63 protein-coding genes and 5 tRNA genes (1 of these 68 running past the window's edge) are annotated in these 55124 nt (G+C 44.9%); 38 read left to right on the top strand and 30 right to left on the bottom strand.

What is annotated here, in order from left to right:
• Positions 1-186, top strand: the 3' end of a protein-coding gene (locus DN730_RS12860; RefSeq protein ID WP_115468550.1) for a DUF2802 domain-containing protein. Its footprint begins 231 nt before the window's first position; only the last 186 of its 417 coding nucleotides appear in the window; its start codon lies off the left edge, out of view; it ends in the stop codon at positions 184-186.
• A gap of 8 nt (positions 187-194) precedes the next feature.
• On the opposite strand, the gene DN730_RS12855 is transcribed toward DN730_RS12860, so the two are convergent.
• Both DN730_RS12855 and fliK read right to left on the bottom strand, forming a co-directional pair.
• Positions 195-452 carry an EscU/YscU/HrcU family type III secretion system export apparatus switch protein gene (locus DN730_RS12855; protein WP_115468549.1) on the bottom strand — a complete coding sequence of 86 codons (258 nt, stop codon included), beginning with the start codon at positions 450-452 and terminating at the stop codon, positions 195-197.
• Positions 452-1990: a flagellar hook-length control protein FliK gene (fliK, locus tag DN730_RS12850; protein ID WP_115468548.1), complete on the bottom strand. Its 1539-nt coding sequence runs from the start codon at positions 1988-1990 to the stop codon at positions 452-454. The genes DN730_RS12855 and fliK overlap by 1 nt, the downstream gene beginning before the upstream one ends.
• Before the next feature lie 112 nt (positions 1991-2102).
• On the opposite strand from fliK, the gene ccmA reads away from it, so the two are divergent.
• From ccmA to DN730_RS12790, 12 genes are all read left to right on the top strand, one after another.
• The gene (gene ccmA / locus DN730_RS12845) at positions 2103-2711 is read left to right on the top strand and encodes a cytochrome c biogenesis heme-transporting ATPase CcmA (RefSeq protein ID WP_115468547.1); all 609 of its coding nucleotides are present in this window, start codon (positions 2103-2105) and stop codon (positions 2709-2711) included.
• Positions 2708-3370 carry a heme exporter protein CcmB gene (gene ccmB, locus DN730_RS12840; protein WP_115468546.1) on the top strand — a complete coding sequence of 221 codons (663 nt, stop codon included), beginning with the start codon at positions 2708-2710 and terminating at the stop codon, positions 3368-3370. The genes ccmA and ccmB overlap by 4 nt, the downstream gene beginning before the upstream one ends.
• Entirely contained in the window at positions 3370-4116 is a 747-nt protein-coding gene (locus tag DN730_RS12835; protein ID WP_115468545.1) for a heme ABC transporter permease, read from the top strand. Before ccmB ends, DN730_RS12835 begins: the two co-directional genes overlap by 1 nt.
• On the top strand, positions 4106-4282 hold the full coding sequence (gene ccmD / locus DN730_RS12830) for a heme exporter protein CcmD (protein WP_115468544.1): 177 nt from the start codon (positions 4106-4108) through the stop codon (positions 4280-4282). The genes DN730_RS12835 and ccmD overlap by 11 nt, the downstream gene beginning before the upstream one ends.
• On the top strand, positions 4283-4714 hold the full coding sequence (gene ccmE / locus DN730_RS12825; RefSeq protein ID WP_115468543.1) for a cytochrome c maturation protein CcmE: 432 nt from the start codon (positions 4283-4285) through the stop codon (positions 4712-4714).
• 14 nt (positions 4715-4728) lie between these two features.
• Positions 4729-6666, top strand: coding sequence for a heme lyase CcmF/NrfE family subunit (locus DN730_RS12820; RefSeq protein WP_115468712.1), 1938 nt, complete (start codon positions 4729-4731; stop codon positions 6664-6666).
• Position 6667: 1 nt separating this feature from the next.
• On the top strand, positions 6668-7180 hold the full coding sequence (locus DN730_RS12815) for a DsbE family thiol:disulfide interchange protein (RefSeq protein WP_115468542.1): 513 nt from the start codon (positions 6668-6670) through the stop codon (positions 7178-7180).
• On the top strand, positions 7177-7590 hold the full coding sequence (locus DN730_RS12810) for a cytochrome c-type biogenesis protein (protein ID WP_245957965.1): 414 nt from the start codon (positions 7177-7179) through the stop codon (positions 7588-7590). Before DN730_RS12815 ends, DN730_RS12810 begins: the two co-directional genes overlap by 4 nt.
• Positions 7587-8762 (top strand): tetratricopeptide repeat protein, encoded by a 1176-nt coding sequence (locus DN730_RS12805; RefSeq protein ID WP_115468541.1) that lies wholly within the window; start codon positions 7587-7589, stop codon positions 8760-8762. Before DN730_RS12810 ends, DN730_RS12805 begins: the two co-directional genes overlap by 4 nt.
• Positions 8763-8839: 77 nt before the next feature.
• Positions 8840-9850 carry a cell division protein ZipA gene (gene zipA / locus DN730_RS12800; protein ID WP_245957964.1) on the top strand — a complete coding sequence of 337 codons (1011 nt, stop codon included), beginning with the start codon at positions 8840-8842 and terminating at the stop codon, positions 9848-9850.
• Between the two features lie 82 nt (positions 9851-9932).
• Positions 9933-11963, top strand: coding sequence for an NAD-dependent DNA ligase LigA (ligA, locus tag DN730_RS12795; RefSeq protein WP_115468539.1), 2031 nt, complete (start codon positions 9933-9935; stop codon positions 11961-11963).
• Positions 11964-11965: 2 nt separating this feature from the next.
• A complete protein-coding gene (locus DN730_RS12790) occupies positions 11966-12196 on the top strand; it encodes a YheU family protein (protein WP_115468538.1) in 231 nt (76 codons plus the stop codon).
• 60 nt (positions 12197-12256) lie between these two features.
• Here DN730_RS12790 and cysE read toward each other — a convergent pair whose 3' ends face one another.
• Positions 12257-13063: a serine O-acetyltransferase gene (cysE, locus tag DN730_RS12785; protein ID WP_115468537.1), complete on the bottom strand. Its 807-nt coding sequence runs from the start codon at positions 13061-13063 to the stop codon at positions 12257-12259.
• Between the two features lie 116 nt (positions 13064-13179).
• Between cysE and DN730_RS12780 the strand changes: the two genes are divergently transcribed.
• On the top strand, positions 13180-13512 hold the full coding sequence (locus tag DN730_RS12780) for a hypothetical protein (RefSeq protein ID WP_115468536.1): 333 nt from the start codon (positions 13180-13182) through the stop codon (positions 13510-13512).
• Positions 13513-13543: 31 nt separating this feature from the next.
• Here DN730_RS12780 and mnmC read toward each other — a convergent pair whose 3' ends face one another.
• Both mnmC and DN730_RS12770 read right to left on the bottom strand, forming a co-directional pair.
• On the bottom strand, positions 13544-15496 hold the full coding sequence (gene mnmC, locus DN730_RS12775; protein ID WP_115468535.1) for a bifunctional tRNA (5-methylaminomethyl-2-thiouridine)(34)-methyltransferase MnmC2/FAD-dependent 5-carboxymethylaminomethyl-2-thiouridine(34) oxidoreductase MnmC1: 1953 nt from the start codon (positions 15494-15496) through the stop codon (positions 13544-13546).
• Complete coding sequence (locus DN730_RS12770; protein WP_115468534.1) at positions 15486-16037, bottom strand: peptidylprolyl isomerase; 552 nt, start codon at positions 16035-16037, stop codon at positions 15486-15488. Before DN730_RS12770 ends, mnmC begins: the two co-directional genes overlap by 11 nt.
• Before the next feature lie 85 nt (positions 16038-16122).
• Here DN730_RS12770 and DN730_RS12765 point away from each other — a divergent pair, with 85 nt between their 5' ends.
• Positions 16123-16416 carry an Rdx family protein gene (locus DN730_RS12765; RefSeq protein WP_115468533.1) on the top strand — a complete coding sequence of 98 codons (294 nt, stop codon included), beginning with the start codon at positions 16123-16125 and terminating at the stop codon, positions 16414-16416.
• Positions 16417-16444: 28 nt separating this feature from the next.
• Here DN730_RS12765 and DN730_RS12760 read toward each other — a convergent pair whose 3' ends face one another.
• Both DN730_RS12760 and DN730_RS12755 read right to left on the bottom strand, forming a co-directional pair.
• Positions 16445-16741 carry a YciI family protein gene (locus DN730_RS12760; protein WP_115468532.1) on the bottom strand — a complete coding sequence of 99 codons (297 nt, stop codon included), beginning with the start codon at positions 16739-16741 and terminating at the stop codon, positions 16445-16447.
• A gap of 3 nt (positions 16742-16744) precedes the next feature.
• Positions 16745-17281, bottom strand: coding sequence for a septation protein A (locus tag DN730_RS12755; protein ID WP_115468531.1), 537 nt, complete (start codon positions 17279-17281; stop codon positions 16745-16747).
• A gap of 67 nt (positions 17282-17348) precedes the next feature.
• Between DN730_RS12755 and DN730_RS12750 the strand changes: the two genes are divergently transcribed.
• The 6 genes from DN730_RS12750 (at position 17349) to DN730_RS12725 (ending at position 22636) form a co-directional block, all read left to right on the top strand.
• Positions 17349-18200: a PHP domain-containing protein gene (locus tag DN730_RS12750; protein WP_115468530.1), complete on the top strand. Its 852-nt coding sequence runs from the start codon at positions 17349-17351 to the stop codon at positions 18198-18200.
• Positions 18201-18215: 15 nt separating this feature from the next.
• Entirely contained in the window at positions 18216-18836 is a 621-nt protein-coding gene (locus DN730_RS12745; protein WP_115468529.1) for an L-threonylcarbamoyladenylate synthase, read from the top strand.
• A gap of 138 nt (positions 18837-18974) precedes the next feature.
• Positions 18975-19889 carry a 23S rRNA pseudouridine(2605) synthase RluB gene (gene rluB, locus DN730_RS12740; protein ID WP_115468528.1) on the top strand — a complete coding sequence of 305 codons (915 nt, stop codon included), beginning with the start codon at positions 18975-18977 and terminating at the stop codon, positions 19887-19889.
• Between the two features lie 14 nt (positions 19890-19903).
• Positions 19904-20365, top strand: a complete 462-nt coding sequence (locus DN730_RS12735; protein ID WP_245957963.1) for a DUF1499 domain-containing protein — start codon at positions 19904-19906, stop codon at positions 20363-20365.
• A 43-nt stretch (positions 20366-20408) separates the two neighbouring features.
• A complete protein-coding gene (locus DN730_RS12730) occupies positions 20409-21128 on the top strand; it encodes a response regulator (RefSeq protein ID WP_115468527.1) in 720 nt (239 codons plus the stop codon).
• Positions 21129-21133: 5 nt separating this feature from the next.
• Positions 21134-22636, top strand: coding sequence for an ATP-binding protein (locus DN730_RS12725; protein ID WP_115468526.1), 1503 nt, complete (start codon positions 21134-21136; stop codon positions 22634-22636).
• 18 nt (positions 22637-22654) lie between these two features.
• On the opposite strand, the gene DN730_RS12720 is transcribed toward DN730_RS12725, so the two are convergent.
• Together DN730_RS12720 and argF are read right to left on the bottom strand one after the other, a co-directional pair.
• Positions 22655-23581 (bottom strand): LysR family transcriptional regulator, encoded by a 927-nt coding sequence (locus tag DN730_RS12720; RefSeq protein ID WP_115468525.1) that lies wholly within the window; start codon positions 23579-23581, stop codon positions 22655-22657.
• A gap of 92 nt (positions 23582-23673) precedes the next feature.
• On the bottom strand, positions 23674-24579 hold the full coding sequence (gene argF / locus DN730_RS12715) for an ornithine carbamoyltransferase (RefSeq protein ID WP_115468524.1): 906 nt from the start codon (positions 24577-24579) through the stop codon (positions 23674-23676).
• A gap of 203 nt (positions 24580-24782) precedes the next feature.
• Between argF and grxD the strand changes: the two genes are divergently transcribed.
• Positions 24783-25109, top strand: coding sequence for a Grx4 family monothiol glutaredoxin (grxD, locus tag DN730_RS12710; protein WP_115468523.1), 327 nt, complete (start codon positions 24783-24785; stop codon positions 25107-25109).
• Between the two features lie 83 nt (positions 25110-25192).
• Positions 25193-25816, top strand: a complete 624-nt coding sequence (locus DN730_RS12705; RefSeq protein WP_115468522.1) for a peroxiredoxin — start codon at positions 25193-25195, stop codon at positions 25814-25816.
• Between the two features lie 46 nt (positions 25817-25862).
• Here DN730_RS12705 and gloA2 read toward each other — a convergent pair whose 3' ends face one another.
• Both gloA2 and DN730_RS12695 read right to left on the bottom strand, forming a co-directional pair.
• Positions 25863-26255 (bottom strand): SMU1112c/YaeR family gloxylase I-like metalloprotein, encoded by a 393-nt coding sequence (gene gloA2, locus DN730_RS12700; RefSeq protein WP_115468521.1) that lies wholly within the window; start codon positions 26253-26255, stop codon positions 25863-25865.
• 10 nt (positions 26256-26265) lie between these two features.
• The gene (locus DN730_RS12695; protein WP_115468709.1) at positions 26266-27222 is read right to left on the bottom strand and encodes a LysR family transcriptional regulator; all 957 of its coding nucleotides are present in this window, start codon (positions 27220-27222) and stop codon (positions 26266-26268) included.
• A 169-nt stretch (positions 27223-27391) separates the two neighbouring features.
• On the opposite strand from DN730_RS12695, the gene DN730_RS12690 reads away from it, so the two are divergent.
• A complete protein-coding gene (locus DN730_RS12690; protein WP_115468520.1) occupies positions 27392-27784 on the top strand; it encodes a GFA family protein in 393 nt (130 codons plus the stop codon).
• A gap of 7 nt (positions 27785-27791) precedes the next feature.
• Here the strand turns inward: DN730_RS12690 and DN730_RS12685 are convergent, their stop codons facing one another.
• Positions 27792-28796 carry a 2-hydroxyacid dehydrogenase gene (locus DN730_RS12685; protein ID WP_115468519.1) on the bottom strand — a complete coding sequence of 335 codons (1005 nt, stop codon included), beginning with the start codon at positions 28794-28796 and terminating at the stop codon, positions 27792-27794.
• 338 nt (positions 28797-29134) lie between these two features.
• Between DN730_RS12685 and DN730_RS12680 the strand changes: the two genes are divergently transcribed.
• Positions 29135-29344, top strand: a complete 210-nt coding sequence (locus DN730_RS12680; protein ID WP_115468518.1) for a cold-shock protein — start codon at positions 29135-29137, stop codon at positions 29342-29344.
• A 59-nt stretch (positions 29345-29403) separates the two neighbouring features.
• On the opposite strand, the gene DN730_RS12675 is transcribed toward DN730_RS12680, so the two are convergent.
• Positions 29404-30165, bottom strand: coding sequence for a sulfite exporter TauE/SafE family protein (locus DN730_RS12675; protein ID WP_115468517.1), 762 nt, complete (start codon positions 30163-30165; stop codon positions 29404-29406).
• Positions 30166-30624: 459 nt separating this feature from the next.
• Between DN730_RS12675 and DN730_RS12670 the strand changes: the two genes are divergently transcribed.
• From DN730_RS12670 to DN730_RS12660, 3 genes are all read left to right on the top strand, one after another.
• The gene (locus DN730_RS12670; RefSeq protein WP_115468516.1) at positions 30625-31566 is read left to right on the top strand and encodes a porin; all 942 of its coding nucleotides are present in this window, start codon (positions 30625-30627) and stop codon (positions 31564-31566) included.
• A 236-nt stretch (positions 31567-31802) separates the two neighbouring features.
• Complete coding sequence (locus DN730_RS12665) at positions 31803-32438, top strand: cupin domain-containing protein (RefSeq protein WP_115468515.1); 636 nt, start codon at positions 31803-31805, stop codon at positions 32436-32438.
• Positions 32439-32454: 16 nt separating this feature from the next.
• Complete coding sequence (locus DN730_RS12660) at positions 32455-33159, top strand: fumarylacetoacetate hydrolase family protein (protein ID WP_115468514.1); 705 nt, start codon at positions 32455-32457, stop codon at positions 33157-33159.
• On the opposite strand, the gene DN730_RS12655 is transcribed toward DN730_RS12660, so the two are convergent.
• Both DN730_RS12655 and DN730_RS12650 read right to left on the bottom strand, forming a co-directional pair.
• Positions 33145-33639 (bottom strand): tRNA-uridine aminocarboxypropyltransferase, encoded by a 495-nt coding sequence (locus tag DN730_RS12655; RefSeq protein ID WP_115468513.1) that lies wholly within the window; start codon positions 33637-33639, stop codon positions 33145-33147. The genes DN730_RS12660 and DN730_RS12655 overlap by 15 nt on opposite strands.
• Positions 33640-33718: 79 nt before the next feature.
• Positions 33719-34930 (bottom strand): ammonium transporter, encoded by a 1212-nt coding sequence (locus tag DN730_RS12650; protein WP_115468512.1) that lies wholly within the window; start codon positions 34928-34930, stop codon positions 33719-33721.
• Positions 34931-35387: 457 nt separating this feature from the next.
• On the opposite strand from DN730_RS12650, the gene DN730_RS12645 reads away from it, so the two are divergent.
• The gene (locus DN730_RS12645) at positions 35388-35600 is read left to right on the top strand and encodes a cold-shock protein (RefSeq protein ID WP_115468511.1); all 213 of its coding nucleotides are present in this window, start codon (positions 35388-35390) and stop codon (positions 35598-35600) included.
• A 69-nt stretch (positions 35601-35669) separates the two neighbouring features.
• Here the strand turns inward: DN730_RS12645 and DN730_RS12640 are convergent, their stop codons facing one another.
• Entirely contained in the window at positions 35670-36512 is an 843-nt protein-coding gene (locus tag DN730_RS12640) for an outer membrane protein assembly factor BamD (protein WP_115468510.1), read from the bottom strand.
• A gap of 107 nt (positions 36513-36619) precedes the next feature.
• Here DN730_RS12640 and rluD point away from each other — a divergent pair, with 107 nt between their 5' ends.
• The 3 genes from rluD (at position 36620) to clpB (ending at position 41103) form a co-directional block, all read left to right on the top strand.
• Positions 36620-37597 (top strand): 23S rRNA pseudouridine(1911/1915/1917) synthase RluD, encoded by a 978-nt coding sequence (gene rluD / locus DN730_RS12635; protein ID WP_115468509.1) that lies wholly within the window; start codon positions 36620-36622, stop codon positions 37595-37597.
• A 70-nt stretch (positions 37598-37667) separates the two neighbouring features.
• The gene (pgeF, locus tag DN730_RS12630) at positions 37668-38399 is read left to right on the top strand and encodes a peptidoglycan editing factor PgeF (RefSeq protein ID WP_115468508.1); all 732 of its coding nucleotides are present in this window, start codon (positions 37668-37670) and stop codon (positions 38397-38399) included.
• Between the two features lie 100 nt (positions 38400-38499).
• Positions 38500-41103 (top strand): ATP-dependent chaperone ClpB, encoded by a 2604-nt coding sequence (clpB, locus tag DN730_RS12625; protein WP_115468507.1) that lies wholly within the window; start codon positions 38500-38502, stop codon positions 41101-41103.
• A 70-nt stretch (positions 41104-41173) separates the two neighbouring features.
• On the opposite strand, the gene DN730_RS12620 is transcribed toward clpB, so the two are convergent.
• The 13 genes from DN730_RS12620 to DN730_RS12560 form a co-directional block, all read right to left on the bottom strand.
• Complete coding sequence (locus DN730_RS12620; protein WP_115468506.1) at positions 41174-41827, bottom strand: TIGR04219 family outer membrane beta-barrel protein; 654 nt, start codon at positions 41825-41827, stop codon at positions 41174-41176.
• 94 nt (positions 41828-41921) lie between these two features.
• Positions 41922-41996: transfer RNA gene (locus DN730_RS12615), tRNA-Gln, on the bottom strand.
• 21 nt (positions 41997-42017) lie between these two features.
• Positions 42018-42094, bottom strand: a tRNA-Met gene (locus tag DN730_RS12610).
• Between the two features lie 14 nt (positions 42095-42108).
• Positions 42109-42183: transfer RNA gene (locus DN730_RS12605), tRNA-Gln, on the bottom strand.
• 16 nt (positions 42184-42199) lie between these two features.
• Positions 42200-42276, bottom strand: a tRNA-Met gene (locus DN730_RS12600).
• Positions 42277-42284: 8 nt separating this feature from the next.
• A tRNA-Gln gene (locus DN730_RS12595) sits at positions 42285-42359 on the bottom strand.
• Positions 42360-42460: 101 nt separating this feature from the next.
• Entirely contained in the window at positions 42461-43552 is a 1092-nt protein-coding gene (gene ychF / locus DN730_RS12590; RefSeq protein ID WP_115468505.1) for a redox-regulated ATPase YchF, read from the bottom strand.
• A 23-nt stretch (positions 43553-43575) separates the two neighbouring features.
• Positions 43576-44160 carry an aminoacyl-tRNA hydrolase gene (gene pth, locus DN730_RS12585; protein ID WP_115468504.1) on the bottom strand — a complete coding sequence of 195 codons (585 nt, stop codon included), beginning with the start codon at positions 44158-44160 and terminating at the stop codon, positions 43576-43578.
• A gap of 16 nt (positions 44161-44176) precedes the next feature.
• Complete coding sequence (locus DN730_RS12580; protein ID WP_115468503.1) at positions 44177-44752, bottom strand: 50S ribosomal protein L25/general stress protein Ctc; 576 nt, start codon at positions 44750-44752, stop codon at positions 44177-44179.
• 65 nt (positions 44753-44817) lie between these two features.
• Positions 44818-45765 carry a ribose-phosphate diphosphokinase gene (locus tag DN730_RS12575; RefSeq protein WP_115468502.1) on the bottom strand — a complete coding sequence of 316 codons (948 nt, stop codon included), beginning with the start codon at positions 45763-45765 and terminating at the stop codon, positions 44818-44820.
• 57 nt (positions 45766-45822) lie between these two features.
• Positions 45823-46683, bottom strand: a complete 861-nt coding sequence (gene ispE, locus DN730_RS12570) for a 4-(cytidine 5'-diphospho)-2-C-methyl-D-erythritol kinase (protein WP_115468501.1) — start codon at positions 46681-46683, stop codon at positions 45823-45825.
• Complete coding sequence (gene lolB / locus DN730_RS12565; protein ID WP_115468500.1) at positions 46680-47255, bottom strand: lipoprotein insertase outer membrane protein LolB; 576 nt, start codon at positions 47253-47255, stop codon at positions 46680-46682. The genes ispE and lolB overlap by 4 nt, the downstream gene beginning before the upstream one ends.
• Complete coding sequence (locus tag DN730_RS12560) at positions 47252-48997, bottom strand: tetratricopeptide repeat protein (RefSeq protein ID WP_147290582.1); 1746 nt, start codon at positions 48995-48997, stop codon at positions 47252-47254. The genes lolB and DN730_RS12560 overlap by 4 nt, the downstream gene beginning before the upstream one ends.
• A 237-nt stretch (positions 48998-49234) precedes the next feature.
• Between DN730_RS12560 and hemA the strand changes: the two genes are divergently transcribed.
• The 3 genes from hemA to prmC are packed head-to-tail and all read left to right on the top strand — an operon-like array spanning position 49235 to position 52451.
• Positions 49235-50506 carry a glutamyl-tRNA reductase gene (gene hemA, locus DN730_RS12555; protein WP_115468498.1) on the top strand — a complete coding sequence of 424 codons (1272 nt, stop codon included), beginning with the start codon at positions 49235-49237 and terminating at the stop codon, positions 50504-50506.
• Positions 50506-51594, top strand: coding sequence for a peptide chain release factor 1 (gene prfA / locus DN730_RS12550; RefSeq protein WP_115468497.1), 1089 nt, complete (start codon positions 50506-50508; stop codon positions 51592-51594). Before hemA ends, prfA begins: the two co-directional genes overlap by 1 nt.
• A 2-nt stretch (positions 51595-51596) precedes the next feature.
• Positions 51597-52451: a peptide chain release factor N(5)-glutamine methyltransferase gene (gene prmC / locus DN730_RS12545; RefSeq protein ID WP_342768184.1), complete on the top strand. Its 855-nt coding sequence runs from the start codon at positions 51597-51599 to the stop codon at positions 52449-52451.
• 23 nt (positions 52452-52474) lie between these two features.
• Here prmC and yaaA read toward each other — a convergent pair whose 3' ends face one another.
• Positions 52475-53248: a peroxide stress protein YaaA gene (gene yaaA, locus DN730_RS12540; RefSeq protein WP_115468495.1), complete on the bottom strand. Its 774-nt coding sequence runs from the start codon at positions 53246-53248 to the stop codon at positions 52475-52477.
• Between the two features lie 88 nt (positions 53249-53336).
• Here yaaA and DN730_RS12535 point away from each other — a divergent pair, with 88 nt between their 5' ends.
• From DN730_RS12535 to DN730_RS12525, 3 genes are all read left to right on the top strand, one after another.
• Positions 53337-53543 carry a hypothetical protein gene (locus DN730_RS12535; protein ID WP_115468494.1) on the top strand — a complete coding sequence of 69 codons (207 nt, stop codon included), beginning with the start codon at positions 53337-53339 and terminating at the stop codon, positions 53541-53543.
• A gap of 26 nt (positions 53544-53569) precedes the next feature.
• Positions 53570-54505, top strand: a complete 936-nt coding sequence (locus DN730_RS12530; RefSeq protein WP_115468493.1) for a hypothetical protein — start codon at positions 53570-53572, stop codon at positions 54503-54505.
• A 112-nt stretch (positions 54506-54617) separates the two neighbouring features.
• Positions 54618-55025 carry a PAS domain-containing protein gene (locus DN730_RS12525; RefSeq protein ID WP_115468492.1) on the top strand — a complete coding sequence of 136 codons (408 nt, stop codon included), beginning with the start codon at positions 54618-54620 and terminating at the stop codon, positions 55023-55025.
• Positions 55026-55124: the final 99 nt, after the last annotated feature.

Raw genomic sequence — 55124 nt, 5'->3', positions numbered from 1 at the left:
CAATCTGAGTTGATATCTAAAGAAGGTAGTAGTGTGTCTTATAACCGGGCGATGGAATTACTCGAAATGGGGGCTACGGTTGACGATTTGGTGTCCAAATGCGGTTTGATAAGGGCGGAAGCGGAACTGATTAGCTTGCTCAAGAAAGAGTCACGTCGTAACCCTAATTCAAGCCAGCCCTATTGATGACATTACTACAGAGTAGTTTTATCTTTTAGTGAATGAGAGAACGCTATAATTTCCGCGACAGCTAAATAAAGCGTTTCAGGTATTTCATCTCCTATTTCTAATGTAGATAAAACTTCGACTAGCTCAGGACTTTGATGTAGCAAAACATTGTTTTCTTCTGCAACTTGCATAATGCGCTCAGCTAAGAACCCCGTCCCTTTGGCGGTTACCTTCGGTGCACTTTGGAAATCATACTGCAGCGCAATAGCTTTTTTCTGCTTCATTAGGTTCTCACATCAATTAATCGTTGTGGTTGATCTGCCACATCCCGTTTTGTGCTTTCATTAAACTTAGTTATAAAACATTCAAGCGTTTCAATTTCTACATTCTTTTGTCGTAGATTATCTTTTAGTTCTTGTAAGTTTGCTTTGATTTGTTGTTCGGTTTCCGGTGCTTCGACGGCGAAGATAATTCCGACTTTTTGACCTTGAACACTCATCCGAGCTTCAAATCGCCCAGTTTCCTCAAATTCGAATTTCAGCTGAACGAGCCAGCGACGCTCATGCTTCTGGGCGTCGTTCTCATGTTCCGGTCCATCTTTATCGATGCGTATATTGACCATCGATGTGCCGCGTTGATCTTTAATGGGCAGGGCTATATTAAGTGGTAATGTTTGTCCGTCTTGTTGAGCAGTTTCAACAATATTGCGAAGTTGGTTGGTGGTAATGTGTTCTACCGCTCCGGCCACCATGTTTAGTGCTTGTTGTTGGGCGGCTGGCAGTGTGGGCTGCACGAAGCTCTTTGCTTCGTTTGCAGCCCCATCAAGTCGTGTTAGGTTGAGCTTGACATCCTTCGCTAGTAAGTTGCTGTTGGCGAGATTGCTTTCACTAAATAGCCCCGATGTTTGGATGGCTTGTTTCAGTGCTTCAGGAGACTGAGTAAGTGTCTGTAAATTGGGGAGTTGCCTTACTAGCTGATCCAATGCAGCCGACACCTTTTCGGGAAGTACTGCGCCACTTTGCTGTAATGCGGATAGCTGGCGTAGCATGCCAGTAAATTCTTGGCTTGAAATCTGCTTGGGCAAGGACTGTTTTAATGCATCTGTGATAACTGCTTCACGGGTTTGAGCGGGGGCGGAAGGGTACAGTTGTAACTGTCCTTTACGGTCGACCATAACTTGAACCGATTCACCAAGTTTCAAAGGATGCTTGGTGTTTAAGATAAATGAGTTTTGGCCGTCGCTCACTGTGGCTGAGAACGACTCTCGTGCTGCCGGTGCAGTTGGTAATGAATGCGACTGCTGCGGTGTAGAAATAACGGTTAGTGTGATTGGGCGACTAGCAATAGCGACTTCCGCAGAAAACTTGGCTTGCTGTTGTGGTGACGCTTGGGGCCCTGTTTGAGCTGTGTTAGGTGGCTGAGGTGAATTGGATTGATATACGTTCGCTGAACTACGGGGAATAGGTGACTGAGTGGGAGTCACACCTGATGAGGTAAGTTGACTTTGAGGTGACGACTGAACTGTCAATGTGGCTCTATTCCCTTCAATTACCAAACTCCCTTTATCACCAGCTTTGAAGCTAGAAGAGGGCGTAGAGTTGAGCAGAGTAAGTTGTTTGTCACTTTGCGTAATACCAATTAATTGGGTCGGCTGTTGACCAGATTGACTGTTTTTAACCGACGTAATTTGAATCGGATGGATTCCTTCGATCAACTTCAGCTCGCTGCTAAGTTTTGACAGAGTGCCAATCGAGGACGTTGTAGAGCTCGCTAAAGGGGTTCTGCCTTGGTTAGAAATTAGCGAATTAATGTCCGTGATCATGCTTTCACCACCCTTTCGTTCTGAAAAGCTAGAAATATATCTTATAATAGCCACCAATATAGAGGATCGCTCTTCCCCTCGTTAACGGCCAATATGGGTAATACTTTCGCACATGTCAGTCAACTTACAGATAAATAATTTTTGGATTGAGCGCAATGAGCGTCAATTATGCCGCGATTTATCATTTTCTGTGAGTGATGGTGAGCTGGTTCGTATAGCTGGAGACAATGGTGCGGGAAAAAGCTCATTGATTAAAGCCATTCTGGGGTGGATACCGATTGAGGAGGGTTTGATTAGGTTAAACGGTGAAGACATTACGCATAATCGAGATTTGCTGTTGTTTGATCAAATATACCTTGGGCACACTCCAGGTATTAAGAGCATTTTAAGCGTTAATGAAAATCTTCGAATGTATTGCCCAAATGCAAGTGAGGTAGCCTTGAACGAGGCTTTGCAGCAAGTCAACTTAGAGCTTTTTGACGACACGCCTGCGGCGCAGCTTTCTGCAGGTCAAAAGCGTCGTGTTGCGTTGGCGCGTTTGTGGTTAACAAAGAAGCGGATCTGGTTCTTAGATGAACCTTTTACTGCCCTAGATGCTCATGGTGTAGCCGCTTTGGAGGCTAAAATACAATCACAACTGGAATCTGGTGGAGCGGTTGTTATTACAACGCATCAGCCTTTATATCACTTGTCCCCTAAAACGGTCGAGCTGACACCATGAACTATCGCTCATTTCTAAAGTCAGAGTGGCTAACATTAGTTCGTCGAAAGCAAGATACCATCAATGCGTTATTGTTTTTTGTCATGGTCATTCTCCTGTTTCCTCTAGGAGTAGACCCGTCGAAAGCGTTTTTAGAGCCTGCATCAGGAGGCATAGTGTGGTGTGCCGTCGCGCTATCAATTCTGATGGCCGTTGAGAGTATGTATAAAGAAGATTTTAACGACGGTTCTTTAGAGCAGTGGTTGACTAGCGGGTTGTCGTTACCTTATTTGGTATTTTTGAAGGTTTTTGTCCAGTGGTTAGTCGTCATCGTGCCATTGCTTCTTGTTTTACCTCTGTTGGCAAACATGCTGTTTTTTCCGATTGAGCAGCTGATGGTTATGATATCAACGCTATTATTAGGGACTCCTGCGCTCTTTTTTATAGGGGCAATTGGTTCCGCTTTGACGGTTTCTCTACGCCGAGGAGCTGTGCTTATGCTGCTACTTATTTTGCCTCTGTATATTCCAGTGATTATTTTTGCAACGGGTGCTATCCGCGCTGCGCAATCTGGTATGTCATACAGCGGACAGTTAGCTATTTTGGCAGCCATTTCTCTGACAGCATTGGTTTTGTCACCATTAATGGCCGCTCTTTCAATTAAAGCGAGTATGAATTAATGAAGTGGACTTGGTTTCATCGATTGGGCTCACCGAAATGGTTTTACCAATGGGCTGAGCGTTGGCGTGGAAAGTGTCTCGGTCTTGGTATTGTATTGTTAGTACTAGGCTTTGTCTGGGGGTTGGCTTTCGCTCCAGCGGACTACCAACAAGGTAATAGCTTTCGCATAATCTACCTTCATGTCCCTGCCGCAATATTGGCCCAAAGCTGTTATTTAGGGATGGGAATCGCAGGATTCGTTGCGTTGGTATGGCAAATGAAACTAGCGCCAGTGTTCATAAAGGCTGTCGCACCTGTTGGTGCTGCAATGGCATTGATTGCACTAGTCTCTGGCGCCATTTGGGGAAAACCAACTTGGGGAACTTGGTGGGTATGGGATGCGCGGTTGACGTCAGTGTTAGTTTTGTTTTTGCTCTATATGGGCGTGATAGCGATTCAAAATGCGATTGAAGATCGAGTATTTGCTGATAAGGCCGTTGCGGTGGTCAGCTTATTGGGATTAATTAACCTGCCCATTATCAAGTACTCGGTAGAGTGGTGGAATACGTTACATCAACCTGCAACCTTCAAGCTTACGGAAAAGCCTGCGATGCCAGTAGAAATGTGGCTTCCACTGCTTATTTGTGCGTTAGGTTCATACCTGTTTGTTGCGGGCATTGCGATGTGGCGCATGCAAACGGAAGTACTTAATCGAGAGCGAAAATCTAGTTGGGTAAAGGAAAAGGTAGTTGACTATGGCATTTGAGAATATAGCGGAATTCTTAGCGATGGGTGATCACGGAGTATATGTTTGGTCTTCTTACTCAATTGGTGTGGCGGTTTTTAGCGCTTTGATCATTAGCTCCTTTTTATCTCACAAGCGCTTGATGCAACAATTAAAAAAACGCTATCAAAGGGAGCTCAGTCGCTAAATGCACCCGGTCCGTAAGAAACGTATGATTGCAGTCGGTATCATACTTTTAGTATCTGCCGCAGTCGTGAGTCTGATTATGTACGCGCTATCGCAAAACATTAATTTATTTTATTCCCCGACGCAGATAGCACAAGGTGAGGCGCCGAGTAATGTCGCGATCAGAGCGGGAGGTATGGTTGTAGAAAATAGTGTTCGACGAGACCCGAAAAGCCTTGGCGTCGTGTTCACAGTCACTGATTATGCTCATCAGCTAACCATTGAGTATGAAGGTATTTTGCCAGACCTATTTCGTGAAGGCCAAGGGATTGTGGCGCAAGGGAGGTTGAATGAATATGGTGTGCTGGTGGCCAGTGAAGTTCTCGCCAAGCATGATGAAGAGTATATGCCTCCAGAAGTTCAAGAGGCGTTAAACAAGTCAAAAGCTCAATAAGGTTGTAGGACATGATTTTTCCCGAAATTGGGCATTTTGCACTGATATTGGCGATGATGTTTGCCGTTGCTCTGGCAACATTACCAATGGTCGGCTTTTATACTCGCAATAGGGTGTTATTAACGAGTGCAAAGCCGTTAACCTATGTCATGACGCTACTGATATGGCTGAGTTTTTTTGTACTGGCTGTCGCATTTGCGACCGATGATTTTTCTGTTTTATATGTGAGTCAGCACTCTAATAGCCTGTTGCCGATTTGGTTCAAAGTCAGTGCGCTTTGGGGGGGGCATGAGGGCTCTCTCTTGTTATGGATCGCAATTTTATCGGCTTGGGCGGCGGCCGTCGCCTATCGTAGTGATTCGCTTCCTAACGCTACGGGCCCTGTCGTGCTCGCTGTGCTGGGCATTATTGCTACCGGCTTTCTATTATTTATTCTGTTCACTTCGTCCCCATTTATACGATTGCTACCGGATCATCCAATAGATGGCGCAGACCTCAACCCGCTACTCCAGGATGTTGGACTCATTATTCATCCACCTATGTTGTATATGGGATATGTGGGCTTCTCTGTCGCGTTTGCATTTGCTATTGCAGCCCTTATCACAGGGAATCTGAATGCTTCGTGGGCTCGCTGGGCGCGCCCTTGGACGAATGTGTCTTGGGCATTTTTGACGCTTGGAATCACATTAGGAAGCTGGTGGGCCTACTATGAACTTGGTTGGGGCGGTTGGTGGTTTTGGGATCCAGTGGAGAATGCATCATTAATGCCTTGGCTCGCTGGTACGGCATTGATCCACTCTCTTGCAGTGACAGAAAAGCGAGGTGTTTTTAAAAGCTGGACCGTATTGTTAGCGATCTTTACCTTTAGTTTATCGTTGTTAGGGACCTTTTTAGTACGCTCTGGCGTTTTAACCTCGGTGCATGCTTTTGCCGCAGATCCGACTCGAGGTGTTTTTATTCTAGCGCTACTCGTTATTATCATTGGTGGCTCATTGTTGCTTTATGCAGTTCGTGCATCACAGGTTAGGTCTGTTGTGAGCTTTGGCGCAACCGGTCGAGAAGCTTGGTTACTTATTAATAATATTTTACTCACAATTTTGACTCTGACTGTTCTACTTGGGACTCTTTATCCTTTGGTATTTGATGCGTTTTCATTAGGAAAAATATCGGTCGGTGCACCGTATTTCAACGCTGTTTTTGGACCGATATCGCTCCTACTGATTGTATTCATGGGCATAGCACCTTTGTCTAAATGGCATAGTACTAAAGGAAAATGGTTGGTTCATATAGCAATCATGCCTGCAATTCTCGCTATTGCATTTTCGGCGTTGGTGTTTACGTTTCATGTATTTGATTGGTATTTGTGGCTTAGCTTTTCTATCGCATTGTGGTTGGTTTTCATGGTGGCGCGCGATTGGTTTGATAAGGTGTCGGCGGCACGCCAGTCCATTTGGTTAAGAGCAAAAAAATTGCCGCGTCAGTACTACGGCATGCTGCTGGCCCATTTTGGGGTAGCAGTGACGTTGGTTGGGGTTATTTTCGTCAGTATGAACAGTACAGAAACCATTGTGCGTATGGCCCCCGGGGACAAGGTTGTGGTTGGTAACTACGCATTTGAATTACAAGGCTCGATACGAATCCAAGGCCCTAATTATGTCGCCGAGCAAGCAATCATAAATGTATACGATGGGGATAAACGGGTTGCTCAGATGAAACCAGAAAAGCGCCTTTATAAAGCGCGGCAGCAAATGATGACTGAGGCTGCATTAAGCCCAGGTTTCACCCGTGATCTATATATTTCGTTAGGGGAGAAGTTAAGCCAAGAGGCTTGGAGTGTAAGAATCTACATAAAATCGTTTGTGCGCTGGATTTGGCTTGGTGGGCTTTTGATGATGGCAGGTGGCCTGTTGGCCGCGTTTGATAAGCGATATCGACGTAAAGCAGGAGTTTAAATTGAGAAAATTGTTATTTGGTTTACCTCTTATGGCCTTCATTGCACTGGGTATCGTGTTCTATCAGCAATTAGGGAAAGACACGGAATACATGCCATCAGCACTAATAGGTAAACAAGTCCCTGATTTTCAATTGATAGATTTATCTAGCAATACAGTTACGACCAACGAGGCACTGCCTGATACCCCTTATCTTATGAATTTTTGGGCGACTTGGTGCCCTTCTTGTAGCGCGGAGCACGCCTATTTAGGAGAGTTAGCTGAGCAGGGCGTGAATATAGTCGGCATAGATTATAAGGATGAAACAGAGGCTGCCAAAAAATGGCTAGCTGAGCGCGGTAATCCCTATTCAATGGTTTTAACGGATGAAATGGGGCACTTTGGTGTCGACATGGGGATTACCGGAGCACCAGAAACGTTCGTAATTTCTGGTGACGGAGTGGTTTTGTATCGCCATCAAGGTGTCGTTAACGCCGAAGTATGGAAGACCTTGAAAGGATATATGCAGCGATGAGATATCTGCATTGGCTGGTATTGATGATTGGGGTTGTGGTTAGTCTTGGAACAACCGCAAATGAGATTCGAGAGTTTGAATCACCTACTTTAGAGCAGCGTTATTATGCCTTAATAGAAGAGCTTCGTTGCCCAAAGTGCCAAAATCAAAATCTGGAGGATTCCAATGCCGGTATAGCGGTCGATCTACGTGGGCAGGTATATGAGATGATCATTGCAGGGCAGACCGATCAACAAATTATCGATTATATGGTCGCTCGTTACGGTGAATTCGTTTTATATCGCCCCGCTCATAAGCAGAGTACATTACTACTTTGGTACGGCCCGTTCGCCCTTTTATTTATAGGCGCAGGTATTTTTGTATTGATTATGATGCGTAATCGTCGGACGGCGAAGGAGTTAGACGGATGATTATTGCTTGGTTGCTAATGGCGGCGGTAACGGTTTTGAGTGTTTGGTATGTCATGCATTATCTAGTTCGCTCTGCTAATGCTACTACGAGCTCTCCAACAATTGATTTCCAAGCGATACGCCGACAAGAGGTGATTGAAGAGAGGGAAGTCGGTCGGTTGACATCTGAAGAGTCTGACCAGCTATTGAAAGATGCTCGTTCAGAGTCTGAGTCTATATGTTTTCATCGTCATGTAAATTTTAATAATGACATTAAAGTAGCTAGGGTTGCGTTGTCTGCAATGATAGCGGTGGTGATTGTTGGTGCCGTTGCATTGTATCAAAAGCTTGGTTTTTCAGAAGAGACCCTGTTTACACAAAAGATGTTAGACCAGTCCGCGAGTGAACAAGATGTTGCCGATTTTTTGGCGTATAGGGTACGACGTTATGATAGGGCTGAAGATTGGTTTTATCAGGCAAATAATCAAGTCTTGGCGCAGGAATATGACGCCGCAGTATCGTCATATAGAGCAACCCTTGCTCGCATGGAAGGCGACACAGATGAAAGAGGAGAAGTCCTAGTTGAGCTAGCTCAGGCATTATTCTATGCAAACAATAACAAAGTTTCCGAGGGCATGGCTCAGGTTGTAGCGCAAGCATTAGGGGTTGATCCGAATAATCCTAAAGCGCTTGGACTGCAAGGAATGATTGAATTTAGTAGCCAACATTACGAAAGCGCTATCTTGGTGTGGCAAAACGCAATCAAGCAGGGTGCGGATCGTCGACAGCGTGGCGATTTATTGTCAGGTATTGAGGTTGCACGTAAGCAAGGAGGAATCACAGAGCAAATGATTCCCCCTGTCGTAACACACAAGTTAATATTGCAGCTTAATTTGGATGCTCGACTGTTAACGAGTGATGATGTGTTTTTGGTGTATGCTCAACGTAAAGGAACATCTTTACCTATTTCAATTCAGCAGGTGTCAGCGACACAAGCCCAATTACCAATAGTTCTTACTAATTTGGATAATCTTATGTCTGACGAGACGCTTGCAGATGTGGATGAGGTCAATGTGGTGGTTAAACGCTCGTCGATGCGCTCAAATGATCTTACACAAGGTCAAGTTGTAGGCCAATTGTCGTCCATACCGAGTAATAGTGAGAAGATTTTTCGAGTCAATGTCGCCTTATAATTGAAACCAAGTGCGCTTCGACTGATAATACAATCAAATTTATTGATCTATAGCGGATTTTTGTAATGGAGTTTAGCTTGCGTGAGTGGCTAATTTTAATTGGGGTGATCATCATCGCTGGTATTTTAGTGGATGGTTACCGTCGATATCGTAAATCTCAGAGCGTCGATTCGTACGTAGATGAAGAAGATGATTATCGTGACCCAGAGGAATTGGCAAAAGAGGCGACTTTACGCCGAGAATTACCAAATGGCGGCGCACGGCCCATTGGTTATTCTGGAGAGTCGAATGACCCAGTAATGAATGCCTTTGAAAACGCTCGTAAAACAGCGCGAGGCCCCTTGACGGATGTCCCTCATAAAGTAGATTCCGGCCCCAAACTTGATCGTAATGATCAATTTGAAATGGATGAGCTGGCTTCGTTAGTTCCCGAGCGGTTTAACGATGATTTGAATTCCAATGTCGATGCAGAGCAAGATTACAGCGATGTGCTGTACGACGGCTACGATGGTGCTTACGATGAGCTAGATGTAGGTCGAGACGAAGATGAATCTTTGTCTGAAAGTTATGAGCGTGATTATAGCAGCGTCGATCTTGACCAGTCCGATGCCCATACTTCGATCGAAGAAGACGAGTCAGACGAAGAAGCTGAGATTGAAGAAGTGATTGTGATTAATGTATTTGCTCCAGAAGGATCCTCTTTTGCAGGTATGGAGCTATTGCAATTGGTGCTCAACTGCGGAATGCGTTATGGTGAGATGGATATATTTCATCGCCATGAAGAAGGTTTTGACAAAGGAAAAATTCAGTTTTCTATGGCAAATGCTATGGAGCCTGGTACGTTTGACCTAGATACGATGGGCGAGCAAAACTGTCCTGGGGTGAGCTTTTTCATGGGATTACCAGGGCCAAAGAATAGTATGAAAGCCTTTGACTTTATGTTGGAAACTGCTCAAGCCTTGGTACGAAATTTAGGTGGAGAGTTACGTGATGAGCGCCGTTCGCCCATGAGTGATCAAACTATCGCTCACTGCCGTCAGCGGATCAAAGATTTTGAGCGGCGTCAGCTAACTAAAAATAAACGTTAGGTGCGTCAGGCATAAACGCAATTTTTCTGAAAGGCCCCGTCGGGGCCTTTAGTATTTATACGAACCTATTTCCGAGACTTTTATGAGTGATACACGAGCCGATTCTTTTGATGACATGATGGCCTTGATTCAAACACTTAACGACTACAGTTATGCCTATCATGTTAAAGATGAGCCATTGGTGCCTGATGCCGAGTATGATCGTTGTTATAGAGAGTTACAAACGATAGAACAACAGCACCCAGATTGGGTTCAATCAGACTCCCCTACACAACGCGTTGGTGAGAAGCCTGATAACGGGTTTACCACGGTCGAGCATACTGTGGCGATGTTGTCATTGGACAATGCCTTTGATGACGCCAGTATGAAGGACTTTGATGAGCGGTTGCGTAAACTCAGCGGTCAAACTGAAATTGTGTATTGCTGCGAACCGAAATTAGATGGTTTAGCGATTAGTTTACGTTATGAGAATGGCCGCTTAGTGCGAGGCGTTACACGTGGAGATGGTCTATCAGGGGAAGATATCACGTCCAATATCAAAACAATTTATTCTGTCCCGCTAAAACTACGCACCGACAATCCACCTCCCGTTTTAGAGGTGCGTGGTGAAATTTACATGCCGAAAGAAGGCTTTGAAAAGCTCAATGAAGCGGCGGCTCAAAAAGGCGAAAAGACATTTGTAAACCCGCGTAATGCGGCTGCAGGAAGTTTGCGTCAGCTTGATCCAAAAATCACAGCGTCGCGTCCACTAGTATTGTGCGCATACAGCATTGGTTACGTTGAAGGGTGGCAGCAGCCTGAGAGTCATTATGATGGCTTGATGCAGCTGGCTGAGTGGGGCTTCAAAACCAATAATCTGATGGCGCGTGTGACGGGAGTTGAAGGGTGTCTAGAGTATTATTCCCGTCTCTCTGAGCAACGGGCCTCGTTAAGTTATGACATAGATGGGATTGTTTATAAAGTTGATAGTATTGCGCAGCAGAAGCAGCTAGGCTTTGTTGCCCGAGCTCCCCGTTGGGCGATAGCGCGAAAATTCCCGGCGCAGGAAGAGGTATCCCAAATACTAGGGGTAGATTTTCAAGTAGGCCGCACTGGTGCGATCACGCCTGTGGCGCGTCTCAAGCCAACGTTTGTTGGTGGGGTAACGGTCTCTAATGCCACATTGCATAATCAAGATGAGATAGAGCGCTTAGGCGTAAAAATACATGATTGGGTCGTGATTCGACGTGCTGGCGACGTAATTCCTCAGGTGGTTCAGGTACTAGAAGACCGCCGTACTGAGGAAGCTCAAGAGGTGGTATTCCCAACTCATTGCCCTGTTTGTGAGTCTGACGTCGAACGTGTTGAAGGCGAAGCTGTTCAACGCTGTACCGGCGGCCTTGTCTGCGGCGCGCAATTAAAAGAGAGCCTCAAACATTTTGTTTCCCGTAAAGCGTTGGATATTGACGGGCTAGGAGACAAGTTGATAGAGCAGTTGGTTGACGCTGAGCTGGTTAAAACGCCAGTAGACATTTTTCTATTGAAGAACAAACCTGCACGATTGCTGACCATGGAGCGTATGGGAGACAAATCCGTAGAAAAGTTGTTGAATGCGATTGAAGAAGCGAAGAATACGCAGTTTAACCGCTTTATATATTCTTTAGGTATCCGAGAGGTGGGCGAAGCAACGGCTCGTTCTTTGACTCAGTATTTTGGTGATATTGAAGCCTTGATGAGTGCGACGCAAGAAGAGCTGATAGAGGTTGAAGACATTGGTCCGATCGTAGCTCAGCATATTCGTCTTTTCTTTGATCAAGAAGAAAACGTGGCGATTGTCAGAGGTCTGTTGGAGCATGGAATACACTGGCAATCAAAAAAAGCAGCGTCTGAGCAACCGTTAGAAGGTAAGACGTTTGTTGTGACGGGAACATTGTCGCAATACTCTAGAGACGAAGTTAAAGATCTACTGATCCAACTAGGGGCTAAGGTGAGCGGCTCGGTATCTGCCAAAACTCACTGTTTAATTGCAGGAGAAAAAGCAGGTTCAAAGCTTACTAAAGCGCAAAATCTAGGTGTTGATATTATGGATGAGTCCGCTTTGCATGACATGCTAACTGAATATGGAGTGGTATAGGTTTGGATACCCTGATCCCGCACGATACGCTCGACCCAGAAACGCTTGAGAACGTCCTAAACGACATTGTTACTCGAGATGGCACAGACTATGGTGAGTATGACTTGTCTTTGGAGCAAAAGCGGCTTCAGGCATTGAAGTCGCTTCATTCAGGTGAGGCGGTTCTTGTATTTGATACAGAAAGTGAGACGATTCAATTAATCTCTAAACAATCTATTCAACAGCGATACTAAGGGCATGTGCCTTCTAATGAGGACTTCTAACGTAAGTCGTCCTCATTTGGCAAACTTGGCCTAATCTCGAACACAGCCTTTAATGGTATGATCCATTTCCCTAGAAGGTTCCAGCTCAGTGTTGCGTCCGACAACTTTCGCTGGAACGCCAGCAACGGTTGTATGAGATGCGACGGGATCAAGGACAACACTACCGGCGCCGATTTTCGCTCCTTCGCCAACTTCAATGTTACCAAGAATCTTTGCACCAGCACCGATAAGTACACCAGAACGGATTTTTGGATGTCGATCTCCAGTTTCCTTACCTGTACCGCCTAATGTAACCGATTGAAGGATGGATACGTTATCTTCGATCACACATGTCTCACCGACTACTAAACCGGTGGCGTGGTCAAGCATGATGCCACAACCAATGCGCGCTGCAGGATGTATGTCGACACTGAATGTCATAGACATCTGGCCTTGAAGATACATGGCTAAGCTTTTTCGATTTTGCTTCCAAAGCCAATTAGCAACGCGGTACGTTTGCAAGGCGTGGAAACCTTTGAAAAATAGCAGTGGTGTTGTGAAGCAGTCAACGGCCGCATCACGTTCTTTAATTGAAATAATGTCTTGAGCCATACAATCAACAATTTTTGACTCTGGATCTTCCATCGCTTCTTGAAACACTTCCCGTAACACCATGGCGGGAATCGATATGCTGTCTAACTTACTGGCCAGCAAAAAGCTTAAAGCAGAGCTTAAAGAGTCATGCCTAAGTATGGTGGTATTAAAATAACTTGCTAAAATGGGTTCATCTTGTGCTAGCTTTTCAGCTTCGGCTTGTAATGATGGCCACAAGTTGTCAGATGTCACGTCAGCTTGCATTGTCTTACTCAAGGTCAAATTACCTACATTTTTTCGTGGCTAGAGTCTGGTTATGGGGTTAGCATCTATCAATACAAGGGTGAATGTAAACACAATGCCCACTTTATGGAGACACTATGAGTCAAAAAACTGTATCTGATGCGTTACATGTATTTTACGAACTTAACAGCGCTTTGTCTGACGCATATTGGGAAACAAATGATATAAATAGCAAGGATTGGTTTTTCGCCATGAAAACTATGCTTCAGGATGAGCTAGATGAGTTACATAAATTAAGTATTCAAGATCATATTTACCCCTATGAACCCATCAATCCAGGTGTAGTGCAGTTAAGCGATAAACTTCGATCTTTACACCCAGGTATGTCTGATATCGTATATCGCCCAACTACTTATCAGCGCTTAGACGAGCTGATTCCACGTGCTTGTGATTTATTTGACATTGCGTAATAGCTGTTAAATTAGATTTATGGGGGAATGTTTATGCTTCCCCTTTCTTCAGTTGCCGTATCGTAAATCGATTAGGGTGTAGAGCTTCGGTAGCGCTAATTTCGATAGGGCAGGGCTCTTTCAGTATTAGGCTACTTAAGTAGCTAGCACATAGGGGCGCACTGACTAGCCCTCTAGAGCCATGTCCAATATTTATATAGAGCCCATCTACTAGTTGCGCTGCCTGTTTGCTTTGCCATTTCGCATTGGTTCTAAGTGTCGCAAACTGCTCTAACAAGGTTTTTGTTTCCGAGACAGGACCAACAATCGGAGTATAGTCTGAGACGGTGCAGCGTAAAGCGGCACGCCCTCTCAGCTGCGAAGTTTGTATTTTTGAGGTATCCAAAGGGAGCAGTGCCGACAACTTATCTAAGTTTACTTGGTGACTTTCGTTAATAATCTCCAGCGATGTGTCATGCAGATCGTAAGTTGCGCCAAAATTGAGTTGGTTGTCCAGCGCTGGCGATACGTAACCATCGCCGCACAAGACTTGAGTTAATTCTTGCACCAAAGATTGATCGCTTTTGGACAGCGTTTGGATATCTAACTGCGACACTTGCCCGCGAATGGCTTTGGTTGGTAGTCGCAACCATGGATTAAGCAGGTGGTGTTGGTTAGCTGTGCATATTACCAGATGGGAGCATTGGTAAGACTTTTTCCCCGAGAAAACCTCAAAGCCTTGCGGCGAAGTCTCTATCGCTTCCAGTTTTCGATTCAGGTGAACAGTGATATTTGGGTGAGACAATAGTGCTTCAACCACAGCTTTAGGCCGAACCCATCCAGACAACGGTAAATGAAGGGACTCGCTTTGGGCCTGAATCACACTATCCGGATAGAGTTCAGACTCCAGCACCTTATTAAACTTTGATTTTTCGCTGTCATTCTTTGCAATTTGTTTTAAGCCGCAGGCCGTCCATAATGGTTTGGAATCATAGTTTGAGCTTAATTGACTATAGAATCTATGGGCATATAGGTAACTGCTTAAATACAGACGGTTCACAGGCGTATCTGTTGCCCCGAGCTTTGGGTAAAGCATGCCTTGTTCATTCCCAGAGGCGCCGCAAGCAATAACTTCCCCCTGTTCCCAGACCGTCACCTGCACGCCTTTTTGTGCCAAAGTATAGGCGGTCGTAGCGCCCGCAAGACCTGAGCCAATAATGATAATACGGTCAACAGACTGATTAGAGCGGATGGTGCTCCATGAACCTTGATGGTCTTCGTTCAATCCATTACATGCGTATTGGCCAACCATCATTTCTCGTTTATGCCCAAACCCTTTCACCTTAGTGACGGCGAAACCATGGGCTTGAAGCCCCCGTCTCACTATTCCAGCGGCGGTAAACGTGGCAAATGTTGTATCACGATTACTTAGACGTTGAATGTGTTGAAATAGTAAGTCACTCCACATCTCCGGATTTTTGCTTGGGGCAAACCCGTCCAAAAACCAAGCGTCTACTCGCGCGTCAAGGGCTTTAAACCCGTCATGAGCGTCTCCAAACCATAATGTTAAGGTCGTCCGAAACTCGGGGAGTTCTATCCTGTGAAATCCGTGACATCGAGTTGGGTAGTGGGTTATCAGCGCTTTCGCGAGCGATGCCAAACTAGGCCATAAGGCAAGGGATTGGGTGAGCTTTTCTTTTGAAATTGGGTACTTTTCGACCGAAATAAAGTGTAGCCAGCCTTCTTTGGGTGCTTTTTTTAGGAACAATTCAAGGGCGCACAGAAAGTTTAATCCCGTCCCAAAGCCTGTCTCGGCTATTGTGAAATTGCGAGTTCTAAGATTCTCGAAGCGATCTGGGAGTTGATTGTGGTCTAAGAACACATAGCGTGTTTCGTCTAAACCAGCGTCTTTATCGAAATAAACATCATCAAAGGCGCTGGATCGGGGGACGCCATCATCCCCAAAATCCAATGCTGGTTCATCAAGTCTATAACTAGTTAACACGGCTGATGCTCTCAATGATTACCGGCGTTACGGGGACATTTTGGTACGGACCTACGTTTCTTGTAGGGGTAGCGCCTATCTTGTCGACTACATCCATGCCAGCTGTAACTTTACCAAATACCGTATATCCGGCAGAGCCACGTGCGCCATGATTAAGAAATGCATTATCTACTTGGTTTATAAAAAACTGAGAGGTCGCGCTGTTCGGGTCTTGCGTGCGGGCCATTGCTATCGTACCTCGATCATTATATAGCCCATTATTGCCTTCGTAGGCGATTGCGTGATGGGTTTGCTTTCGATCTAAATCCGCTTTAAAACCACCGCCTTGGATCATAAATCCTTGGATCACACGATGAAAAATAACATCGTTGTAAAAGCCTTCATCTACATAACTTAAAAAGTTATCGACTGTTTTAGGCGCGGCCTCTTCATTTAGGTCGACTCGAATAGTTCCTAAAGTGGTTTTGATGTCTACTTCCGTAGCGAAGCTTGGCATACTGAGTGTTGCAAGTAGCATGCTTACGATGAAACTTTTTTTCATGAAGGTTTTCCTTATTGTAAAAGCGCCCATAATATTAGGGGGTTAAGTTGTGTTCGCCAAGGCGTAATTTTAAGAGAGTATACGAATGAGAACAGCGATCGTTGAGATAGAGTATTGTACCTTGTGTCGCTGGATGTTGCGGGCGGCGTGGCTTTCGCAAGAGTTGCTAACCACCTTTGATGATGACATCCAAAGCGTTACCTTGATTCCGACTCAGGGGGGGATTTTCAAGGTTCGAGTGAATGGCGAAGAAATATGGTGCCGTAAAACTCAAGGTGGTTTTCCCGAAGCTAAAGTCTTAAAGCAGCGTATGCGGGATGTTATCGACCCTGAACGTAATCTTGGGCATTCTGATGTGAAACAAAAAAGCGAGCTATAGCTCGCTTTTTTGTTTGCCCAATCGGACTCTAAAAAACTTGTTTGAACGGTTTTACACTGACACTAGCGTACACGCCTGCCGCAACATAAGGATCGGAGTCAGCCCACTGTTGAGCATCATCTAACGAATCGAAGTTTGCGACGACAATACTACCAGTAAACCCCGCTTCGCCTGGGTCGTTAGAATCTATCGCAGGATTAGGTCCTGCCAATAATAATCGTCCTTGGTCTCTCAGATCTTGAAGTCTTTTCAAATGGTCAGGACGTGCAGCTAAGCGTTGCGACAAGCTGTTTTCAATGTCCACGCCCACAATAGAGTAAAGCATAGGCTATTCCTTGTTTTGTATATGCGATGATAAATAGATGCCTTGTAAGATAATAAATACAATGGTCATTCCGAGCAGCCCAAAGAGTTTAAAGTCTACCCAAATATCTTCACTAAAGTTGAAGGCAACATATAAATTGACGGCTCCCGACAAAATGAAAAAGCCAACCCAAGCCAAGTTAAGCGTGCGCCAGACTTTATGGGGTAGCTGTATTTTATCGCCCATCATACGTTCAATGATATTGCGGTTGCCAATAAATTGACTGCCAAAAAAGGCGATGGCAAATAACCAGTTTACGATGGTCGGCTTCCATTTAATGAAGTCACCATCGCCCATCAGAACCGTTGCACCGCCTAACAGTATGATCAGCGCTAAAGATATGATGTGCATTTTCTCAATTTGGCGATGTTTCCACCACGTATATGACACTTGCAGAATGGATGCAGGGATAAGCACAGCCGTCGCAAGAATGATGTCACCAGTGGATTTATATACCAAGAAAAATACAAGAATGGGTAAAAAGTCGAATAATAATTTCATAGTCAAACCAGTTTCTGTATGCTCGAAGAATCATACCTAGCAACTGCCAGAAAGAATACCCCTATTGATGTCTGAACACTTGTACCAGCGAATCGACTTGCATACTCACTCTACCGCATCAGATGGAAAGCTTACTCCGTCAGAGTTAGTTTTGTTGGCGAAAGAAAAAGGGGTGACGATGTTGGCGCTGACGGATCACGATACGCTAGCCGGCTTAGACGAAGCCAGACAAGTCGCTGAAAGAGAAGGAGTTCAGTTGATTAACGGCTGCGAACTCTCTGTTGCATGGAACAAAATCCCATTGCATATGGTCGCACTTGGCTTTGATCAAGGTGATCCCGCTTTACTTCGATGGACTCATCGCAATCAGGTAGTCAGGCTGGATCGAGGCCGACAGATTGCGGACTTATTGGTAAAAAAAGGTCTTCCTGATTTATTCAATAAGGCTATAGAGGAAGCTGGTGAAAGCCAGTTAGGTCGCCCCCATTTTGCTAAAGTTATGGTGCGCGAGGGTATGGTAAAAGATATGAATAAAGCCTTCGATCAGTTTTTGAGTAACAAGAAAATTGGTCAAATTCGAGACGTTTGGCCGCAATTAGAAGAGATCTTGCCTGAACTTAAATCGAGCGGTTGTGAACTGATACTAGCGCATCCCAAGCGCTATCCAATCACGGTGACTAAACTTAAGGCAGTGATGGCTGATTTCAAGCGTCATGGTGGCACAGCAATAGAAGTGGCTTCGGGAAATGAACGTCCTGATCACGTGCGGTTCCTGGAACGTCTTTCACGGGAATTTGAGTTCAAAGCATCTGTTGGTAGTGACTTTCATGGCGCATTTGGCCCATGGACAAATGTTGGACACTATACTCAAATACATGAACAAGAGATCGCTCCCGTTTGGTATTCGTGGCAACAATAATTTGGAGATAATAGATTGAGTCAATTTTTTCAGATTCATCCAGAAAATCCACAAGCCCGTCTTATAAAGCAGGCCGCCCAAGTCATTCGGGAAGGTGGCGTTATCGCGTATCCGACAGACTGTGGGTATTCCTTAGGGTGTCATATCGGTGATAAGGCAGCTTTGGAAAAAATTCGAACGATACGTCGCTTAGATGATAAGCATAACTTTACACTTGTTTGTAAGGACTTATCTGAGATTTCGACTTATGCTCGGTTCGATAACACATTATATCGGTTGCTCAAGCACCATACGCCGGGGCCATACACGTTTATATTTAATGCGACATCGGAAGTGCCTCGTCGATTGATGCATCCGAAACGTAAAACGATTGGTATTCGCGTGCCAGATAATAAAATAGTACAGGATTTACTAGCAGAATTAGGCGAGCCAATTATGAGTTCGTCACTGATACTGCCAGGCGAGACGGACCCCATGATGGACCCGTATGACATTCGAGATACACTCCAGCACCAGTTAGACTTAGTGATTGACGGGGGCTTTTGTGGAATGCAACCCACGACAGTCGTGGCGATGGATTCAGAAGAGATTAAAGTGGTTCGAGTGGGAGCGGGTGACCCTGCACCGTTTGAATGAAAACACAATACTTCTAACTATGAAGCGCTTGGCGTTGTGACTATAATGCTCTCAACAATGCGTTAGGCAATGCCACAAATATATTTTAAACAGTTACTAACAATGGGTTGCTGAGAAGCATTCCCAAAAGAGGTCGTAATGGACGAGAAATTACAGAAAGTGCTAGCGAGAGCTGGTGTGGGATCCCGCCGTGAAATGGAAAATCGTATCCGAGAAGGGCGTGTAACAGTCAACGGAGCCATTGCCAAGCTAGGCGACAGGGTGCGCTCGGATGACGTAATTGAATTTGATGGCGAGCCAGTTAAAGCGACGGCGGTGGACGAGTTAGAGCGTCGTGTCATCATTTACAACAAGCCTGAAGGGGAGGTGTGTACTCGTAAAGATCCAGAAGGGCGCCCCACCGTCTTTGATCGTTTACCAAAATTACGCGGCAGTCGTTGGATTGCTGTTGGTCGCTTGGATATAAATACATCCGGTTTATTGCTGTTTACAACGGATGGTGAACTGGCAAATCGACTGATGCATCCTTCTACCGAGATTGACCGAGAATACCTTGTACGAGTGATGGGGACGGTCACTGAGGAACATCAAGAGAATCTTAAAAAAGGGGTGTTATTAGAAGACGGAATCGCCCAGTTTACCGATATCGTTGATGGCGGCGGTGAAGGAATTAACCGCTGGTTCTACGTGTGCCTAATGGAAGGTCGGAATCGAGAGGTGCGTCGTTTGTGGGAATCTCAAGGCGTTAAAGTAAACCGACTAAAGCGTGTACGCTTTGGCCCAGTTTTTCTGCCTTCTAAAGCTAAAGTAGGCAGATGGGTAGAGATGGAAGACGACGATGTCTCTGCATTGTGCGAATTGGTAAATTTACCGCATCGTAAAGTTGACATTAAGAGTCAGCAAGAAGTACATGACCGAAAACGTCAACGTGGCTCCCGCGTAAGTGGAAGTGTTGCGCGAACAAAGCGTCGTGACAAAGGCTTTGATTGGCAAAGTGGCTCTGAAAAACAAGAGTTCAAACCTAAGAAACCTGGACGTAGATCATTTAGATAAGGGGATTGTGTGGAATGAGCATGGTGCGATGGATATTTGTAGTGATCATTGCGATGCTAGTTGGCTTTTTCATATATGTCGATTTGAATAGTGATATGCCAGAGGGGTTAGGTGTAACCGATGGATTGTTATTGCCATGCCCAGATACACCTAATTGTATTTCAACACAAGCGTCTCCCGAAGACGTTCAGCATTACGCTGAGCCGATCTTATACAAAGACACGGTCAAAGCTGTGCAGCTGAAGCTAGAAAAGCACTTTTTAGAGAGTGGTAATGCGCGTTTGGTTGACAGCAGGCTTGGCTATTCGCATATCGTAGTGGAAAGCGATTTATTTGATTTTCAAGACGACTTAGAGCTTTACTTCCCTGAAGCTGACAGTGTCATGCATGTGCGGTCCGCTTCTCGGGTTGGTTATGATGACTTAAATGTAAACCGTGAGCGTGTTAGACAAATCCGGGATCTTCTAGTAGATTGATCTTAAAGGTTTTATGAAAGTGCCAAACGGACGAGGACGAAATATGAGCGTGAATGAACCCCAATCCATATTGATTGTTGAGGATGATGAGCGTCTTGCTACGTTGACCCAAGAATACTTGCAAAAAAATGGTTTTACGGTAGAGGTGGAGCCCGATGGTCGCAATGCTATTTCGCGAATTGTTAAGGAGCAGCCATCTCTAGTAATTTTAGACTTGATGTTACCCGGCGCGGATGGGTTTACAGTCTGTCGCAGTGTTCGCAATGAGTATAAGGGGCCTATCCTGATGCTTACCGCGCGCAGTGATGACGTCGATCAGATTTTGGGTCTCGAAATTGGTGCGGATGATTACGTTTCTAAGCCAGCGAAACCTAGGGTGTTGTTGGCACGTGTACAATCTTTGCTACGACGTAGTACCCAAGATGTTGATCAAGGAGTAGTTGACGCCGGTGTGGAGCAAACGTTGGAGTTTGGCCAGTTGGTTGTAGACAATTCTCGTCGCGAGGCGTGGCGCGATGGAGAGGAAATTGAGCTAACAAGTGCTGAATTTGACTTGCTATGGCTCTTGGCCAGCAATGCGGGTCGTATTCTTAGTCGCGAAGAAATATTCGGCGAATTGCGCGGTATAGAATATGACGGCCAAGATCGATCTGTCGATGTGCGCATTTCTCGAATTCGCTCTAAAATTGGTGATGATCCAATACATCCTCGACGTATTAAAACTATTCGTAGTAAGGGTTACCTGTTCGTTAAAGAGGTTTGACTCTTATGAGAAGTGATATATGGCGCCTCTATCGGCACATCCTGATTGGAGGGGCCATAATATTACTCGTGTGTTATGGCGCTATTGAGTTTATTCAAAGTCGCTATGAATCAGATCAAATTCATCGCTACATGAACTCTGATGTTGAGCTTTCTGCTCAACTTTTATCTAAAGGTGTGTTTACTGCTAGCACCATTAGTCAGTATTCTCGATTCAACTGGCAGGTGCTGTCAGAGCCCGAGCCCTTGCTCACCCCTCCCAAAATTAAATGGTTAACTATAGATTCGTCGGAATCAGTCCGAGTTTTTAACGAAGATACATTATTTCTAGAGGGCGAGCTAAAGCCAGTAGAAGGGTTTAGTGTCGCGAGTTTGCTGAGATACTATCTTCATTCTGCTGCGCTAGTTTCAGCAAAATTGGAGACTCTACAGTCTCTTACGTATATTAACCTTACCGAAGTTAATCCAAGCGCCTATTTAACTAGTTCTATGTCAGGCATTGATATGATTCAGTTAAATGAGGGGACATCGTCTATCTTGTGGCTAGATGCTGATGACAGCAGCTGGCTAATAAGTATTGAGTTAGGGTCTGCTTTTTCATTAGGCGGTGCTGTCATTCTTATCATTATCATCTCAATTGCTGCGCTATTGATATTGATTTGGGTCGAGTTGACTCGCTTAGATCAGAAACGGGTCCACTTTGAAACCGTAACTCGGCAGATTGCTCGTGGCCGAAGTAGCTTGCCTCAAGGGGTAGTGGACAGCTCTGGAACACTGAAAGAATTGGCCTATTCATTTGACTCAATGTCATCACATATACAGCGGCTGCTCAAGGTCCAGCGTGAAATGATCAATGCCATTTCTCATGAGTTAAGAACGCCGATTGCTCGTTTACGGTTTGGGTTAGAGGCACTGAAGGATGATGTTACCGAGGAGCAGGAAGCTTCAGTCAGCGCTTTGGAAATCGATGTGGAGGAATTGAACACATTGGTTGATGAAGTGTTAACTTACGGCAAACTCGAGGAGGGGTCATTGGCCTTAAACTTTGAGCAGACCAGCATCCGTCAGTTACTGAATGGTATCGTTGATCATAATCAGCCCTTATTACAACGCTTTGACGTTAGAGTGGAAGTCAGTGATGATGATATTGTCACTGCGGACGCACATCATCTCCATCGAGCGTTGCAGAACCTCATACTCAATGCGTCGAAGTATGCCAATTCCATTATAGCGATTACCTTTACTGTTGATAACGAACGTTGGCAAGTAGACATTGAGGATGATGGACCAGGTATTCCTGTTGAAGACCGAGATAAAGTGTTTATTCCATTCCAGCGCTTAGATAACAGTCGTACGCGCGCTTCGGGCGGCTATGGACTTGGCCTTGCCATTGTTCAGCGCATAGCATTTTGGCATGGTGGTGCTGTGTTGGTGGATGGTAGTGAGTTGGGCGGTGCAAAGTTTAGTTTGATATGGTCCCGAAGCCAACACCAAAACAGCCTAAGTTAGTTTATCTAAGCGTTACTATCATAGATCAGGTGAAAGAATGCCTCTTAAGTTTTTGAAGCATGTCTTTGAGGCGGTAGTAATTAAATCTTCCATATAAGCGTTGTCTCTTTGATCTTTGCGAATTGCAAGATAGAGCTTACACCAGATTCCTTCTTCTCCGAGTGATTTAGTAATTACATACTGCCTGTTGGTGTACTCCGTTAATGCCCAGTTAGGTAGACAACAAACTCCACGACCGCTGGCGACCAATTGCATCATCATGAGTGTTAACTCACTGTGGCGTACTTTTGCAGGAGACACGCTTGCAGGCATTAAAAAATGCTTAAAAATATCTAATCGCTCTGATTCAACTGGATAAGTGATTAAAGTTTCGTTGATGAAATCTTCAGGCAATAAGTAGTCTTTTTTAGCCAGCGCATGATGTCGGGAAAGAGCCACTTGAGATTCGTATTGAAACAAGGGAATGTATTCAATGTTAGGTAGATCTTGAGGATCAGACGTTACCACAAGGTCTAAGTCACCTCTGGCAAGTGCAGGCAGTGGCATAAAACTAAAGGCTGTCGATAAATCTAATTCTACATCGGGCCAGTGTTCTCGAAAGTGGTCAATGGTTGGCATGAGCCACTCGTAACAACTGTGACATTCAATAGCTATATGTAGGCGCCCACTTTCACCTTCAGCGAACCGTTGAATGTCACGCTGTGCAGAACGAAAAGATAGTAACACGTCATCCGCAAGCTGCAGCAATCGTAATCCCGCGCTGGTGAAGCGCACAGGTTTCGTTTTGCGAATGAATAAAGGGCAGCCTAGTTTTTCTTCGAGATCTTTGAGTTGATGTGATAAAGCAGATTGAGTCAAATGAACTCGCTCTGCTGCTTCGACTAGGCTGCCTGTCTCGCGTAGGGCGGTGAGTGTTTTAAGGTGCCTAACTTCAATTATGCTCATACTAATCTCTTTTGTTTGAACTAAATTCAGCTCAATGTGTGTAAAAAAGGCCCGTGTTAGACATTGCTAACAACGAGCCTTACGAGATTGTCTTAGTTACAGATCAAAAATTCAAGCAATGCTTTTTGTGCATGTAGGCGATTTTCTGCTTCGTCCCACACAACAGAGTCGGGGTGGTCAATAACTTCTGTTGTCACCTCTTCACCACGGTGGGCAGGTAGACAGTGCATAAATAACGCATCAGACTTAGCTAATGACATCAATTCTTGATTGACTTGAAAGCCGTTGAAGTCTCTGACTCGTTGCTCTTGCTCGTCTTCTTGGCCCATTGAAGCAAATACATCTGTGACAACCAGGTCGGCGTTGCTTACCGCTTCTTGAACACTGTTTGTAACAGTAACACAATGCTTGTTATCCGCCATGATTTCATCGTTGGGTTCGTACCCTGCAGGGCAGGCTACGACGAGCTGGAAGTCCAGTAAATCTGCTGCATTCATATAAGAGTGGCACATGTTATTGCCATCGCCTACCCAAACAACTTTTTTACCAGCGATGGAGCCACGATGTTCTAGGTACGTTTGCATGTCGGCCAAAAGCTGGCAAGGGTGGTAGTCATCGGTTAGCGCATTGATAACAGGTACAGATGAGTTTGCTGCGAATGTCTCAATCATTTTATGGTCAAATGTCCGGATCATGACCGCATCAACCATGCTAGAAATGACTCGCGCACTGTCTTCCACAGGTTCACCACGACCAAGTTGTGTATCGCGAGGAGATAAAAACAATGCATGGCCCCCAAATTGTGCCATACCTGCTTCGAACGATACCCGAGTTCGGGTGGAAGACTTTTCGAAAATCATCGCGAGCACTTTGTTTTTCAAAGGCTGGTACTCCGTACCTTCACGATGCATAGTTTTTAGCTCGATAGCCCGTGAAAGTAATTGCTTTAGCTCATCAGACGATAAGTCCTTCAGAGTCAAAAAATGTCTCGGCGACACGATAAGCTCCTGTTAAGAATTTAACCAGTAATTAGGGAATCGGCCAATTTAATACACTGCTGCCCACTAGTAAAGAGGGATTTGTCAAAGGATTTGCACGATACGGGGTTGTAAAAAATACGTTTACCCCCATACTTTCTGGCATACGCACTAATACACATTAGCTACATAGGTAGCGATAGATAAGGTGAGGTCGACTGATCGTGAGTAACACAATTGAAACGATTAAAGAGCAAATTACTAGCAATGATATTCTGCTTTACATGAAAGGCACGCCTCGCATGCCTCAATGTGGCTTCTCGGCTCAAGCTGTTCAAGCATTGATGGCCTGTGGTGAACGTTTTGCATTTGTGAATATATTGGAGAATCCAGATATTCGCGCAGAACTGCCTAAGTATGCTAACTGGCCTACTTTCCCGCAGCTTTGGATTAAGGGAGAGCTGGTTGGTGGCTGTGACATCATTGTAGAAATGGCGTCGAATGGCGAGTTGCAGAGTTTAGTTAAAGAAGCAGCGCCTTCTGAGGAATAAGCGCTGGGCTTTAACGTAAAGCAAGTGAAGACCAAGTGATTTTGGTTTGAATTTTACAGATGTGGTTAAGAGGAACGGAAATTATGTCTATTTTAGTCGGTAAGAAAGCGCCTGATTTTACAGCACCAGCAGTGCTAGCAGACGGTCAAATTGTTGATTCGTTTAATCTAGCAGAGGCGATCAAGGGTAAATACGCAATTGTATTCTTCTACCCATTGGACTTCACTTTTGTTTGTCCTTCAGAAATCATTGCGATGTCTCACCGTATGGAGAAGTTCCGTGAGATGGGTGTTGAGGTAGTGGGTGTTTCTATCGATTCGCACTTTACTCACAATGCATGGCGCAATACTCCAGTTGAAGAAGGCGGCATTGGTGCTGTTGAATATACTTTGGCTGGTGACATGGATCATGCAATCGCTCAAGCATATGGCATTGAGTCTGAGGGCGGCGACTCTTACTACCCAGCTGGTGTTGCGATGCGCGCATCATTTGTCATCGACCAGAAAGGTTTTGTTCGCTCTCAAATTGTTAATGACGAACCTATTGGTCGAAACATGGACGAGCTAGTACGTATAGTTGATGCACTTCAGTTCTTTGAAGAGAACGGCCAAGTGTGTCCAGCTGGCTGGAACAAAGGCGATAAAGGTATGGTTAATACACCAGATGGTGTGGCGTCTTACTTGGGTGAGAATGGCGGCAAGCTTTAATTCGAGCCACTTAGATATAAAAAAACGCGCCTTTGGGCGCGTTTTTTTATGCTTCGTATAATTCTAACGGTAAGCCATCGGGGTCAGAAAAAAACGTGTAACGTTTACCTGTTAGTTCGTCGATACGAACTGTCTCAACGTCAATATGGTGCTGTCTCAGGGATTCGATCGCTTGGTCTAAGTTCGTTACCTTAAACGCTAAATGTCTCAGCCCTTGTGCCTCCGGATAAGAGGGGCGCTCAGGCGCATTTGGGAATGAGAAGAGTTCTATTTGTGTTCCATCATTTAGACTTAAATCAAGTTTATAAGACTGTCTTTCCGCACGAAATGTTTCTCTGAGAATTGATAGCCCCAAGCACTGTGTATAGAAGTGCTTTGACTGTTCGTAGTCAGAGCAGATAATGGCGGCGTGATGTATTCCAGCGAGCTTGATAGACATCTCTTTGTTCTTATAGTCGAGCGCTTTGAGACTTAAGTTCGTTTGCCAGCTCAATGACCTGCTTTCTAAACCAAATGTGGCTGGCATCGTGATGAAGCAAAGGGCTCCAGATCATTTTTAGTTCGATGGGAGGGATGGCGAACGGGGGCTCTAAAATAACTAGGTCAGGGTTGTTGCGATTAATCATTGCTACTTTTCTTGGTAACGTAGCGATAAGGTCTTGCTCAAGCGCAAGATGCATGGCTGTGTGATAACTCCGAGTAAACACTCGAATGCTGCGCTTCCTACCTTGCCGTTGTAGGGCTTCATCTACCCAGCCAAGTTTTTGGACATCTGTTGGGTCCATGCCAACGCCAACACCGAACCCCGTTTTACTTACCCAAATGTGTTGTGCCTCTAAGTAGGTTTCTAAGGTAAAGTTTTTAGCAACAGGGTTATCTGCTGCCATCATGCAAACAAAGGTATCATGCCATACGCTTCGCTCATGGAATGACTGCGGTAACTCTTCAAATCGGTTAATGGCCATGTCGATTTTGCCTGCTTCAACATCGTGGAATGTCACGTCGCTGGGTGTCATGATGTCGATCGTGATACCTGGAGCATTTTCACGTAAACGATTGAGTAATCTAGGTATGACTGTGGAGGCAGCGTAATCGCTCGCCATGATGCGGAAGACACGAGTTGATGTTTTTTCGTTAAAGTCCGCTTCAGGTTGCAGCGCTTCTTCAAGTTCTAGCAGTACTTTGCGTACAATTGGTTGTAGGCGTAGTGCTTTTTCAGTCGGTTTCATCCCCTCGCTTGTGCGAACTAATAGAGGGTCTCCAAGAAGATCTCTTAGTCGTTTAAGACCATTACTCATGGCGGGCTGTGTGATGTTCAGCTTATTAGCCGAGCGAGTGACGTTGCACTCTCTTAGTAACACGTCAAGGTAGATTAGCAGGTTCAAATCGATCTTATTTATATTCATAGGTTTTATGCTTGATATACGTAAAATAATATAGGTTAATAATTGTAGGCTTGGCATGCAAAACTACAACCGTTTATATAATAAAAATTATGTTTTTTTGAGCGGATGAATTGAGTAATCGAGTTACTTTGGCATAATGACGCCAGACTTTTGAAGAGGATCACCTTACGTGAAAGGCTCTTGTTTATGTGGTGCTGTTGCTTTCGAGCTTGCGTCTCCTTTTATTAGTGCAAACATTTGTCATTGTCGACAATGTCAAAAAAGCCATGGAGGAGGGGGGGCCGCTTACGGTTCTTGCATGAAACAGGATGTTGTTTGGCTGACAGGAAAGAAACGAATACGGCGTTATGCCTCCTCTGAGCGTGTTCGTAGAGGATTTTGCAAAGACTGCGGCTGTAGTGTCTACTACTATAACAAAGACTTTCCCAATCACATTGACATAGCGTTGGGTATACTAGACAGCGACCCGAACATTGCACCTGAAAAGCACATTTATGTCGCTGAAAAATCCTGCTGGTACAGTCTTAATGATGATTTGCCGAAATTCGAATACGACGGCTAGTGTTCCGTTAGTTTTTAAAAGTGAGCTCTCGTTTGTACTCACCACCCTCGGAGAGCATTTGTTTTAGGTTTTCTAGCGTTGTATCGGCGATATGATGCAATGCGATATCGGTGAAATAACCTTGGTGGCCGGTGACGACTACGTTAGGAAAGGTTAATAACAATTGGAAAACGCTGTCGTAGATTATATTGTCAGACATATCTTCAAAGAACATGTCTCCTTCTTGTTCGTAAACATCAAGCCCTAAATAGCCAATTTGGCCTCTGTATAATCCGTCAATCGCTTCTTGTGCATTAACGAGTGCGCCACGGCTTGTGTTAATGATCATCACACCAGGCTTCATTTGCGATAGAGAATGCTTGTTGATTAAGTGGTGTGTGGAGGCATTGAGCGGACAGTGTAAGCTGATAATATCACTGCGAGAGTAAAGAGTTTCTAAATCTGTGTATTCAGCTCCGAGGCTGACGACATGGCGATTTTCTTCGATGTCATAGCATAAAACGTTGCAGCCGAAGCCAATCATAATCCTACAGAACGCGGCACCAATTCGGCCTGTTCCGATGCAACCAACAGTTTTCCCTTCTAAATTGAATCCTAGCAGACCTTCTAGCGCAAAATTACCCTCTTTAACTCGATGGTAAGCACGATGAGTTTTTCTGTTTAGTGTCATTATTAGTGCGACGGCATGTTCTGCGACAGAGGTAGGGCTATAGTCAGGAACGTGAAATACAGGGATTTTATGAGCTTTTGCGCAGCATAGGTCGACATTGTTATAACCAGCACAACGCAACGCAATGGCTTTCACGTTGTATGAAGCCAAACGGTCGATGACTTGTCTACTTAAATCATCGTTAACAAAGCATGAAATTGCATCAAAGTTCTCCGCTAAAGAGATTGTTTCTAAGCTCAAGCGGCTTTCGAAGAAAAACAGCTCAATTTCTTGGTGTTCGTCACTTGCAGCGAGTAAGGTGCGTTTGTCATATGGCTTGCAAGAAAAAACGGCTACTTTCATGTCGTGCTCCTAGGGGAGGAATATTTCAATCACTATAAATCGAGATATGACGTTCGTGTAGGACCTGTTTGCTTTATTGTTGATGTGAGGCAAGCAATGAGGAGCTAGATTCGAAGCGAGAACAAAGTTACAAAAAAGTGCGAGTTTTGAGTTGACCCGATTAATAAAACAGCCGTACAATCGAGTTGTTTAATTAATTGGCGCTATTTATGTACAGTGTCGCTTGCGACCAGAATACGGTTTGTCCTGTTTTGTCATAAGTAAGACCGAGTTTTTTAAGCACTGCCCGGCTGTAGAAATATAGCCAAAAATATCTTATTTCAAACAGGAATATCAAAATGTCAGACGTAGTAACTGGTACAGTTAAATTTTTCAACGAAACTAAAGGCTTTGGCTTCATCACTCAAGAGTCTGGTCCTGACGTATTCGTTCACTTCTCTGCAATCGACGTTGCTGGCTTCAAAACTCTTGCAGAAGGCCAAAAAGTTGAATTTCAAGTAGCTCAAGGCAAAAAAGGCCCTGAAGCTCAAAACGTTAAACCTCTATAATTTAGAGTTTACGTTTATCGAGAAGGCAGCCAATGGCTGCCTTTTTTATTGCGTTACTTTTATTCGCTGAATAATGCTGCGATGCAGCCGCAACAAGTCATAACAAGTAAAAACCACTTTAGGTGTTTAGGATCTGCGTTAATAGCGAATTTGACTGCTACAAAAGAGCCTGCCATGGTGCCGCATGCTAGAATCAAACCTGGTACCCAAAGTACCTGATCGTTCCATATGAAGACTACAAGTGCCACGCTTGTAAACCCAATTGTACAGACCATTTTTAAGGCGTTTGTTCTAACCAAATCATATCTTAAGGTCCCGGCTAGCGCGGTGATCAGTAGAAATCCCACTCCTGCTTGAACGAATCCACCATAAATACCCGTTATAAAAAGAGCAATCCAAGCACTGGGGCGCTGTTTTACTTTAAAGGGGGTTGTGCCCGCCGGCGGAGAAATAACGCTGGGTTTGATAATCATAATAATTGTCATCGATAGCATGGCGGTTAAGAGTAGGGGTTTTAATACATACTCAGGCGCATAAGATGCTATGTAGGCACCGATAATTCCGCCTGTCAAAGTTGGTATCATTACCGGCACGAAGTCGGATGCATCGACTTTTCCCGCTTTATGGAACCCTCTAACTCCTACTAAACCTTGTAATAATACGCCTACTCGATTCGTCGCATTTGCGATGTCTGCGGGCATCCCCATCACCATTAGCGCTGGTAGAGTAAGGTTGGATCCTCCACCTGCAAGAGTATTTATTATTCCTGCTAGGACTCCGGTGCCGATTAACAAAAAAATCGACGCTATTGTGTATTCCAAATTGAGCTCCTCTTAACGGAGAGCAAGATTACCAAACATTTATGTAATGCGCTCTATGCAAGATGCATGTTTATATTAGCTTATATTTATAAATTAATAACAAAATAACGACAAAGCTATGAATATGATGACTATCTTTCAACTGAAATAGAAATATCCAAGCATAGTTTTGATTAGAATGTGCATTTTTATGGCTTACTATTTTCGCTTATATCGATTTCTCATCTCTGAAAAAGGTGTATTTTTGACTTAAGTATTTGTTTTTAATTAATTTTATTGTTTTTTCTTGATATTCGGTTTCGTATGAATGTGAAGTGAGTTAGCACATATATGAAATGTAATTAGCAATTAGTTTGCTTTAAGTTGATTTTTTTAGTGTGAATGTTGCATTGTTTGTTTGTAGCTTGCATAGATCGAGCGTTTATATAAATAATTACTCAACTGAAAGGAAATCGCTTTATGAAAAAGACACTTGTGGCTCTGGCAGTTTCAAGCGTAGCGACATCTTCTGTCACCGCTTTTGCAGCAGAAGATACGTCAAATTTAGAAACGTACGGTAACATTCAGATGGTTTACGCTGATTCTGATAGCAATGGCTCTGAGCTCAGTGACAACGGTTCTACTTTTGGCTTACAAGGCAGCACGGCAATCAACCAAGATATCACGGGCTTTTTTAAATACGAGCTTGAAGCCGATGCAGATGAACAGAGCAGTGACGTAAGTCTAGGTCTAGATCAAGCGTATGTTGGTTTACAAGGTCACTTTGGTAAAGTGCAATTAGGCTCATTTGATAGCATTTACAATAATGCAATCCAAGATGGTCTTGATCAGTTTGAGTATGTCGCGGTATCAGGTAATGCGCTGACATCTCAAGGCGATACAATCGCGTATTTTTCACCATCGATGAATGGCTTTGAAGTGCAGGTGTCTGCCCAAGTAAAAGGCAGCAACGACACAACAGACACGACCACTACTCCGGCTACTCAGGATGCTGAAAATGGAACGGCTGCTACACTTGTTGTGAAGTATTCTGTTGATGCACTGACATTAGCCGCTGGTTACGATGATCGTCAAACAACATTGAATAATGTTGAGCCGACATACGGTCTCTCGGCTGCGTACCAAGTTACCCCTGCTCTATCTGTAAACGCTAAGGTTGAAGATACGAAAGATGAAGCAACTCGTTATGGTGTGGGCACTCGCTATGCATATGGTCTAGGTGATGTATATGCGACGTATCAAGTTGTATCCCCAGACCAGAATAATGCAGACGATTACGATAACTACGGTGTTGGTGCGACGTATGACCTTGCATCAAACATGTATGTTTATGCGGAGTTTGGACAGACTGGGGCCTCTGAAGACAGTGTTACTGCTGCAGGTGCTACGTACTTATTCTAGTTTTACCAGTATGTGAGTGCATTTACTATAAGGCTTCTTCATAACAGAAGCCTTACGTTAAATGTGTTCATTCAAGGTTCCGTATGTCTTTTTCTGTATTCAGATTGATCTATTGGAACATTTACAGGCACTTGGTTTATCCTAAGTGCCTTTTTTATGTCAAAAATTAGTCATTGATTGACAGAACCTTGAACATATAGACTAATCCGATCATAAAATGATCAGAGTGTGCTCATATGCTGAATATGGAATTCGATGCAACGGTGATGGTCAATTTACAGCTTGAACCTTGGCTTTCTAGTCCAATGCCTGGGGTTGAGCGTAAGCCTTTAGCGCGTGAGTCTGCAGAGCGAGGTCACGCGACTAGTATTGTACGTTATTTGCCAGGTTCTGTGTTTCGTGCACACCCACACCCTTTGGGTGAAGAGATTCTAGTGCTAGAGGGAGTGTTTTCAGATGAAAGTGGAGATTTTCCGGCAGGTAGTTATTTCCGAAACCCCCCAGGTTCAAGTCATGCGCCATATAGTAAGGATGGGTGTGTCTTGTTTGTAAAACTGCATCAATTTCAGCCCAGTGATCAAGAGCATGTTGTGACAAAGGTTGAGTCAGATCAATTGGTGCCGGGAGTGCCTGTGGTACTTCATCAATTTGGCGATGAGCAAGTATGTTTGGTTTGCGTCACCCCTTCGACAAAAGACCTACTGTGTGATTGGTTTCAGGGCTCATTAGAGATGCTTATTATTCGCGGTGATATTGAATATGCGGGTGTGTCGTTGCCAGCACTCAGTTGGTTGCGAACGCCCATGTTAAACTGGTCTGATTGTAAAGTTGAAGCCGAAGTGATTTTGTGGCTGAAAATAGGGCATTTTTGAAAAAAGTGGAGAGCATATGTCATCTGATTACATCGTAGCACCTGAACCGATCACTTTTTTACCTATTGTTGGTACGGGCCAGGTGTTTCCTGTACGAAGAGTATATTGTGTTGGTCGAAATTATGCTGAGCATGCAAGAGAGATGGGGGATGATCCAACTCGAGACTTGCCGTTTTTTTTCTGTAAAGACCGCACATGTATAGTGCCTGCATCCTTTTCTAGCGTTACAGAGATTCCTTATGCTGTTGGCACGGAACAATTTGAGTATGAAGTGGAGTTGGTGGTTGCATTGGGGGCTGGAGGGCAATCACTGACATTGGAGCAAGCCGATGCTTCGGTACTTGGTTACGCTGTCGGGTTGGATATGACGCGACGCGACTTGCAAGCTCAGGCAAAGAAAAAGGGACGTCCATGGGAGTCAGGGAAAGCGTTTTCCAACAGCGCACCCATTTCCGAGATAATGTTGCGGAAAGACGCTGATTTGATGAAAGAGGGACGCATTTCTCTAGCTGTTAACTCAGTAATGAAACAAGACAGCAATCTTACTCATCTGACTTGGAGTATTGCTGAGGTGATTGTGAAATTGTCCGAACAGTTTGAGCTACATCCTGGTGACCTGATTATGACAGGCACGCCTGAAAATGTGGGTCCAGTTGTGGTAGGAGACAGGATTAATGCGGCGGTTGAAGGTGTTGGCCAGATTGAGTTAGTCGTGGTGTAAGGTTTGTTGGTTAAACGTTAAGAATGTCTCTTCAAGCTTATTAGCTTCACTCATCTCTGGTGAGAAAGTCTTGAGAAGGTAAATGACGGATTCTGCTGTGCAGAGTCCGTTTTTTATTTGATTACGGCGTCGTGTAAAGATCGATTGCTGACCTTTGATCTCAAATTTTTTAAAACGATGTAAATATGGGCTTCGGTTATATATCTTTCTAGCTTGCTGCCATGTACCGTCAATCAAAATAATGTGTTCGATTGTTTGTTGGGTCGCATCATTTGAGCATTCAGTAGAGACTAGCGTCAGGTCTGCTTCTGGATATATGAGTAATGTGCGCTCTACTGGTAGCTCTGTGAGTTCTACCGAGGGAGCTGTGCGATGCCAAGTGAGTGCGGTTGTTAAATGTGGGAGCGTCTGTATGACAAGTTTCCCTGTTCCATTTTGCTTCTTGAATTCTTCAGGGTGAGTCAGTAGCCAGATATGCATAGTAAAATAGTCATATGATAATCAACGCAGCATAGCAAAAAGAGGGAGGCATTACCTGCATCCCTCTTTTAAATATTATCTATTCTTTGCCAATGGAGCCTATCTTGTGAATAGAAAGGTCTGCGCCATTGAATTCATCTTCCTCTGTTAGACGAATACCGCTGATGGCTTTTGTGACGCCGTAAACGATAAAGCCGCCTAGCAATGCAATGCCTATCCCCATCACGGTGCCGACGAGTTGACTGGCTAGGCTAACGCCACCTAATCCACCTAGATTCGTTGAGCCGAAGATGCCGGCCGCAACTCCGCCCCATGCACCACAAACTCCGTGTAAAGGCCAAACACCTAACACATCGTCGACGTTATGTAGTTTCTGCTGCATCCAAGTGAACAGTAATGTAAACAGCACCCCAGCTACAGCGCCCGTTGCAAGGGCTCCAATTGGGTGCATTAGATCTGACCCAGCACAAATCGCAACCAATCCTGCAAGCGGTCCATTATGAATGAAGCCTGGATCATTTTTTCCGACGATGAGAGCCGTTAATACACCACCAACCATAGCCATAAGAGAGTTGACAGCAACAAGACCGCTAATGCTGTCTAGCGTTTGAGCTGACATAACGTTAAAGCCAAACCAACCTATGCAAAGAATCCAAGCGCCGAGCGCTAAGAACGGAATGTTGGAGGGGGCAAAAGCTACTAGTTTTCCTTGACGAAACCGGCCATTACGAGTGCCTAATAATGTAATCGCTGCTAAGGCTACCCAGCCCCCAACACCATGCACCACAACAGATCCTGCAAAATCATGGAACGGTGCTCCAAACGTTACCTCAAGCCAGTCCTGAATACCGTAGTTACCGTTCCAAATAATGCCTTCAAAAAATGGGTAGACGACGCCAACGATCATTGCCGCTGAAACAAGCATCGGGTAGAACTTGGCGCGCTCCGCAACACCGCCCGATATGATAGCGGGAATCGCGGCAGCAAAGGTCATTAAGAAAAAGAACTTAACTAAGGCGTAGCCATTGTTTTCAGCGAGCGTTTCAGCACTTTCAAAGAAGTTAACACCGTAGGCAATTTGATAGCCTACAAAAAAATACACCAATGCAGATATTGCAAAATCGGTCATGATTTTAACCAGTGCATTGACTTGGTTTTTATGTCGAACCGTGCCGACTTCTAAGAATGCAAACCCGGCATGCATGGCAAACACCATGATTGCACCCAGTAGAATAAAGAGAGTGTTTGAGCTTGAGACGAGAGTCTCAACTGCGCTATTGATATTATCCACAAAAGGGCTCCAATGATTTATGCACCAAAATGGTTGGTTGGTTTTATTTTTTGCCTCGATATGAAGCTTGTTTTTTCGTCCATGGGGCAATTCCCTACATTGGTGCGATGTTAAGCAATATTTATGCCTTTTTTGAATTTTTTGGTGCATGACGTTTTGATGGTGAGTCGATCTGGTGCGCTAACTGGTTTTTAATATGTAAAACAGCTGTCATGTTAAGAAGGTATGCTTTTAGATTATGCTGGCTAGATGGTTGAAAAGGGGAAATCTGTGCACATTTTGTGTAAATATGATCTTTCTATTTTTCTTTAGTCGTCATATTATCGAAAAGGCTGTTGTTTAAAATTGAATCAAATTATTCAGAATAAATAGCACCAAGGAACAATGCTTCGTTTATGAAACGAAGCCGTATGCTAAATAAACTGCTTTTTAAAGCAGCATAAGAAAAGAGGTTTATATGTCAGATCAATTGGTATCCGGTATCGTTAAATGGTTTAACGACGAGAAGGGATTTGGATTCATTGAGCGTGATGGTGGCTCGGATGTTTTTGTTCATTTTCGAGCAATCAATGGTACTGGTCGCCGTACTTTGCTTGAAGGTCAAAAAGTTACTTTTGAAGTGACTCAAGGGCAGAAAGGTCCGCAAGCTGAAAATGTCACGATTGTTTGATCTGGCATAGGGTTTAAAAAAAGCCAGGCATTGCCTGGCTTTTTAGTATGTGGACATTGAAGGTTTTTGTTAGTCGATTAAGCCAAGGCTGACCCAGTAAAGAGTATCTGGATCGGCTTCACGAGGCAGCTCAAATGGGATAAATTTTTGCTCATTATCAAGGTAGCGACTATTTGGAAAGTTGTTGCGCAATATCGCCAGATTGGTCTGGGCGTTCTCATAAAGATCGAGGTTCATATAAGCCTGTATGGTTACCGCTAGAGCTTCTTCAACAGATGGTGTAGAGGGATAGTGTTGAATGACTTCTTGTCCTCGTCTTAATGCTGAGATAGACGCTTTACGCTCGAAATAATAGTGAGCGATGGATAGTTCATGTTGTGCGATCATATTGCGCAAGTGCAGCATACGTGCCTTTGCATCGGGTGCATATTCGCTATTAGGGAAGCGCATCAGAAAATCGGCAAATTCACCAAATGATTTATTAAATTCGGACGCATCTCGCTCTGCAGGATTAAGGTTTAGGAAGCGTCCAGATAGTGTTTCAGCCCCTTTGTAGGTAGACAGTGCCCGCATATAGTATGCATAGTCGAGTGCATTATTGTTTGGGTAATTTTTTATGAATCTCTCTGCCGAAGCATGTGCAGAAATATAGTTAGCAGCTTTGAATTCGGCGTAGATAAGATCCAAGCGTGCACGAACAACATAGTCGCCAAATGGGTAGCGAGTCTCAAGATCTTTGAATTCTTTGATGGCCACAGAAGCTAGATTGTTCTCTAAGGCCTCTTGCCCTTTGTTGAAGTATTCTTTCTCAGGAAGGTCAGGCTCCACCGTAGGTTGGCTTGAGCAGGCTGTCAGAACCGAGTAAATGGTGGCAATTGTCAGAAATCGTGACAACGTCTTAATGAATCCCATGTATAATACAACCCTAGTAAAAGCGGCATAGCCATTTTCATGATAGCTATGCAATTGACATATTTCGCGTCGAGATGACGCAGCATAGAGCAAAGAAAGTTTATTGTATGGCAGAGCGCATAGTAAAAGAAGCCCAAGTTACACTGGATTTTTCTGGTCAGCGATTTGATCAAATTGCAACCGAATTGTTTTCAGATTACTCACGTTCGCGAATCCAAAGCTGGATCAAAGATGGTGTTCTCTTAGTCGATGGTAGTAAAACCAAACCCAAGGAAAAGCTCTTTGGTGGCGAGGTTATTACGTTGGATGTTGAGCTTGAGGAGCAAGTTGTTCACACCGCACAGGACATCCCTTTAGTTATTGTCTATGAAGACGATGATATCTTGGTTATTAATAAGCCAGCAGGACTCGTTGTACACCCTGCCGCTGGCCATAGTGATGGTACCTTGCTTAACGCGATTCTTCATCATGCACCTGAAACAGCCACGGTTCCTCGTGCTGGAATTGTGCATCGTTTAGATAAAGAGACGACAGGGCTAATGGTTGTTGCGAAAACACTGATTGCTCAGACGGATCTCGTGACACAGCTACAAGATCGCAGCATGGGGCGTGAGTATGAGGCCATCGCTATCGGAGCCATGACGGGTGGTGGTATTGTGGACGAGCCTATTGGCCGACACCCACATAATCGTCAAAAGCAAGCGGTTGAGCCTGTAAATGGTAAAGAGGCAATTACCCATTATCGGTTAGTGAAGCGTTACAATAACCATACGCATATTCGTTTAAAGCTAGAGACAGGGCGTACTCACCAGATACGTGTGCATATGGCGTTTATTCAGTATCCGCTAGTCGGTGATCCGCAGTATGCGGGTCGTCTGAAAATGCCTAAGGGGTGCTCCCCTGAACTGCAAGAAGCGCTACGGGGGTTTCGTCGTCAAGCATTGCATGCTAAAAAGCTGGAGTTGTCTCACCCTGTGACTGGCGAATGGATGGAATGGGAAGTAGACCTGCCGGAGGATATGAAGGCGCTTATCGATGTATTAGAAGCAGACCTACATAATGGCGGCAAGACGCATTACATGTAAGCCCTTCAAATAGTGTGGGGATAATTTGAACAAAGGCAGCGAAGGCTGCCTTTTTTGTTAGGTGGATGATATGGATTCTGTTTTATCTGTTGATTGGGTTGTACCTGAGCGGGTCAAAGCATATGTGACGACTCGTAAGGGAGGAGTGAGTCAAGCGCCATTTGATGGATTTAATATAGGTGCACATGTCGGTGATGCCGCTGAAGCTGTCGCTTACAATCGCGAAGAGTTAAAGCGACTAACTCAGCATCCAGGTTCTGTTTACTGGCTAAATCAAGTGCACGGCTGTGACGTTGCGACGCTTCCTAAAGGAGGGGCGATAACGGCGGATGCGGCTTATACCAACACACCCAATACGGTTTGTGCGATATTAACGGCTGACTGTCTGCCGGTGGTGTTTGCGACTAGAGCGGGGGATGAAGTGGCTGTTGCCCACGCGGGCTGGCGAGGCCTTTGTGGTGGCGTATTGGAAAATACATTGGCATGTTTTAAAGACCCTTCTAGCGTTGTTGCTTACCTTGGGCCAGCAATTGGCCCAAGTGCCTTTGAAGTCGGGGGCGAGGTACGCGCTGCGTTTATAGAGAAAGATGCGAATGCGATGTCTGCTTTTACTCCCAGCACGCGCAGTGGAAAATGGCTGGGCGACTTGTACAGCCTTGCGAGATTGAGACTTTTGCAACATGGCTGTCAGACAATATTGGGCGGCGAATTTTGTACTTACAATGATCCAGAGCGCTTTTTCTCCTATCGTCGTGACCATGATACAGGTCGCATGGCGACGCTTGTCTGGTTTGATGGATGATGAGTGTCAAAAAAATGACACCTAGGCATTGAAAAGATAAATCTTGTACCTATAAAGCGATTAGAAACTCATTTTATAATCGGTTTATCGGAGGCCAAATATGCGAATTGATCGATTAACCAGTAAATTGCAGCTTGCTCTATCGGATGCACAGTCTGTTGCTTTAGGGCAAGACCACTCATACATTGAGCCAGTGCATGTCTTGATCGCCTTGTTGGATCAACAAGGCGGCAGTACTCGGCCTATCCTGCAGCAAGCAGGCGTTCAAGTTGCCAAGTTTAAAGAGTCGCTTAATCAAATTTTAGAGCGAATGCCAAAACTCAATGATCATGATGGTAATGTTCAGATGTCATCTGAACTGGGACGACTTCTGAATCTTGCTGATAAGGAAGCTCAAAAACGTAAAGACCAGTACATATCATCGGAGCTACTGCTACTAGCGATGTTTGATGGTAAAGATGATGTCGCAAAAGCACTCAAAGCAACCGGAGTGACAAAAGCTGACATCGTTGCGGTGATCGACAGTGTGCGTGGTGGAGACTCAGTGAACGACCCCGATGCGGAAGAGAGTCGTCAAGCGTTGGATAAATACACCGTTGATTTGACAGCTAAAGCGGCGGAAGGGCGCTTGGATCCAGTGATTGGCCGTGATGATGAAATCCGAAGAGCAATACAAGTTTTGCAGCGCCGTCGTAAAAACAACCCTGTTCTGATCGGTGAGCCTGGGGTTGGTAAAACAGCGATTGTTGAAGGGTTAGCGCAACGAATCATTAATGGAGAAGTTCCTGAAGGGTTGAAGAAAAAGCGTGTCTTGTCACTCGATATGGGTACCTTGATTGCTGGTGCAAAATACCGAGGTGAGTTTGAGGAGCGTTTAAAAGCGGTTTTGAATGAGCTGTCTAAGCAAGAAGGTCAAGTCATTTTATTCATTGATGAGATCCACACGATGGTTGGCGCGGGTAAATCAGAGGGCTCAATGGATGCGGGCAATATGCTTAAGCCTGCTCTTGCTCGAGGAGAGCTCCACTGTGTTGGCGCGACAACGTTGGATGAATATCGTCAATATATAGAGAAAGATGCTGCGCTCGAACGACGTTTCCAAAAAGTGCTGGTAGATGAGCCGAGTGTGATGGATTCAATTGCGATACTACGCGGTTTAAAAGAGCGCTATGAGGTTCACCATGGGGTGGATATTACAGATTCGGCGATCATCGCCGCCGCGAAGCTTTCTCAGCGCTATATTACCGACAGACAGCTTCCGGATAAGGCGATTGATTTGGTGGATGAGGCGGCAAGTCGTATTCGTATGGAGATGGATTCAAAGCCGGAAGAAATGGATCGCCTTGAGCGCCGTTTAATTCAGCTTAAGATAGAGAAAGAAGCACTGAAGAAAGAAAAGGATAAGGCATCGAAGCTACGTCTAAAAGAACTTGAGGAAGAGATTGATACGTTACAGAAGCAGTTCTCTGACCTCGAAGAAATTTGGAATGCTGAAAAAGCTGCTGTTCAGGGGGCACAAAAGCTAAAAGAAGAGTTGGAAGGTGTTCGTCATGAGATGGAAGAGGCACGTCGTCAAGGCAATTTGGCGAAAATGTCAGAGCTTCAGTATGGTGTGATTCCGATGTTGGAAGCAGAGATCGAAAAGGCGGCTTTAGCTGAAGAAAACGAGACGGAAACGCAGCTGCTCAAAAATCGTGTTACCGAAGAAGAGATCGCTACTGTTGTCTCGCGTTGGACTGGGATTCCCGTAGATAAAATGCTGGAAGGGGAGCGTGACAAGTTATTGCGGATGGAGGATGCGTTGCATCAGTCTGTAATTGGGCAAGATGAAGCCGTCAATGCTGTATCCAATGCAGTGCGCCGCTCTCGTTCTGGGCTTGCTGATCCAAACCGCCCGAATGGTTCATTTTTATTCTTAGGGCCAACAGGGGTAGGGAAAACCGAGCTGTGTAAATCTTTGGCTAAGTTCTTATTTGATACTGAACAGGCCATGGTTCGTGTTGATATGTCCGAATTCATGGAGAAACACTCAGTGGCTCGTTTGATTGGGGCGCCGCCGGGTTATGTTGGTTATGAAGAAGGTGGCTACTTAACAGAAGCTGTGCGCCGTCGACCATATTCTGTGTTGTTGCTTGATGAGGTAGAGAAAGCCCATCCAGATGTTTTCAATATCCTACTGCAAGTGTTGGATGACGGGCGGCTTACAGATGGTCAGGGGCGAACGGTTGATTTTAGAAATACCGTCGTGGTGATGACATCGAATTTGGGATCGGATGTTATTCAAGAGTATCGTACCAATGATGAGTACGAATCGATTAAGTCCAGAGTGATGGAGGTAGTGGGTTCACACTTTAGGCCTGAATTCATTAACCGAATTGATGAGACGGTGGTATTCCACCCACTGATGCAGTCGCAAATAAAAGGCATTGCTAAAATTCAATTGCATCATCTGAATGCGCGCTTAGCAGAAATGGGGATGTCTATGAATGTAAGCGATGAGGCAATGGAGCGGTTAGCAGAAGTAGGGTACGACCCCATTTATGGTGCTAGACCGCTTAAGCGAGCGATTCAGCAGTGGATTGAGAATCCGCTTGCTAATGAGTTGTTGTCAGGGCAATTTGTCGCTGGGGATCTGATACAGGTTGGTGTTAACGAAGACGGTATGGTGTTCAACGCCGGCAAGGAAACCGTAGAAGCGGTTTAGAGCAAGTGCTTTAAAGTAAAAAGCCAGTACCGAAGAGGTGCTGGCTTTTTTATTGCGTGGCAAAAGTAGATTAGAAATCAGCAAATACGCCAACGAAGAAGCCGTCAAAGTCTACTTCAGTATCAATGCTTCCTTCGTCGATCGTTAGGTTGGCATTCCGGTAGCCACCCTCAACACCAACGAAGAATGGTGATTCGTATTTTACTTTAACTGTCGTATCGGTGATGCTCGAATCGCCAATGGCTAAAGTTTTAAGTTCACCGCCCACAGAAATAGGAAGTGTCGGCAAAGTGAAGTAGGCTGCAACATAGCCCGTTGGCAGAATAAAGCTCTCTGAAGCGCTTGAGCCATTTATACGTGCATCCATGTCCATTTGACGGAACGATACACCTGCGTCAAGGCTAAGCCAAGCAAGGCCATCTAGTAGCTCGTAGTAAAGCGTGTAATCCGTGTTGTCGATTTTTACCTGAGTGTTGCTGTTGCTTGCTTCAAGTGTTGACCCCTGAAGACGTACATTTGGGATGACAGGTACAGGGTGTTCAAACGCCACGCCAAAGTATGTTGAGCTATCGCCAGAAAGGTCTGAGTTTGTAGTTTGCCCATTAACGGAGCCATTGAAGCTTGCATCTGGAGAGTATTGGCCAATTTCTGCAGTTAAGCCTAACACATCGGCTTGTGCAGCACTGGCTAAAAGTATGGATGAGGCGATAAGCGCTTTTTTCATGAGATTGTCCTATTGAATATCGAGTTGTAATGCCTCGAATTATAAAGGAGCTATTATGAAAAGCTAATGAAACTCGCAAAAAATCTCGGTGTTGTGGCTGGGGTGGCAGGATTCGAACCTACGCATGACGGGATCAAAACCCGTTGCCTTACCGCTTGGCTACACCCCAATAAGAAAGTACTTTGAGAAGTGGTGGCTATGACTAGATTCGAACTAGTGACCCCATCATTATGAGTGATGTGCTCTAACCAACTGAGCTACATAGCCTAAATAGGATTTGATGGCTGGGGTGGCAGGATTCGAACCTACGCATGACGGGATCAAAACCCGTTGCCTTACCGCTTGGCTACACCCCAACGTATCAAAAAAGGTTGGTGGCTATGACTAGATTCGAACTAGTGACCCCATCATTATGAGTGATGTGCTCTAACCAACTGAGCTACATAGCCTTGAAGAGTGGCTGGGGTGGCAGGATTCGAACCTACGCATGACGGGATCAAAACCCGTTGCCTTACCGCTTGGCTACACCCCAACAATCTTCTCACAGACGCAATTCAGCTTGGCGCTTCCCTGTGTCTGTGGCGCGATATTATTCATATAACCCGTTCATGGGTCAAGCTTTTTTGTGAAATTTTATACGTTGAAACGGAAATGCATTACATCGCCATCTTTGACAATGTACTCTTTTCCTTCTAAGCGCCATTTGCCAGCTTCCTTGGCTCCGCTCTCACCTCGGTACTGAATGAAGTCGTTGTAAGCAACGACTTCAGCACGGATAAAACCTTTCTCGAAGTCTGTATGGATCACACCAGCGGCTTGAGGTGCTGTAGCACCTTGTTTCACAGTCCAAGCGCGTACTTCTTTAACGCCCGCTGTAAAGTATGTCTGAAGTCCTAGGAGTTCATAGCCTGCACGGATGACTCGGTCTAAGCCTGGCTCTTCCATACCCATTTCATCTAAGAACTCTTGCATTTCTTCCGCATCCAGCTCAGAAATTTCTGCTTCTAATTGGTTGCAGATAGGAACCAGTATAGCGCCTTCTGCTTCAGCAATTTCGCGAACCGTATCGAGGTGTGGGTTATTCTCAAAACCATCTTCAGCGACGTTTGCAATATACATAGTTGGCTTAGTTGTCAGCAAGTGAAGTTGCTTAACCGCTTTGACTTCATCATCTGATAAAGATAATGCTCGGACTGGCAAGCCGTCTTCTAGATGTGCTTTGATTCGCTCAAGGAATTCTTTATGAGCAATAGCTTCTTTATTACCACTTTTGGCATTTTTTGCAGTGCGGAAGATTTGTTTATCTACGGATTCGAGATCAGCTAGAACCAGTTCAAGGTTGATGACTTCAATGTCTGCTTTAGGGTTGATCTGATTCGAAACGTGAATGACATTTTCATCTTCAAAGCAGCGAACTACATGAGCGATGGCGTCTGTTTCACGAATATTGGCAAGGAATTTGTTACCAAGCCCTTCGCCTTTTGACGCACCTTCCACTAAGCCTGCGATGTCAACAAATTCCATTGTTGTTGCAAGAACTCTTTCTGGCTTCACAATTTCGGCGAGCGCATCTAAGCGTGGATCAGGCATCGCCACGACGCCAGCGTTAGGCTCTATTGTACAGAAGGGGAAATTTTCAGCGCCAATACCGGCTTTGGTTAGCGCGTTAAATAGAGTAGATTTGCCGACGTTTGGTAAGCCGACGATGCCGCAATTAAAGCCCATAAGAAATTCCTAAAGCTGGTTAGTTATGCTTTAAAACTATGTAAATGATTCATTACGCCTGACCAGTTATCGCTGATGATATCTTGGTAATAGCGTAAGGACTCATCGATGGTTTGTTCAATTTTTTGGTATTCTTCACTGGGAGCTTTGCGTAATACATAGCCGGCGACTTGGCTTGCATGACCAGGGTGGCCTATACCGATGCGTAAGCGCCCGAAATCTCGGTTATTTCCCAGTTTTGATATGATGTCCTTAAGTCCATTGTGTCCACCGTGGCCTCCGCTTTTTTTTAGCTTTACGGTACCCGGTGCGATATCTAGCTCATCGTGAGCGACAAGGACTTCTTGAGGAGAGATTTTATAGAATTGACATACGGCTTGCACCGCTTTGCCGCTCAAGTTCATATAGGTCGTAGGAATGAGCAAATAGCATTCCTGACCACCTATAAAAACTTTGCCGAACTGGCCAAAGAATTTTTTTTCGGTGCGAAGAGAGCACTGGCTCATACGAGCCAGTGCTTCAATCCATTGCGCGCCAGCGTTGTGGCGGGTGTTTTCATATTCAGTGCCGGGGTTACCCAAGCCAACGAGTAATCTAAAACCTGCCACAAACTTGCCTCAATGATTAACGCTTAGCTTTGCCGATACGAGCGATAGGTTGGTCATGGTCTTCGCCTTTAAGAAGAGCAACCAATTCTACGCCTTCAGGAAGTTTTGCGTCAGAAAGGTGGAAAATATCGCCTAGTTGGCCTTTGATTGTGTCTACTTCCAAAGAAGCTGGTAGGTTCTGAGGTAAGCAGCGAACTTCAGCAAGTTTCGCTTCAACAGATAGACGACCACCTTGAGATTTAACACCTTCAGATTTTGATGCGTTAGTGAAGTTTAGAGGAACGCGAGTAACGATCTTTTGATCTTCAGCAACACGTTGAAGGTCGATGTGCATGACGTCACCAGAAGCTGGGTGGCGTTGCAATGCTTTAACAATTACTTTTTCTTCTGCGCCGTCTACAGCGATCGTAACGATGCTGGTTAGGAATGAAGTGTTCGTTGCTTTCGCAACTTCATTTGATTTAAAAGTAACAGAGACAGCGTCTTTGTTGCCACCGTAAACAACAGCAGGAACTAGACCTTCAAGGCGAAGGCGGCGGCTCGCACCTTTACCTTCTTCTTTGCGTGATACAGCATTTAGTACTTGAGACATTTTAATATCCTAAATTGAGTTTAGTTTGCCCAGAACTGCGACCCGTTCCGAGCGTAGTGTTTGGTTTACGCTCCAAACATAGCGCTAATAGACTCTTCGTTACATACGCGACGAACAGCCTCAGCCATAATGTCAGACATCGACAGTTGGCGGATTTGTGGGCAATCCTGTGCTGCTTGAGTCAATGGAATGGTGTCAGAGACGACCAGTTCATCCAGCACAGAGTTGCTAATATTCTCAATAGCTTTGCCAGAGAGAACAGGGTGGGTACAGTATGCAAGTACTTTTGACGCACCGTGCTCTTTCAGCGCTTTTGCGGCAGCGCATAGCGTACCGCCTGTATCGATCATGTCGTCGACCAATACACATGTTTTGTCTTTTACATCACCGATCAAGTGCATGATTTGCGCTTCGTTGGCGCGTGGGCGACGTTTATCGATAATAGCCAAGTCGGCATCATCTAGAAGCTTGGCAAACGCTCGGGCACGAACGACACCGCCGACATCAGGTGAAACAACGGTGATATTTTCGTGTCCTTGTCGTTGTAGATCGTCTAGTAGTAGAGGTGTTGCGTAGACGTTATCCACGGGGATGTCGAAAAAGCCTTGTATCTGATCTGCGTGCAAATCAACGGTTAAAACACGGTTAATACCTACAGCAGAGATCATATCGGCTACCACCTTCGCAGTAATTGGTACACGTGCAGAACGCACTCGGCGATCTTGTCGAGCATAACCAAAATAAGGGATAACTGCTGTCACTCGTGTAGCGGATGCGCGACGCAGCGCGTCGGCCATAACAATCAGTTCCATCAGGTTATCATTGCTTGGAGCACAGGTTGATTGGATGATGAAGACGTCTTTACCACGAACGTTTTCATTAATTTCGACTGTGATCTCTCCGTCGCTGAATTTTCCAACGGTTGCGTTGCCAATAGGAAGCCCTAGGCGACGTACCACCCGACGAGCGAGTTCAGGGTTGGCATTACCGGTAAAAACCATCAACTTGGACACTGTGTATACCCTTTGTATTTTATAGCAATGAAAAATAGACTGGCGTTTCTTTCAGCATTAAATAGGTTGCTGTGCAATCCACTGGTTTAAAACGTCATGAGTAGGAGAGGTATTACAGCCGCGACAAACCCAAGTTTGCCAGTTATCCGGTGCAGACGCCCTCACTCGCTCAGCGTCGTCAATTAAGTCAAACGCTAAAAACAAGCACGCTCCTGTACCTGTTAACTTTACGTCACCAAATTGTGTAAGCCATAGAAACGCTTCATCCACCTCCGGATAGAGTCTTCGTACGACTTCGAGGCAGTCATTATGCCCACCCAGTTTCAAGGCGTGCGATATTCTGATCGCAGGGGTGTCTCTTGTCAAATGTTTATCGGTAAAAATTTGAACAGTTGGGACGCTACAATTAGGCTTTAGGAGTAGGTAGTACGGGGCTTTCGGTGCTACCTTTGTGAGCTTCTCACCGATGCCCTCGGCAAACGCGGCGTGACCGAAAATAAAGATTGGAATGTCTGCACCAAGAGAGGCGCCTAAGCGAGCTAGTTCATCAAGTGATAATTCACACTGCCAAAGAGTATTTAATGCTAACAGAGTTGTAGCCGCATCACTGCTACCTCCGCCAATGCCACCGCCCATCGGTAGTCGCTTTACTATTGAAACGCTAACGCCTTGCTGGCTTTTTCGATAGGGTTTGAGTAAGACTGCTGCCTTGTAGATGAGATTGTCTTTTATCTCTATGCCATTCATTGATGGTGTTATAACGATGCGATCCTCGGCGGTGAGGTTAAAAGTCAATGAATCACATAAATCGATGAACTGGAAGACAGTCTGCAAATTGTGGTAACCGTCGGGTCTCTGGCCAATAATGTGTAAAAATAAGTTGAGTTTTCCTGGCGCTGGAAGTGTTAACTCGGTCATTGCACGTCCCAGCTGGTGATAATTAAATTTACACGGTAAGGAAGCTGAGTCACTTGCATCTTTTGCGGTAACTTCAAGTGATCAATACTCGTGAATTCTTTGTACGTAATGGTCCAGCCATCTTGGTAGATTTGTTTGGGAGTTGACCCGTCTACATCATAAGTGATGTCGGCGTAGGATTTTGGCGATGCTAAACCTCGAATCCAATATTGTACTTGCGTGACGGGAAACTGCCATCCCAGCTCTGAGTAAAGCAGTTCCTCTGCGTTTTTTCCGACTATTGTTTTGTCATCATACGACAACTGTGCAGATTGACCGACCGAACCCTCTAGGCGTGTGGCGCCTTGGCCAAAAGGCCCGTAGATATTTAGTTCGTATCGCTCCTGTGATTGGTTCCAATAAAAGTTGCCAGAGATCGCGTCATTTTCTGTGCGAATCCCCACTCGACCCTCAGTTTGCCACGCGCTGATATCCTCAGTCCTCTCAGGCGTCGGTTCAGGTGGCACAGAGGGGGTAGTACTACACCCCGCAAGAATTGCGGTGACAAATACTATGATTAAAGGTGTTTTCATTGTTTGTCCTTTGCTTCTGTCAGCATTTCGGGGGCGTAGCGTTGCAGGGTTTGACGAAGGGTAGGGAGCTGGTCATTAATCTCAAGTGCTCGCTGCCAAACGTCGTATGCGCCATCGGTATCTTCCATTACCCAAAGGACTTCTCCATAGTGAGCCCCTATTTCAGCGTCTTTCATTAGAGACCACGCTTCGGATAACAGCTGATTTGCTTGCGCAACATCGCCCTGCAAGTAATGGGCCCACCCTAAACTATCGATAATCGCAGGGTCTTTTGGATCCAACGCGTATGCTTTTTCAATCAGTTTTATTGCCTCTTTCATGTTATCTGGCGTACGCACCATGATGGTGTACCCTAACGCATTTAAATACGAAGCGTCATTTGGGTGTTGTTCTACCAATATTTTCAAGTCTGAAATGGCAGCTTGTCCGTTTCCATCTTGGTCATGCATGATGGCTCGTCTATAGCGAATTGCATCTGTATCCGAAAGTGCTGCGAGTGATTGATTTAGCAATTCATATGCTAGGTCCTTGCGTTGCTTTTGGAGATGCAAGTCTACGACTCCGATAACATGCCCAGGTTCATTATCATTGGTCGTACGTTGTAGGATGATGCTATTTATTCGCTCAGGTTGTTTAGCGTTATAGAGCCATTTTACCACGAGTTCAGATGCATTCCAGCTAAGCCCTCCATAGACATTAGACAGAGTATTAAGTGCTGAATCGAGCTGTCCATTGTCATGTAGGGCGTTGGCGAGTACAAAATTTATTTGATAGCCAAGGCCACCTTGTCGTGGAAGAGTGCTCATGAACTTTATGGTTTGCTTGGTCGAGCCTTGTTGCAGGAGTCGTTGGCCTATTGAAAGACCGATTTGTTGACGTAGATATAACGGCAATTGAGCGGAATGGAATTTTTCAATCGCCGCATCTGACTGCTGGTTTTCAATCATTATGTCGAGTAGATTTGCAAAAATACGTTGGCTGTTAGGGTATTTTTGCTCGCCTGCTTCGAGTGTTTGCTGGGCAAGGGTGTTTTGTCCAACTTGTTGGAGGCTAAAAGCTTTGATGACTATCAGTGCTTCTGCTTCCTTGTCGGAACTTTGAACTAAAATGTTTTCTATTCGCTGTAAAATTGACGTGTATTGTCCTTCTGCGAAATCTAGATGGATCTTAGCCGTCTGTACAAATACGTCATCTTTTAGGTCTTTACTTGCCAATAATGTTTGGAGTTGCCCCATAATACGATTGTTGCGAATATTTTGATCAACAAAGTCGGGCAAAAAGTCTAATGCAATACCTTCTTTTTTGCATTGAGTGAGGAGTTCTTGGGCAATCTTTGTTTGTTCATCGACTAACAGAGCTTGAAGTCGAACGGGATAAGCTTGTGCAGCTTTGGGATCTTGTTCTAACCAAAGTTGTGTTGCGAGTAGTACCGCATCATTGTTATCGCTAGCAATCGCGGCGCTGGTTGCGCGCTGAGAGACGCTTGCATCATTGGTGTTTTGTGCCGCGTCAAAGTACAGCGGAAATGCCGCCTTTCCTCCATGACGTTGCAGACTAAATTCAGCTTGCAATAGCTGAGTGAGTTGAGCCGCATGGTTGCTCTGGTTTACAGGTATTGACTGAACGTCGTATTCCATCTGTTGCGGCTGTTTTGTAGAAGTAGAACAGGCACTTACGACAATACTCAATGCAAAGGCTATTAAGCATTTTACGGTAGTGTTTTCATGTTGCGATGATGTCATAAGAACCTATCTAGGACTTTGTAATCGTTTTTGAACCTCTATGTTAGCGCCGCCATCGCTGGGTTGTCAGCCTTTATAATGCTGATATCTTATAAGGAACCCGTATATTTATTGATTTGATGGGGTGCTAAGAGCTAAAAATTCCACTTATAATAGGGACTTTATTGATGAGTCGCCTAACGTTGGTGATTTATTTGAAGTACCTGTTCGATCTCAAGCTGTGAGAAGAGTTCCTGAATGCCACTAATCACCGTGGGTGTAAACCATAAAACCGCGCCAGTTTCGATTCGCGAGAAAGTCTCTTTTGCCCCAGAAAAAATGGTAGACGCACTGCAGTCTATCGTCTCTGGAGGCGGTGCGACGGAAGCGGTCATCGTGTCTACGTGTAATCGTACGGAGTTGTATTGTGCGGTTGATGACGACATACAAGAAGCGCAAATTATTCGCTGGCTGAGTGATTATCATCATATCTCTCATGAAGAGCTGAGTAAATTTTGCTACGCGCATCGAGAAGACGAGAGCGTACGTCACATTATGCGCGTTGCTGCGGGATTGGATTCGTTGATTTTGGGTGAGCCTCAGATTCTTGGTCAAGTGAAGTCGGCCTATGCCGTTTCACAAGAGGGTCAATGTATCGGTGGGGAATTACAAGGATTGTTTCAGCAAACGTTTTCGGTGGCTAAAAGAGTTCGTACCGATACGGCGATAGGAGAAAATCCTGTTTCAATTGCTTTTGCCGCAGTCAGTTTGGCTCAGCGTATTTTTGCTGATGTGAAAAATAGTACTGCATTGCTGATCGGTGCAGGTCAGACAATTGAGCTAGTGGCAAGGCATCTCAAGGAAGCCGGTATTAAGCGAATCATTGTTGCAAACCGCACCCTAGAACGAGCCCAAGTTCTTGCTGACGAGTTAGGTGCAGAAGCCATCTTGCTAGGTGAGATCACGGATCATCTGTATTTGGCGGATATCACAATATCCTCTACAGCGAGCCAACTGCCGATCATAGGTAAAGGTATGGTTCAGCGAGCAAGTAGCCAACGTCGGCGCAAGCCAATGTTGTTGGTTGACATTGCTGTACCTAGAGATATAGAGCCAGAAGTACAAGACGTCGAAGACGCGTACCTATATACCGTCGATGATTTACATTCAGTGATAGAAGAAAACGTCAAAGCGCGACAGGATGCGGCGCAAGCGGCTGAATTGATTATCGAACAGGGAATAAGTGACTACAAGCGTAAGCAAGAGTCTCGCAAAGTATCCGATCTAATTGTAAGCTACCGCGCCCAAGCAGAGACAATTAAGCAGTCAGAATTAGAACGCGCACTTAAAAGCCTAGAAGCAGGTCAGTCACCTGAGCAGGTAGTGAATAAGTTAGCGCACGGATTAATGAATAAGTTGATTCATAACCCTACACAATTTCTAAGACAATCTGGAGCTGAAGGCGACCAGCAAGCGCTAGATGTAGCATCAGATATTCTTGGAATCACCGATATAAAAGAATCCAAATAATGAAAGAGTCGATAAAATTTAAATTAGAGAGTTTGGCAGAGCGCTATGAAGAGCTGTCTGCATTATTGAGCGATGCAGATGTCATCATGGATCAGGATCTATTCCGTAATTACAGTAAAGAATACGCGGAGTTAGAACCTGTCGTGAAGTGCTTTGAAGAATACCAGCAAGTGCTTGAAAACCTCGAAGAAGCGCACGTTATGCTTAGTGACTCGGACCCTGATATAAAAGAAATGGGGCAAGAGGAACTAAGTGCAGGACAGGAACAGAAAGAACAGTTGTTGCTTGATTTGCAGAAGTTGTTGCTACCGAAAGATCCAAATGATTCACGAAATGTGTTTTTGGAGGTGCGTGCTGGTACAGGCGGCGATGAGGCATCTATCTTCTCGGGCGATTTGTTCCGAATGTACTCTCGCTATGCAGAGACTCAGCGCTGGAAAGTTGAAATCGTCAGTGCTAGTGAGGGTGAGCATGGCGGTTACAAAGAAGTCATAGCGCGTATCGTTGGCGAAGGTGCTTATTCCAAGCTGAAATTTGAATCGGGCGCTCATCGTGTACAACGTGTGCCAGCGACGGAGTCTCAGGGGCGGATTCATACTTCTGCGTGCACGGTAGCAATACTCCCAGAAATGGATGAAGTAGCGGCCATTAATATTAATAAAGCAGACTTGCGTATTGATACCTTTCGAGCATCGGGAGCGGGTGGGCAGCACGTCAATAAGACGGACTCCGCCATTCGTTTAACCCATATTCCCACTGGTGTTGTGGTCGAGTGTCAGGATGAGCGTTCCCAGCATAAAAACAGAGCTAAGGCAATGGCGTTGCTAGCGTCACGCTTACAAATGGCAGAAGAAGAGAAGGCTGCCTCTGAGCAATCAGAAGCACGTAAATCTTTAGTGGGGAGTGGTGATCGCTCTGAGCGAATTCGTACCTATAATTATCCACAAGGACGCGTGACGGATCATCGTATTAATTTAACACTATACAAACTGGACGAAGTGATTCAAGGGGATTTAGATGTACTAGTCAATCCTCTTATCAATGAATATCAAGCCGAGCAGCTGGCTGCATTAAGTGGTGATAATTAGTTTTGACGCTTCAGCCGCCCATGATGATAGAAACGTTATTAAATCAAGCGTGTCGGCGGCTAGCTTCTGTCTCTGACTCGGCTCAATTGGATGCACAGCTACTGTTAGCGGATGTCCTCGATGTGTCTACAGCCTATTTTTATACTTGGCCAGATAAGCTCGTGCCTGCCAAGTCGGCTGATCAGTTTGAGTGTTATGTAACCCGCCGTGAGCAAGGTGAACCAATCGCCTATATATTAGGGAGGCAAGATTTCTGGACGTTAACGTTAGAGGTGGCACCGTGTACGCTGATACCTCGCGCAGATACTGAGCGTCTAGTCGAAGTTGCATTGGAATTGGCCAGCGATGCGAAGTCCATCTTAGATTTAGGTACCGGCACTGGCGCTATTGCGTTAGCGCTAGCGAAAGAGCTGCCAGAAGCTGCAGTACAGGGGGTAGATTTTCAAACAGAAGCTGTGCAGTTGGCCCGACGGAATGCCACTCGGAACAATATTCAAAATATAAACTTCGTGCAAAGTGATTGGTTTAACAGCCTTTCATCAGCATCCAAGTTTGAATTGATTGTCTCGAATCCCCCATATATTGACCCACATGATCATCACTTAGAGCAAGGCGATGTGCGCTTCGAGCCTAAAACAGCGTTGGTCGCAGAGAACCAAGGGCTTGCGGATATTGATCATATTATAAAACAGGCGGTTTCCTTCTTAGCGCCGAAAGGGTGGCTGATGTTTGAACACGGTTTTGATCAAGGAGCTGCGGTACGCACCCTGTTTTGTAACCAAGGCTATACCAATGTGATGACCTATCAGGATTTTGGTTCGAATGATCGAGTAACCGTAGGGCAGTATCGGTTTTAACTGCCCTAGGGGGCTAATCGTAATTAAGCAGCGCCCTCAGCGCGGATGAAAACAGGTTCATTTGGTTTGGAACGAGATTCATCAAATTGATAGCCTGCCAAGTTAAAGCCTTTTATGTCATCTAATGTTTCTGCTCCACTCTCGATTAAATACCTCACCATTAAGCCGCGCGCTTTTTTGGCGTAGAAGCTAATGACCTTGAACTGGCCGTTCTTCTCATCCAAAAAATTAGGTGTGATAATCGTATTGCGAACCACTTTTTTGTTTACAGCCTTGAAGTACTCATTAGAGGCTAAGTTGACGAGCAGCTCATCTTCTAGCAAATCGTCGTTCAAGGCCTGAGCGATACTGTCACCCCAGAAATGGTATAAATTGTCCCCTTGATCGTTTTTAAGTTTTGTTCCCATCTCAAGACGATAGGCCTGAATGAGATCGAGCGGTTTTAGTAGCCCATATAACCCACTTAGAATGCGTAAATGAGATTGCGCATAGTCTATTTGAGCTTCACTAAGAGAATACGCATCAAGTCCCGTATAAACATCGCCCATGAATGTAAAAATAGCAGGTCGACTATTGTCAGTTGTATGGGCTTTCCTCCAATCTTGATAACGCTCGACATTTAGCGTGGCTAACTTATCGCTCAGCTTCATCAAAGTGGCGATGTCAGAAGGCGTGTAAGGTTTGATCGTTTGAATAAGTGCTTGTGCCTGATCTAAGAAAATAGGCTGCGAGTGTGAATCAACAGGAAGAGAACTATCTAAGTCGAGAGTTTTTGCTGGGGAGATCAAATATTTCATAGCTTACCTTAGCTCATCGTTGCGTTTTCCAATGATTATCCATAGAGTATGTGTACATATCCACTTATTGCCCTGATAGAGATATTGTATGAAGGATAACTTAATACAGTTCCCGTTGAATCAATGCTCCATATCTGATGATCTGGACGGCACTGTAGAGTGTGTGGATGGTGTACCAGAAAAAAAGCTCAATGCTCTTCGTTCAGCGTTTGATGAAGCTCGAAAGCAGTGGCCAATTGAAATGGCCGAGTTGCCAGAACAAAACCGCAAATACGTCAATTCCAATAAGCGATAACCTCTTATTTTTAAGGACCTCTCTTTTTGTTGACCTTTCTAGTCAAACACTCCTTAGTCGGAATGTTTATTTGTGCATTGTTGGGTTTTCTGTTTCCTAGCGCTTCCACCTTCGTTTTTCCAGCTCTTCCTGTTGTATTGTTTTGCCTAATGTTACTGACATTGCTCGGAATGCCTATTCGACGCCTGACGAAACGATTGGTTAATCAGTCCGTATGGCTGTATGGGCTGGTGCATTCGGTGTTGTTTATGTGTATTTTTGCCTTCGTTTGTTGGCTCGTAGGCGCTTCAAATGAACTCACCTTAGCGATTTTGGGGGTCGGAGCAACGGGGTCGTTGTTTGCTACACCAGCTATTGTCAGAGCACTTGGATTCGACAATCTGGAAGCAATGGCAATGACGATTGTTACGACACTGATGTTGCCCATTGTTCTCTATTTTCCAATTCAATGGCTTCATGTAGCACAGGGTCAATTGGACTTTGTCGCATATGGTTTACGTCTCTTAGTATTTATTGTGGGGCCAATTTTAATCTCCATATTACTGCATCGGTTTTTACCTTCAGAGTGGCTGCAGAGAACGCTCGTTAAAATTTCCCCGTACACCATTTTACTGGTGTTTGCTTTTCCATTTGGGTTAGTCGGTGCTTATCGACAGTTGTGGCAAGAAGACGAATTAACCGCCTTACTGTATCTATTGATCGCGGCGTTACTGGTAGCAGTGTTCTTTTTAGTGACGCTCATGCTATATCGTAAGCAAGGCTATGACGTCGCACTAACTGCTGCCATCACTGCAGGTAACCGCAATGTGTTATTGACCTATTCAATTGCGGGGGCTTTATTAGGACCTGCATTTTTGCCACTCGCAGGGGCCATGCAGCTGCCAACCTATCTACTTCCCGTTATAACCAAGCGTATATATTTGTCACACATAAAATATAAATTGGTTGATAAGTGCAAATAAATATCAGTCGACTATCCTAAAATATGTAATTTCGTCTACAGTATAGTTATTAGACTTAAGCGATTTCTAATGTTCGACTTTAAAGTACCTCCACAAGAGCACAGAGGGATTTATGCGTAAGAACTTACCTGTCACCAATAATGAGCGTACCTTTCCAAAAGAAGTGAAGCTGATTTCTACTACTGACCTAAAAGGTAAAATAGTTCATTGCAATCAAGCATTTATAGATATCAGTGGGTTTAACAAAGAGGAATTAATAGGTTCTCCGCACAACCTAGTTCGTCACCCAGACATGCCTCCAGCAGCATTTGAAGTGATGTGGTCCCATTTGAAACAAGGAAAACCTTGGATGGGGATGGTTAAAAACCGCAGCAAAAATGGGGATTTTTATTGGGTGGATGCCTACGTAACACCTGTTACAGAAGACGGCCATGTGATTGGTTACGAGTCTGTGCGAACGTCACCTGACAGAAAGCATGTTGAGCGTGCAGCTGTACAGCGACATTATAGTTTGATATGAAAATGACGCTTTAGATGGCCTGAGTAAAGTAAAGTTTGATATTTTTTAACTCTACCTTACCCACTCCCCTTGACATTAAAGTTTGATATTTTTATACCC

Origin of the sequence: Marinomonas piezotolerans, assembly GCF_003362755.1 — a bacterium.
Lineage (GTDB): Bacteria > Pseudomonadota > Gammaproteobacteria > Pseudomonadales > Marinomonadaceae > Marinomonas > Marinomonas piezotolerans.
The sequence above is the reverse complement of the archived record's forward strand: the minus strand, read 5'-3'. Positions and strand labels throughout refer to the sequence as shown.

What these genes read in the sequence shown, in the direction of transcription:
- rluD (WP_115468509.1), top strand. Translation starts at nt 36,620, where the DNA reads ATGGCAGAGCGCATAGTAAAAGAAGCCCAAGTTACACTGGATTTTTCT.
- DN730_RS12805 (WP_115468541.1), top strand. Translation starts at nt 7,587, where the DNA reads ATGATTATTGCTTGGTTGCTAATGGCGGCGGTAACGGTTTTGAGTGTT.
- DN730_RS12685 (WP_115468519.1), bottom strand. Translation starts at nt 28,796, where the DNA reads ATGAAAGTAGCCGTTTTTTCTTGCAAGCCATATGACAAACGCACCTTA.
- DN730_RS12705 (WP_115468522.1), top strand. Translation starts at nt 25,193, where the DNA reads ATGTCTATTTTAGTCGGTAAGAAAGCGCCTGATTTTACAGCACCAGCA.
- DN730_RS12760 (WP_115468532.1), bottom strand. Translation starts at nt 16,741, where the DNA reads ATGCTTTACTCTATTGTGGGCGTGGACATTGAAAACAGCTTGTCGCAA.
- DN730_RS12770 (WP_115468534.1), bottom strand. Translation starts at nt 16,037, where the DNA reads ATGAAAAAAAGTTTCATCGTAAGCATGCTACTTGCAACACTCAGTATG.
- fliK (WP_115468548.1), bottom strand. Translation starts at nt 1,990, where the DNA reads ATGATCACGGACATTAATTCGCTAATTTCTAACCAAGGCAGAACCCCT.
- rluB (WP_115468528.1), top strand. Translation starts at nt 18,975, where the DNA reads ATGGACGAGAAATTACAGAAAGTGCTAGCGAGAGCTGGTGTGGGATCC.
- DN730_RS12665 (WP_115468515.1), top strand. Translation starts at nt 31,803, where the DNA reads ATGCTGAATATGGAATTCGATGCAACGGTGATGGTCAATTTACAGCTT.
- DN730_RS12645 (WP_115468511.1), top strand. Translation starts at nt 35,388, where the DNA reads ATGTCAGATCAATTGGTATCCGGTATCGTTAAATGGTTTAACGACGAG.
- lolB (WP_115468500.1), bottom strand. Translation starts at nt 47,255, where the DNA reads ATGAAAACACCTTTAATCATAGTATTTGTCACCGCAATTCTTGCGGGG.
- DN730_RS12780 (WP_115468536.1), top strand. Translation starts at nt 13,180, where the DNA reads ATGAGTCAAAAAACTGTATCTGATGCGTTACATGTATTTTACGAACTT.
- DN730_RS12810 (WP_245957965.1), top strand. Translation starts at nt 7,177, where the DNA reads ATGAGATATCTGCATTGGCTGGTATTGATGATTGGGGTTGTGGTTAGT.
- DN730_RS12640 (WP_115468510.1), bottom strand. Translation starts at nt 36,512, where the DNA reads ATGGGATTCATTAAGACGTTGTCACGATTTCTGACAATTGCCACCATT.
- ccmB (WP_115468546.1), top strand. Translation starts at nt 2,708, where the DNA reads ATGAACTATCGCTCATTTCTAAAGTCAGAGTGGCTAACATTAGTTCGT.
- DN730_RS12580 (WP_115468503.1), bottom strand. Translation starts at nt 44,752, where the DNA reads ATGTCTCAAGTACTAAATGCTGTATCACGCAAAGAAGAAGGTAAAGGT.
- ccmD (WP_115468544.1), top strand. Translation starts at nt 4,106, where the DNA reads ATGGCATTTGAGAATATAGCGGAATTCTTAGCGATGGGTGATCACGGA.
- DN730_RS12755 (WP_115468531.1), bottom strand. Translation starts at nt 17,281, where the DNA reads ATGAAATTATTATTCGACTTTTTACCCATTCTTGTATTTTTCTTGGTA.
- ychF (WP_115468505.1), bottom strand. Translation starts at nt 43,552, where the DNA reads ATGGGCTTTAATTGCGGCATCGTCGGCTTACCAAACGTCGGCAAATCT.
- DN730_RS12620 (WP_115468506.1), bottom strand. Translation starts at nt 41,827, where the DNA reads ATGAAAAAAGCGCTTATCGCCTCATCCATACTTTTAGCCAGTGCTGCA.
- DN730_RS12720 (WP_115468525.1), bottom strand. Translation starts at nt 23,581, where the DNA reads ATGAGCATAATTGAAGTTAGGCACCTTAAAACACTCACCGCCCTACGC.
- DN730_RS12750 (WP_115468530.1), top strand. Translation starts at nt 17,349, where the DNA reads ATGTCTGAACACTTGTACCAGCGAATCGACTTGCATACTCACTCTACC.
- ispE (WP_115468501.1), bottom strand. Translation starts at nt 46,683, where the DNA reads ATGACCGAGTTAACACTTCCAGCGCCAGGAAAACTCAACTTATTTTTA.
- DN730_RS12695 (WP_115468709.1), bottom strand. Translation starts at nt 27,222, where the DNA reads ATGAATATAAATAAGATCGATTTGAACCTGCTAATCTACCTTGACGTG.
- DN730_RS12765 (WP_115468533.1), top strand. Translation starts at nt 16,123, where the DNA reads ATGAGAACAGCGATCGTTGAGATAGAGTATTGTACCTTGTGTCGCTGG.
- clpB (WP_115468507.1), top strand. Translation starts at nt 38,500, where the DNA reads ATGCGAATTGATCGATTAACCAGTAAATTGCAGCTTGCTCTATCGGAT.
- DN730_RS12855 (WP_115468549.1), bottom strand. Translation starts at nt 452, where the DNA reads ATGAAGCAGAAAAAAGCTATTGCGCTGCAGTATGATTTCCAAAGTGCA.
- DN730_RS12735 (WP_245957963.1), top strand. Translation starts at nt 19,904, where the DNA reads ATGAGCATGGTGCGATGGATATTTGTAGTGATCATTGCGATGCTAGTT.
- prfA (WP_115468497.1), top strand. Translation starts at nt 50,506, where the DNA reads ATGAAAGAGTCGATAAAATTTAAATTAGAGAGTTTGGCAGAGCGCTAT.
- DN730_RS12680 (WP_115468518.1), top strand. Translation starts at nt 29,135, where the DNA reads ATGTCAGACGTAGTAACTGGTACAGTTAAATTTTTCAACGAAACTAAA.
- ligA (WP_115468539.1), top strand. Translation starts at nt 9,933, where the DNA reads ATGAGTGATACACGAGCCGATTCTTTTGATGACATGATGGCCTTGATT.
- DN730_RS12535 (WP_115468494.1), top strand. Translation starts at nt 53,337, where the DNA reads ATGAAGGATAACTTAATACAGTTCCCGTTGAATCAATGCTCCATATCT.
- DN730_RS12670 (WP_115468516.1), top strand. Translation starts at nt 30,625, where the DNA reads ATGAAAAAGACACTTGTGGCTCTGGCAGTTTCAAGCGTAGCGACATCT.
- DN730_RS12525 (WP_115468492.1), top strand. Translation starts at nt 54,618, where the DNA reads ATGCGTAAGAACTTACCTGTCACCAATAATGAGCGTACCTTTCCAAAA.
- DN730_RS12655 (WP_115468513.1), bottom strand. Translation starts at nt 33,639, where the DNA reads ATGCATATCTGGCTACTGACTCACCCTGAAGAATTCAAGAAGCAAAAT.
- DN730_RS12660 (WP_115468514.1), top strand. Translation starts at nt 32,455, where the DNA reads ATGTCATCTGATTACATCGTAGCACCTGAACCGATCACTTTTTTACCT.
- ccmE (WP_115468543.1), top strand. Translation starts at nt 4,283, where the DNA reads ATGCACCCGGTCCGTAAGAAACGTATGATTGCAGTCGGTATCATACTT.
- ccmA (WP_115468547.1), top strand. Translation starts at nt 2,103, where the DNA reads ATGTCAGTCAACTTACAGATAAATAATTTTTGGATTGAGCGCAATGAG.
- yaaA (WP_115468495.1), bottom strand. Translation starts at nt 53,248, where the DNA reads ATGAAATATTTGATCTCCCCAGCAAAAACTCTCGACTTAGATAGTTCT.
- DN730_RS12725 (WP_115468526.1), top strand. Translation starts at nt 21,134, where the DNA reads ATGAGAAGTGATATATGGCGCCTCTATCGGCACATCCTGATTGGAGGG.
- gloA2 (WP_115468521.1), bottom strand. Translation starts at nt 26,255, where the DNA reads ATGTCTATCAAGCTCGCTGGAATACATCACGCCGCCATTATCTGCTCT.
- DN730_RS12730 (WP_115468527.1), top strand. Translation starts at nt 20,409, where the DNA reads ATGAGCGTGAATGAACCCCAATCCATATTGATTGTTGAGGATGATGAG.
- cysE (WP_115468537.1), bottom strand. Translation starts at nt 13,063, where the DNA reads ATGCAAGCTGACGTGACATCTGACAACTTGTGGCCATCATTACAAGCC.
- pgeF (WP_115468508.1), top strand. Translation starts at nt 37,668, where the DNA reads ATGGATTCTGTTTTATCTGTTGATTGGGTTGTACCTGAGCGGGTCAAA.
- DN730_RS12560 (WP_147290582.1), bottom strand. Translation starts at nt 48,997, where the DNA reads ATGACATCATCGCAACATGAAAACACTACCGTAAAATGCTTAATAGCC.
- DN730_RS12835 (WP_115468545.1), top strand. Translation starts at nt 3,370, where the DNA reads ATGAAGTGGACTTGGTTTCATCGATTGGGCTCACCGAAATGGTTTTAC.
- hemA (WP_115468498.1), top strand. Translation starts at nt 49,235, where the DNA reads ATGCCACTAATCACCGTGGGTGTAAACCATAAAACCGCGCCAGTTTCG.